Source organism: Pseudomonas sp. RT4P38 (assembly GCF_054897765.1).
Genome location: NZ_CM142703.1, coordinates 5,259,352 through 5,315,719, shown reverse-complemented (window position 1 = coordinate 5,315,719; position 56,368 = coordinate 5,259,352). Strand labels below are relative to the sequence as shown.

General features: G+C 59.8%; 54 protein-coding genes and 1 pseudogene (2 of these 55 running past the window's edge). 32 read left to right on the top strand and 23 right to left on the bottom strand.

What is annotated here, in order from left to right; genetic code table 11:
* Together ACYZT7_RS24650 and ACYZT7_RS24645 are read left to right on the top strand one after the other, a co-directional pair.
* Window positions 1–391: the end of a glutamine synthetase family protein gene (locus ACYZT7_RS24650; protein ID WP_462041855.1), read on the top strand. Its footprint begins 851 nt before the window's first position; only the last 391 of its 1,242 coding nucleotides appear in the window; its start codon lies beyond the left edge, outside the window; its stop codon occupies window positions 389–391.
* Between the two features lie 70 nt (window positions 392–461).
* Window positions 462–1,814, top strand: a complete 1,353-nt coding sequence (locus ACYZT7_RS24645; protein ID WP_462038574.1) for an MFS transporter — start codon at window positions 462–464, stop codon at window positions 1,812–1,814.
* Between the two features lie 61 nt (window positions 1,815–1,875).
* Here the strand turns inward: ACYZT7_RS24645 and ACYZT7_RS24640 are convergent, their stop codons facing one another.
* The 4 genes from ACYZT7_RS24640 to flgA form a co-directional block, all read right to left on the bottom strand.
* Window positions 1,876–2,622 (bottom strand): flagellar brake protein, encoded by a 747-nt coding sequence (locus tag ACYZT7_RS24640; RefSeq protein WP_462038573.1) that lies wholly within the window; start codon window positions 2,620–2,622, stop codon window positions 1,876–1,878.
* A 92-nt stretch (window positions 2,623–2,714) separates the two neighbouring features.
* Window positions 2,715–3,182: a flagella synthesis protein FlgN gene (locus ACYZT7_RS24635; RefSeq protein ID WP_462038572.1), complete on the bottom strand. Its 468-nt coding sequence runs from the start codon at window positions 3,180–3,182 to the stop codon at window positions 2,715–2,717.
* Window positions 3,183–3,230: 48 nt separating this feature from the next.
* Window positions 3,231–3,557 (bottom strand): flagellar biosynthesis anti-sigma factor FlgM, encoded by a 327-nt coding sequence (gene flgM / locus ACYZT7_RS24630; RefSeq protein ID WP_462038571.1) that lies wholly within the window; start codon window positions 3,555–3,557, stop codon window positions 3,231–3,233.
* A gap of 151 nt (window positions 3,558–3,708) precedes the next feature.
* Entirely contained in the window at window positions 3,709–4,470 is a 762-nt protein-coding gene (gene flgA / locus ACYZT7_RS24625) for a flagellar basal body P-ring formation chaperone FlgA (RefSeq protein ID WP_462038570.1), read from the bottom strand.
* Window positions 4,471–4,552: 82 nt separating this feature from the next.
* Here flgA and ACYZT7_RS24620 point away from each other — a divergent pair, with 82 nt between their 5' ends.
* The 6 genes from ACYZT7_RS24620 (at window position 4,553) to flgE (ending at window position 9,673) form a co-directional block, all read left to right on the top strand.
* Complete coding sequence (locus ACYZT7_RS24620; protein ID WP_074879173.1) at window positions 4,553–5,485, top strand: chemotaxis protein CheV; 933 nt, start codon at window positions 4,553–4,555, stop codon at window positions 5,483–5,485.
* A gap of 46 nt (window positions 5,486–5,531) precedes the next feature.
* A complete protein-coding gene (gene cheR, locus ACYZT7_RS24615) occupies window positions 5,532–6,359 on the top strand; it encodes a protein-glutamate O-methyltransferase CheR (RefSeq protein WP_008147958.1) in 828 nt (275 codons plus the stop codon).
* 364 nt (window positions 6,360–6,723) lie between these two features.
* Window positions 6,724–7,131, top strand: a complete 408-nt coding sequence (gene flgB / locus ACYZT7_RS24610) for a flagellar basal body rod protein FlgB (protein WP_282375620.1) — start codon at window positions 6,724–6,726, stop codon at window positions 7,129–7,131.
* Window positions 7,132–7,134: 3 nt separating this feature from the next.
* Complete coding sequence (gene flgC, locus ACYZT7_RS24605; protein ID WP_282375622.1) at window positions 7,135–7,578, top strand: flagellar basal body rod protein FlgC; 444 nt, start codon at window positions 7,135–7,137, stop codon at window positions 7,576–7,578.
* 15 nt (window positions 7,579–7,593) lie between these two features.
* Window positions 7,594–8,316, top strand: a complete 723-nt coding sequence (gene flgD / locus ACYZT7_RS24600; RefSeq protein WP_462038569.1) for a flagellar hook assembly protein FlgD — start codon at window positions 7,594–7,596, stop codon at window positions 8,314–8,316.
* Window positions 8,317–8,347: 31 nt separating this feature from the next.
* A complete protein-coding gene (gene flgE / locus ACYZT7_RS24595; RefSeq protein ID WP_462038568.1) occupies window positions 8,348–9,673 on the top strand; it encodes a flagellar hook protein FlgE in 1,326 nt (441 codons plus the stop codon).
* A 250-nt stretch (window positions 9,674–9,923) separates the two neighbouring features.
* Here the strand turns inward: flgE and ACYZT7_RS24590 are convergent, their stop codons facing one another.
* Window positions 9,924–12,818, bottom strand: coding sequence for a ribonucleoside-diphosphate reductase subunit alpha (locus ACYZT7_RS24590; RefSeq protein ID WP_462038567.1), 2,895 nt, complete (start codon window positions 12,816–12,818; stop codon window positions 9,924–9,926).
* A gap of 737 nt (window positions 12,819–13,555) precedes the next feature.
* On the opposite strand from ACYZT7_RS24590, the gene ACYZT7_RS24585 reads away from it, so the two are divergent.
* Window positions 13,556–14,269: a response regulator gene (locus ACYZT7_RS24585; RefSeq protein ID WP_074879161.1), complete on the top strand. Its 714-nt coding sequence runs from the start codon at window positions 13,556–13,558 to the stop codon at window positions 14,267–14,269.
* The gene (locus ACYZT7_RS24580) at window positions 14,266–15,876 is read left to right on the top strand and encodes an ATP-binding protein (protein ID WP_449646226.1); all 1,611 of its coding nucleotides are present in this window, start codon (window positions 14,266–14,268) and stop codon (window positions 15,874–15,876) included. The genes ACYZT7_RS24585 and ACYZT7_RS24580 overlap by 4 nt, the downstream gene beginning before the upstream one ends.
* A 140-nt stretch (window positions 15,877–16,016) precedes the next feature.
* Here ACYZT7_RS24580 and ACYZT7_RS24575 read toward each other — a convergent pair whose 3' ends face one another.
* On the bottom strand, window positions 16,017–16,742 hold the full coding sequence (locus ACYZT7_RS24575) for a 4'-phosphopantetheinyl transferase family protein (RefSeq protein WP_462038566.1): 726 nt from the start codon (window positions 16,740–16,742) through the stop codon (window positions 16,017–16,019).
* A 444-nt stretch (window positions 16,743–17,186) separates the two neighbouring features.
* Between ACYZT7_RS24575 and ACYZT7_RS24570 the strand changes: the two genes are divergently transcribed.
* The 3 genes from ACYZT7_RS24570 to ACYZT7_RS24560 all read left to right on the top strand — a co-directional run bounded on the left by ACYZT7_RS24570 (window position 17,187) and on the right by ACYZT7_RS24560 (window position 20,076).
* Window positions 17,187–17,864: a response regulator gene (locus tag ACYZT7_RS24570; protein WP_008029360.1), complete on the top strand. Its 678-nt coding sequence runs from the start codon at window positions 17,187–17,189 to the stop codon at window positions 17,862–17,864.
* Window positions 17,861–19,207, top strand: a complete 1,347-nt coding sequence (locus ACYZT7_RS24565) for an ATP-binding protein (protein ID WP_462038565.1) — start codon at window positions 17,861–17,863, stop codon at window positions 19,205–19,207. The genes ACYZT7_RS24570 and ACYZT7_RS24565 overlap by 4 nt, the downstream gene beginning before the upstream one ends.
* A 506-nt stretch (window positions 19,208–19,713) precedes the next feature.
* Window positions 19,714–20,076 carry a DUF6124 family protein gene (locus tag ACYZT7_RS24560; protein ID WP_462038564.1) on the top strand — a complete coding sequence of 121 codons (363 nt, stop codon included), beginning with the start codon at window positions 19,714–19,716 and terminating at the stop codon, window positions 20,074–20,076.
* 130 nt (window positions 20,077–20,206) lie between these two features.
* Here the strand turns inward: ACYZT7_RS24560 and ACYZT7_RS24555 are convergent, their stop codons facing one another.
* Window positions 20,207–21,205: an AraC family transcriptional regulator gene (locus tag ACYZT7_RS24555; protein ID WP_462038563.1), complete on the bottom strand. Its 999-nt coding sequence runs from the start codon at window positions 21,203–21,205 to the stop codon at window positions 20,207–20,209.
* Window positions 21,206–21,543: 338 nt separating this feature from the next.
* On the opposite strand from ACYZT7_RS24555, the gene ACYZT7_RS24550 reads away from it, so the two are divergent.
* Complete coding sequence (locus ACYZT7_RS24550) at window positions 21,544–22,878, top strand: dicarboxylate/amino acid:cation symporter (RefSeq protein WP_462038562.1); 1,335 nt, start codon at window positions 21,544–21,546, stop codon at window positions 22,876–22,878.
* Between the two features lie 145 nt (window positions 22,879–23,023).
* Window positions 23,024–24,205 (top strand): CaiB/BaiF CoA transferase family protein, encoded by a 1,182-nt coding sequence (locus ACYZT7_RS24545; protein WP_462038561.1) that lies wholly within the window; start codon window positions 23,024–23,026, stop codon window positions 24,203–24,205.
* Between the two features lie 108 nt (window positions 24,206–24,313).
* Here the strand turns inward: ACYZT7_RS24545 and ACYZT7_RS24540 are convergent, their stop codons facing one another.
* Together ACYZT7_RS24540 and ACYZT7_RS24535 are read right to left on the bottom strand one after the other, a co-directional pair.
* Window positions 24,314–24,808 (bottom strand): SprT family zinc-dependent metalloprotease, encoded by a 495-nt coding sequence (locus ACYZT7_RS24540; RefSeq protein WP_462038560.1) that lies wholly within the window; start codon window positions 24,806–24,808, stop codon window positions 24,314–24,316.
* 144 nt (window positions 24,809–24,952) lie between these two features.
* Window positions 24,953–25,555, bottom strand: coding sequence for a Yip1 family protein (locus ACYZT7_RS24535; protein ID WP_462038559.1), 603 nt, complete (start codon window positions 25,553–25,555; stop codon window positions 24,953–24,955).
* A gap of 267 nt (window positions 25,556–25,822) precedes the next feature.
* Between ACYZT7_RS24535 and ttcA the strand changes: the two genes are divergently transcribed.
* Both ttcA and ACYZT7_RS24525 read left to right on the top strand, forming a co-directional pair.
* A complete protein-coding gene (gene ttcA, locus ACYZT7_RS24530; RefSeq protein ID WP_462038558.1) occupies window positions 25,823–26,647 on the top strand; it encodes a tRNA 2-thiocytidine(32) synthetase TtcA in 825 nt (274 codons plus the stop codon).
* A 67-nt stretch (window positions 26,648–26,714) separates the two neighbouring features.
* Window positions 26,715–27,389: a DNA-3-methyladenine glycosylase I gene (locus ACYZT7_RS24525; RefSeq protein ID WP_462038557.1), complete on the top strand. Its 675-nt coding sequence runs from the start codon at window positions 26,715–26,717 to the stop codon at window positions 27,387–27,389.
* Between the two features lie 113 nt (window positions 27,390–27,502).
* Here the strand turns inward: ACYZT7_RS24525 and ACYZT7_RS24520 are convergent, their stop codons facing one another.
* Genes ACYZT7_RS24520 through arsC form a run of 3 tightly spaced genes read right to left on the bottom strand, consistent with a single transcriptional unit; the run spans window position 27,503 to window position 28,876 of the window.
* Window positions 27,503–27,928, bottom strand: a complete 426-nt coding sequence (locus tag ACYZT7_RS24520; RefSeq protein WP_449646215.1) for a DUF2069 domain-containing protein — start codon at window positions 27,926–27,928, stop codon at window positions 27,503–27,505.
* A 1-nt stretch (window position 27,929) separates the two neighbouring features.
* Window positions 27,930–28,526: an NAD(P)H:quinone oxidoreductase gene (gene wrbA / locus ACYZT7_RS24515; RefSeq protein ID WP_462038556.1), complete on the bottom strand. Its 597-nt coding sequence runs from the start codon at window positions 28,524–28,526 to the stop codon at window positions 27,930–27,932.
* Window positions 28,523–28,876: an arsenate reductase (glutaredoxin) gene (arsC, locus tag ACYZT7_RS24510; protein ID WP_462038555.1), complete on the bottom strand. Its 354-nt coding sequence runs from the start codon at window positions 28,874–28,876 to the stop codon at window positions 28,523–28,525. Before arsC ends, wrbA begins: the two co-directional genes overlap by 4 nt.
* 114 nt (window positions 28,877–28,990) lie before the next feature.
* Between arsC and ACYZT7_RS24505 the strand changes: the two genes are divergently transcribed.
* On the top strand, window positions 28,991–29,458 hold the full coding sequence (locus tag ACYZT7_RS24505) for a TlpA disulfide reductase family protein (RefSeq protein ID WP_462038554.1): 468 nt from the start codon (window positions 28,991–28,993) through the stop codon (window positions 29,456–29,458).
* A 135-nt stretch (window positions 29,459–29,593) separates the two neighbouring features.
* Here the strand turns inward: ACYZT7_RS24505 and ACYZT7_RS24500 are convergent, their stop codons facing one another.
* From ACYZT7_RS24500 to ACYZT7_RS24480, 5 genes are all read right to left on the bottom strand, one after another.
* On the bottom strand, window positions 29,594–29,998 hold the full coding sequence (locus ACYZT7_RS24500; protein WP_462038553.1) for an META domain-containing protein: 405 nt from the start codon (window positions 29,996–29,998) through the stop codon (window positions 29,594–29,596).
* Entirely contained in the window at window positions 29,998–30,432 is a 435-nt protein-coding gene (locus tag ACYZT7_RS24495) for a hypothetical protein (RefSeq protein WP_282375642.1), read from the bottom strand. Before ACYZT7_RS24495 ends, ACYZT7_RS24500 begins: the two co-directional genes overlap by 1 nt.
* Window positions 30,433–30,509: 77 nt before the next feature.
* Entirely contained in the window at window positions 30,510–31,502 is a 993-nt protein-coding gene (locus tag ACYZT7_RS24490) for a 2-hydroxyacid dehydrogenase (RefSeq protein ID WP_462038552.1), read from the bottom strand.
* A 21-nt stretch (window positions 31,503–31,523) separates the two neighbouring features.
* Window positions 31,524–34,277, bottom strand: coding sequence for a response regulator (locus tag ACYZT7_RS24485; protein WP_462038551.1), 2,754 nt, complete (start codon window positions 34,275–34,277; stop codon window positions 31,524–31,526).
* Window positions 34,278–34,300: 23 nt separating this feature from the next.
* Window positions 34,301–34,468: a hypothetical protein gene (locus ACYZT7_RS24480; RefSeq protein WP_462038550.1), complete on the bottom strand. Its 168-nt coding sequence runs from the start codon at window positions 34,466–34,468 to the stop codon at window positions 34,301–34,303.
* A gap of 23 nt (window positions 34,469–34,491) precedes the next feature.
* Here ACYZT7_RS24480 and ACYZT7_RS24475 point away from each other — a divergent pair, with 23 nt between their 5' ends.
* From ACYZT7_RS24475 to ACYZT7_RS24440, 8 genes and pseudogenes are all read left to right on the top strand, one after another.
* A complete protein-coding gene (locus tag ACYZT7_RS24475) occupies window positions 34,492–35,214 on the top strand; it encodes a response regulator transcription factor (RefSeq protein WP_462038549.1) in 723 nt (240 codons plus the stop codon).
* Window positions 35,201–36,631, top strand: coding sequence for a histidine kinase sensor domain-containing protein (locus tag ACYZT7_RS24470; protein ID WP_462038548.1), 1,431 nt, complete (start codon window positions 35,201–35,203; stop codon window positions 36,629–36,631). Before ACYZT7_RS24475 ends, ACYZT7_RS24470 begins: the two co-directional genes overlap by 14 nt.
* Before the next feature lie 147 nt (window positions 36,632–36,778).
* A pseudogene (locus ACYZT7_RS24465) lies at window positions 36,779–37,463 on the top strand (PDDEXK nuclease domain-containing protein); the annotation flags it as partial.
* Window positions 37,464–37,571: 108 nt separating this feature from the next.
* Window positions 37,572–38,474: a cysteine synthase CysM gene (cysM, locus tag ACYZT7_RS24460; RefSeq protein WP_462038547.1), complete on the top strand. Its 903-nt coding sequence runs from the start codon at window positions 37,572–37,574 to the stop codon at window positions 38,472–38,474.
* Window positions 38,474–39,826, top strand: a complete 1,353-nt coding sequence (gene rlmD, locus ACYZT7_RS24455; protein ID WP_462038546.1) for a 23S rRNA (uracil(1939)-C(5))-methyltransferase RlmD — start codon at window positions 38,474–38,476, stop codon at window positions 39,824–39,826. Before cysM ends, rlmD begins: the two co-directional genes overlap by 1 nt.
* Window positions 39,827–39,950: 124 nt before the next feature.
* Window positions 39,951–42,194, top strand: a complete 2,244-nt coding sequence (relA, locus tag ACYZT7_RS24450; protein ID WP_462038545.1) for a GTP diphosphokinase — start codon at window positions 39,951–39,953, stop codon at window positions 42,192–42,194.
* A gap of 5 nt (window positions 42,195–42,199) precedes the next feature.
* Window positions 42,200–43,033 (top strand): nucleoside triphosphate pyrophosphohydrolase, encoded by an 834-nt coding sequence (gene mazG / locus ACYZT7_RS24445; protein WP_462041854.1) that lies wholly within the window; start codon window positions 42,200–42,202, stop codon window positions 43,031–43,033.
* Between the two features lie 28 nt (window positions 43,034–43,061).
* The gene (locus tag ACYZT7_RS24440; protein WP_462038544.1) at window positions 43,062–43,604 is read left to right on the top strand and encodes a DUF2058 domain-containing protein; all 543 of its coding nucleotides are present in this window, start codon (window positions 43,062–43,064) and stop codon (window positions 43,602–43,604) included.
* Window positions 43,605–43,674: 70 nt separating this feature from the next.
* Here ACYZT7_RS24440 and ACYZT7_RS24435 read toward each other — a convergent pair whose 3' ends face one another.
* The 6 genes from ACYZT7_RS24435 to ACYZT7_RS24410 all read right to left on the bottom strand — a co-directional run bounded on the left by ACYZT7_RS24435 (window position 43,675) and on the right by ACYZT7_RS24410 (window position 51,212).
* Entirely contained in the window at window positions 43,675–43,863 is a 189-nt protein-coding gene (locus tag ACYZT7_RS24435; protein WP_095132420.1) for a hypothetical protein, read from the bottom strand.
* 398 nt (window positions 43,864–44,261) lie between these two features.
* A complete protein-coding gene (gene fabB, locus ACYZT7_RS24430; protein ID WP_462038543.1) occupies window positions 44,262–45,482 on the bottom strand; it encodes a beta-ketoacyl-ACP synthase I in 1,221 nt (406 codons plus the stop codon).
* A gap of 11 nt (window positions 45,483–45,493) precedes the next feature.
* Window positions 45,494–46,009: a 3-hydroxyacyl-[acyl-carrier-protein] dehydratase FabA gene (gene fabA, locus ACYZT7_RS24425; protein WP_042560484.1), complete on the bottom strand. Its 516-nt coding sequence runs from the start codon at window positions 46,007–46,009 to the stop codon at window positions 45,494–45,496.
* 247 nt (window positions 46,010–46,256) lie between these two features.
* On the bottom strand, window positions 46,257–48,158 hold the full coding sequence (locus tag ACYZT7_RS24420) for an ATP-binding protein (protein ID WP_462038542.1): 1,902 nt from the start codon (window positions 48,156–48,158) through the stop codon (window positions 46,257–46,259).
* On the bottom strand, window positions 48,155–49,087 hold the full coding sequence (locus ACYZT7_RS24415) for an ABC transporter substrate-binding protein (RefSeq protein ID WP_462038541.1): 933 nt from the start codon (window positions 49,085–49,087) through the stop codon (window positions 48,155–48,157). Before ACYZT7_RS24415 ends, ACYZT7_RS24420 begins: the two co-directional genes overlap by 4 nt.
* A 1-nt stretch (window position 49,088) precedes the next feature.
* Entirely contained in the window at window positions 49,089–51,212 is a 2,124-nt protein-coding gene (locus ACYZT7_RS24410; protein WP_462038540.1) for a TonB-dependent receptor plug domain-containing protein, read from the bottom strand.
* Between the two features lie 196 nt (window positions 51,213–51,408).
* On the opposite strand from ACYZT7_RS24410, the gene ACYZT7_RS24405 reads away from it, so the two are divergent.
* The 6 genes from ACYZT7_RS24405 to ACYZT7_RS24380 form a co-directional block, all read left to right on the top strand.
* The gene (locus tag ACYZT7_RS24405) at window positions 51,409–52,434 is read left to right on the top strand and encodes an NAD(P)H-dependent glycerol-3-phosphate dehydrogenase (RefSeq protein WP_462038539.1); all 1,026 of its coding nucleotides are present in this window, start codon (window positions 51,409–51,411) and stop codon (window positions 52,432–52,434) included.
* Window positions 52,435–52,465: 31 nt separating this feature from the next.
* Window positions 52,466–52,813 (top strand): DUF4389 domain-containing protein, encoded by a 348-nt coding sequence (locus ACYZT7_RS24400; protein WP_461969439.1) that lies wholly within the window; start codon window positions 52,466–52,468, stop codon window positions 52,811–52,813.
* Entirely contained in the window at window positions 52,810–53,262 is a 453-nt protein-coding gene (sixA, locus tag ACYZT7_RS24395; RefSeq protein ID WP_462038538.1) for a phosphohistidine phosphatase SixA, read from the top strand. The genes ACYZT7_RS24400 and sixA overlap by 4 nt, the downstream gene beginning before the upstream one ends.
* Before the next feature lie 68 nt (window positions 53,263–53,330).
* Window positions 53,331–54,998, top strand: coding sequence for an AMP-binding protein (locus ACYZT7_RS24390; RefSeq protein ID WP_462038537.1), 1,668 nt, complete (start codon window positions 53,331–53,333; stop codon window positions 54,996–54,998).
* A gap of 32 nt (window positions 54,999–55,030) precedes the next feature.
* Window positions 55,031–55,474, top strand: a complete 444-nt coding sequence (locus tag ACYZT7_RS24385; RefSeq protein WP_462038536.1) for a hotdog fold thioesterase — start codon at window positions 55,031–55,033, stop codon at window positions 55,472–55,474.
* Between the two features lie 323 nt (window positions 55,475–55,797).
* Window positions 55,798–56,368: the 5' portion of an alpha/beta fold hydrolase gene (locus tag ACYZT7_RS24380; RefSeq protein ID WP_462038535.1), read on the top strand. It continues 236 nt past the right edge of the window; 571 of the gene's 807 nt are visible here — the first part of the coding sequence; its start codon is at window positions 55,798–55,800; its stop codon lies off the right edge, out of view.

Genomic DNA, 56,368 nt, shown 5'->3' with positions numbered 1-56,368 from the left:
TAATGCCTGCTGGTCCCACGACAACCGTGCGGCCGGATTGCGTATTCCGGCCAGTTCACCCGCCGCTCGTCGGGTCGAGAACCGCTTGCCGGGGGCCGATGCAAATCCGTATCTGGCGATCGCCGCCAGTCTTGCCGCAGGGTTGTATGGCATTGAACACAAACTGGAGCCAAGCGAGGCGATCCAAGGCGAATTTGAAGTGCCGGATAATCTTTCGTTGCCGTGTACCTTGCATGCCGCTATTGAACGTCTGAAACGTAGTCAATTGGCGAAGGAACTGTTTGGCAAGGAGTTCATCGAAGGCTACGTCGCTTCGAAGACCATGGAGTTGACCAGCTTCTTTGATGAAATTACTCCCTGGGAGCGCCGTATCCTGGCCGCTCAGGCCTGACGTTCCATCGTCTTCGGGCTATCTTTTCGGGTAGCCCGATTCTCACTGCAAGGAGCCGCTCGGAACGCCGATGCGCCAAATCTGGAAACCCTTTCGAGCGCTTTATTTTGCCTCGCTGATGATGTTGATCGGCTCTGGCCTGTTGAGTACTTACCTGGCCTTGCGCCTGGCCGCCGACCGCGTCGACAGCCTGTGGGTCGGTGCGTTGATGGCGGCCAACTATTTCGGCCTGGTGCTGGGTGGTAAGATCGGCCATCGGCTGATTGCCCGGGTCGGGCATATTCGAGCCTATTCAGCCTGCGCCGGGATTGTCGGCGCGGCCGTGCTGGGCCATGGCCTGGTGGACTGGTTGCCTGCCTGGATCTTCCTGCGGGTAATTGTCGGCCTCGGGATGATGTGCCAGTACATGGTCATCGAAAGCTGGCTCAATGAGCAGGCCGAAGCCAAGCAACGTGGCATCGTTTTCAGCGGCTACATGATCGCCTCGTACCTGGGGCTGGTGTTGGGTCAACTGATCCTGGTCATGCACCCGGCGCTGGGCTTGGAACTGTTGATGTTGGTCGCTCTTTGCTTTGCCCTGTGTCTGGTGCCGGTGGCCCTGACCCAGCGGATTCACCCGGCGGCGTTGCACCCTGCGCCGATGGAGCCGCGGTTTTTTATCAAGCGCGTGCCGCAATCGTTGAGCACGGTGCTTGGGGCAGGGCTGATCGTCGGTTCGTTCTATGGCCTGGCGCCGCTGTACGCTTCGCAGCAAGGCTTGTCCACGGAGCAGGTCGGTCTGTTCATGGGTAGCTGCATTTTCGCCGGTCTGGTGGTGCAGTGGCCGCTGGGTTGGCTGTCCGATCGTTATGACCGGGCACTGTTGATCCGCTGTTTTGCATTTAGCCTGGCGCTGGCTGCATTGCCACTGGCGATCATCAAGCAAGTGCCGCTGGAGGTGCTGTTTATAGCCGGGTTTTTCTGTTCGTTGGTGCAGTTCTGCCTGTATCCACTGGCAGTGGCGTTTTCCAACGACCACGTCGAGGGTGATCGTCGGGTGTCCCTGACGGCGATGTTGCTGGTGACCTACGGTGTGGGCGCGAGCATCGGGCCGTTGGTGGCCGGGGTACTGATGAAAATGTTCGGCAGCCACATGCTCTATGCCTTTTTCAGCTTCTTCGCGTTGGTGCTGGTGTGGCGGATTCGCCCGAAAGCGGTAACCAACCTGCATCAGGTGGACGATGCACCGCTGCATCATGTCGCCATGCCGGACAGTATGTCGAGTTCGCCGTTGGTGGCTTGCCTTGACCCGCGTGTCGATGAGCAGGTGGTGCAGGAGCAGATGCACAACCCGATCAACCCGGAGCCGGAACCCGAAACGGAACCACCTCCAGAAGACCCTGACGCAGGGCGCGAGCAAAGTTTCACCGAGGCCAGGCCTTAAAATGCATAAAAAAACGGGCAGTCACCGCAAGCGACTGCCCGTTTTCTATTGATGCATCGTCTTACATATCGTCTTTGTCGAAGCGCCGCGCTTCGCGCTGAAGCTGATAGACGAACCGCTCGACTTGCCGCTGCACCAGCCCGCTCATGTTGTGAAAGCGTACGCCGGCGAAGGTGATGGAGATCCTTTCTTCGAAGTGCAGGTAACGCAATTCGACCGGAGCCGTCATGTTGCCAAAGGGCAGGGCGGCGATGAAGCGGTCGTAGACCTGACCCAGTTGCAGGCTGCCCGTGATGTCGCCTTCGAAGCGCAACTTGCAGCCGGTGGCCGAGATGTCCAGGAGCTTGCCACTGATCGGCGACTTGAGTTTTTCACCACCCAGATCGACGTTGACCAGTTGTGCCAGCTTCAATGCAGCACGGAATGCATTACGACGCTGGTGGTAAACCACCTCGGCGGGCAGGGCGCCACGGTAGCAGCGACCGCCACCGGATTCGTCGATGGTCAACGGGCCGTTGCTTTCCCAGGCAATACGCACGCCGTCGTGAAAGCCTTCGACCTTGAACGGTTCGCCGGCCAGCAGGAAACGTTCACCGTCGCGGGGAATCATTTCGTCCAGGGCCATCATGTTGCTGTCACGGTCAATGTCCACCAGATAACTCTGGAAGCGCTGGCTGCGCTCATGGAACGTGATGATCAGCGGATCATGGCTGTCTTGCAGCTGGCGCAGGTTACCGGAGATCTCCAACGGCGTGGTGAGCACCTTGGGTGGCTGCGGAGCATCTTCCGCGCTTAAGGCATTGAACACGGTTCATCAATCTCCAGACAAAATATGACTACGGCTGGCCATCATATTGCCAGCATATTACGCGTCTTGATAGTGCGCGCGTTTCAGCAGGCTCAAGCCTGACTGAGCGGGCGTGGCTTCGCAAGCATGGAGGTTGATCCGCGTGCATCATAGAGCGCTGGCGGCTCGCCGCCGTTGAGGATTTTCAGCTGATTGGACGTCGCGGCCTGTTGCACCAGAATCGACTGGCCATTTTTGATGTTGGCCGCCTGGCACTGCGCCAGAAGATCGGTCAGCACATCGCTCTGCTCCAGTAACTGATCGCCAATGCTCGAATGGCTGGCGAGTTGCTCCAGGCCGTTGCGGTTGGTCGGCAGGTTGAGGCTAGCGAGGATTTCACTGCGCTTGCGGCCATGCTGATCGAGCAAAATGATCAATGCCTGTTTCTGCGCCAGAATCTCTTCGAGCAGTGGCATGTCACGACCGTGCAAGGCGAGGGACTCGGTTTGCAGTAACTCCAGCAAATGCTGTGCTGGAGCAAAATCGTCAGTGATCAGTTGCAGTAAATTAGAGTCGTGCATGGCGGGCCTTGGGTTTTAAGCGTCCAAAAGCCTGGCGCGGGCCTTGGCCTAGCGCTGGGCTTCGAAGTTGAGCAGTTTGTTGGCTACACGGTTGCTGTCGACTTTGTAGCTGCCATCGGCAATCGCTGCTTTCAACTCGGCCACGCGGGCGTTGTTGACGGCAGGCTGATCGCGCAGCTTGTCAGTGACCTTCTGCAACTGTTGAGCCTCATTGCTGAGATGTACCGATTCCCCGCTTTTGACGGTACTGGCCTGTTCGGCCGGGGTATTCAGCGGCGCGGATTTGCCGGCTTCGGCGGTTTCCTTCGCGGTGCTGGTACGTGTACTGCCGGTAAGTGACGAGGAACTGTTCAAACGGCTGAAATCGATGACCATGATAAAAAAACCTCTGGGTATTTGGACGCTTGCCATGTTTTCGGCCATACCCGGAAAAACTTTAGGCCCAGTTATCAATGAGCTTGCGCGCGTCAGCGCTTGCCCTGCATAGGGCACAGTCTAGGGAACAGTCGAGCGGCGCGCCAGTGTTCTACATGGCCACTTCCACTTGGCCGGGCGCGGTGACTTGCGCCTTGATGACCCGCTGGGAGTTGAGGTTTTTCACCCGAATCTGTTCGCGCAAGCCGCCGTTGGACAGCGCTTCACCCGGCATGCGCACGCTGAGCGTACCGCTGCGGGCGGTAATCACCACCTGGTCGCCCTTGCTGATGACTTCTGCCTGTTCCATGTGCACCAGGGTCATGACCTGGTCGGCGACCATTGGTCGGGTAAGTTTCTGCCCGATCGCCTGGTCGACAGAAGTCAGGTAACCCTGGTTGATCAGGCTGATGTCGCGCTCGCGCAAGGTCACATCGTCGGGCTCGACGATTCCGGCGCGTCGCAGCGGGCGGGTGGTGGTCACAATGTCGCGAAAAAGGCGCACCTGAGCGGGTACGAACACCGTCCAGGGCGACGCGCCCTCGCAGCGAACCTTGACGGTAACGCGGCCCAGCGGCTTGGCCGGACTCTCCAGAGTGGCTGTCAATTCCTTGTCGCACATAGGCATGCGCAGGCGTGGATCGAGCTGGTTGACCTGGATTTCGTACCGGCCTTGCGTTTGACTGGTCGCCAGATAGTCTTCTACGGTGAATTCAAGAAAGCCCTGGGTGACGCCGATAAGCATGTCAGGCAAGGTAACCGCGTCAGCAAGGGCAGGGCTGCCAGCGTTGAACAGGCAAACGGCTGACATCGCGCACATTAATGTGCGGGCGTTTGATGTCAGGCGTCGGAAAAATGTCGGTTCTGTGTTCATAAGCGTTAAAAAGCAAGCGCCGTGCCGTTTAGTGATGAATGCGCGTCGCAACACACTTAAGTGTTGGTGTAGGAGTCTGTGCATGGCTGGTGTAATGGATGCGGTAAACCAGCGCACGCAACTGGTAGGGCAGAATCGCCTTGAGCTGTTGTTGTTCCGTCTTGACGGTCAGCAGCTGTATGGGATCAACGTGTTCAAGGTTCGGGAGGTGCTGCAATGCCCCAAACTGACGCTGATGCCAAAATCCAGTCCTGTCGTGTGCGGTGTGGCAAGTATTCGGGGGGCGACCATTCCGATTCTTGATCTGGCGATGGCGACCGGTTCCGGTGCGCTGAAAGATCAAAGCAATCCCTTCGTGATCATCACGGAGTACAACACCAAGACCCAGGGTTTCCTGGTGCGATCGGTGGAACGCATCGTCAATATGAATTGGGAGGAGATTCATCCGCCACCCAAGGGCACGGGACGCGACCATTACCTGACGGCTGTGACTAGGGTCGACAATCAGTTAGTCGAAATCATCGACGTCGAGAAAGTGCTGGCAGAAGTGGCGCCGACACCTGAAGCGATTTCCGTCGGCGTGGTGGATGTCGAAACCCAGCACAAAGCGCTCTCTTTGCGAGTATTGACGGTCGATGACTCGTCGGTGGCGCGCAAGCAGGTGACCCGTTGCCTGCAGACGGTCGGTGTCGAAGTGGTGGCGTTGAACGACGGTCGGCAAGCGCTGGATTACCTGCGCAAGCTGGTCGACGAGGGCAAGAAGCCGGAAGAAGAGTTCCTGATGATGATTTCCGACATCGAGATGCCGGAGATGGACGGGTACACCCTCACGGCCGAGATCCGCAACGACCCTCGCATGCAAAAGCTTCACATCATCCTGCATACTTCGTTGTCGGGTGTATTCAATCAGGCGATGGTCAAGAAGGTCGGTGCCGATGACTTCCTTGCCAAATTCCGTCCTGATGACCTGGCATCCCGGGTAGTCAACCGGATCAAAGCAGCAGACATCAGCTAGGGGCCTTCTGCCCCTAACGGTTAATACGATTTAAGAGGCGGCATCTTTGTCTACGGGTAATTTGGATTTCGAACAGTTCCGGGTCTTCCTGGAAAAAGCCTGTGGCATTTTGCTCGGTGAAAACAAGCAATACCTGGTCTCGAGCCGTCTCAACAAACTGATGGAACAGCAGGGCATCAAGTCCTTGGGTGAGCTGGTCCAGCGCATCCAGACCCAGCCGCGCAGCGGTTTGCGCGAGATGGTGGTGGATGCCATGACTACCAACGAAACCCTGTGGTTTCGTGACACCTATCCGTTTGAAGTCTTGAAGAACAAGGTGCTGCCCGCCGCGATCAAGGCCGCCCCTGGCCAGCGTCTGCGGATCTGGTCGGCGGCGTGTTCGTCGGGTCAGGAACCGTATTCGCTGTCGATGTCGATCGATGAGTTCGAGCGCGTGAACATGGGCCAGTTGAAGATGGGCGTGCAAATCGTTGCCACCGACCTGTCCGGCACCATGCTGACCAACTGCAAGACCGGCGAATACGACAGCCTGGCCATCGGCCGTGGTCTGTCGCCCGAGCGCCTTCAGCGTTACTTCGACCCGAAAGGGCCGGGGCGCTGGGCCATCAAGGCGCCGATCAAGAGCCGGGTGGAGTTTCGCTCGTTCAACCTGCTGGACAGCTACGCGAGCCTCGGCAAGTTCGACATCGTGTTCTGCCGCAACGTGCTGATCTACTTCTCCGCCGAGGTGAAGAAGGACATCCTGTTGCGCATTCACAGCACGTTGAAGCCAGGCGGTTATCTGTTCCTCGGTGCTTCCGAGGCGCTGAACGGTTTGCCGGACCATTACCAGATGGTCCAATGCAGCCCGGGGATCATTTACCAGGCGAAGTGATTCGTTGGCGGTATAAAAAAACGGGAGTCCTCAGGGGCTCCCGTTTTTTTTGCCTGCCGTTATTTCTGAAACACCACTAGACCCTGTGGGAGCGAGCTTGCTCGCGATTGCGGTGGGTCAGGCTATACAGCTGTCGACTGTCCCGACGCCATCGCGAGCAAGCTCGCTCCCACAGGGTCGGGGTTGTTCTCCTGACCGTAAGAAGCGGCAGAAAAGCGGCAGGCGGCGGAAATCGGTTGCCGCTTTTCTGGCATTGCCACGTTGCCACTGCCCGCAAAGCCCCGGATTACGGCCTTTTTTGAATTGGCACGCCGCTTGCTATGTCTCTGTTACGAAAAATCAGGTCACCCGAAGGTTTCCCGACATGAGCATCAGCTTCGATAAAGCGCTCGGTATTCACGAACAAGCCCTGGGCTACCGCGCTCAGCGTGCCGAAGTCCTGGCCAACAACATCGCCAACGCCGACACCCCGAACTACAAGGCTCGGGATCTGGACTTCTCGAAAGTGCTCGCCGAGCAGAACGAGAAGACCAAGAGCGGCACTTTTGCCTTGAACATGACCAACAACCGTCATATCGAAGCCGAAGGCCTGGGCAATGGCGACGAGTCGCTGCTGTATCGCACGCCGATGCAACCGTCGATCGACCAGAACACCGTGGACGCCCAGCTTGAGCAGTCGAACTACGCGGAAAACGCCGTCGGCTTCCAGGCCAGCTTCACCCTGCTCAACAGCAAATTCAAAGGGCTGGTATCAGCCCTGCGCGGAGAGTAAGCCATGTCTCTATCCAGTGTTTTCAACATTGCCGGTAGCGGCATGAGTGCCCAGACCACTCGCTTGAACACCGTCGCCAGTAACATCGCCAACGCCGAGACCGTCTCCTCGAGTATCGACCAGACCTACCGTGCACGGCACCCGGTATTTGCCACCATGTTCCAGGGCGGCCAGAGCGGCGGCAGCGATTCGCTGTTCCAGAGCCAGGACGCGGCCGGTCAAGGTGTGCAAGTGCTGGGCGTGGTCGAAGACCAGAGCAACCTTGAGGCGCGCTACGAGCCGAACCATCCGGCGGCCGACGGCAAGGGCTACGTCTACTACCCAAATGTCAACGTGGTGGAAGAAATGGCCGACATGATTTCCGCGAGCCGCTCGTTCCAGACCAACGCCGAAATGATGAACACCGCCAAAACCATGATGCAGAAGGTTCTGACCCTCGGTCAGTGATAAGGGGCGACTCAGATGAGTGTTACCGATACCACCAGTGGCCTTAGCCTCAAAGACATCCTGGCCAACTCCTCGGTCAAGACCAACACCAGCGCCGATGGCCTGGCGTCCGCGACGAACAGCGCCACCGGCAAACAGTCCCTGGGCAAGGACGCGTTCCTGCAGTTGCTGGTGACGCAACTGAAAAACCAGAACCCGCTGGAACCACAGGATAACGGCGAGTTTGTCGCCCAGTTGGCGCAGTTCAGCAGCCTGGAAGGTATTACCACACTCAATACCACCGTGAGCGGCCTCGCGAGCAATTACAACTCGTCCCAGGCGTTGCAGGCGTCGTCGCTGGTCGGGCGTTCGGTTATTGCACCGGCCGACAAGACGGTGGTCGATACCTCCAAGAGTTTCACCGGCACCATCGCCGTACCGGCGTCGGTGGACCCGGTCAAGGTCAAGATCACCGATGCCGATGGCAAGGTTGTCCGCACCATCGATCTGGGCAGCCAGAAAGCCGGTACTTCCACTTTCATCTGGGACGGCAAAAACGACGCAGGCGAAGTGGCCAAGACGGGTACCTATACCTTCGGAGCTACGGCGACCTACGACGGCAAGGCGACCTCGCTGGTGACGTACCTGCCGGCCACCGTCAACAGCGTGACCATCAGCCAGACCGGCGGTGAGTTGATGTTGAACCTGGCCGGGCTGGGCAGCATCGCCCTGTCCAAAGTACAAACCATTGGTATGTAGAGCCGACTAACACGGCACAAAGGAGTGGAATATGTCTTTCAATATCGGCCTTAGCGGTCTCTATGCAGCCAACAAACAACTGGACGTGACCGGCAACAACATCGCCAACGTCGCGACCACCGGTTTCAAATCGTCCCGTGCGGAATTCGAAGACGTTTACTCGGCCACCAAGCTGGGTTCCGGCAGCAAAACCATCGGTAACGGCGTGCGCTTGGCCAACGTTTCCCAGCAGTTCACCCAGGGCGACGTCAACAACACCGGCAACGTGCTGGACATGGGTATCAACGGTTCCGGCTTCTTCGTGCTGAGCGAGAACGGTTCGATGTCCTACACCCGTGCCGGTACGTTCAAGGTCGACAAGGACGGTTACGTCACCAATAGCGACGGCTCTGCGCGTCTGCAGGGTTATGGCGTGGATGCCAATGGCAAGATCCTCAATGGCGTTTTGACTGACCTGCGCATCGATACGTCGAACCTGGCGCCAAAAAACACCTCCACGGTTTCGTCGACGATCAACCTGAACTCCACAGCTCCCATCATCAACCAGACTACCAATCCGTTTGACCCGTCCAAGGAAGCGTCCTTCACCAAGCAGTTCAGTACGCCCATTTACGATACCCAGGGTAACAAGCACGTCATGGACCAATACATGGTCAAGACGGGTGACAACACCTGGAAGACCTACACCCTGATCGAGGGTCGCAACCCGAATGGCAGCGATCCTACTCTTGCCGCTTCCCTTCCAGTCGCTTCGACCATGAACTTCGACAGCTCCGGCAAGCTGACTTCGGTCACCACACCGGTTGTTCCAGCGACCGTTCCGCCATCCGTGATAACCAGCCCTGATCTGACGGTCACCGGCTGGATTCCGGGTACCGTGACCAATGGCACGTGGACAGCCAACGGCGCTGCCTCTGGCGTCGTTACGGTCTCCATGGACAAAACCACGCAGTACAACGCTGACACCGCGCGTTCGATTCCTTCGCAGAACGGCTACGCCACCGGCCAGATCACCAACTTGACCATCGACACCAGCGGTATCATGCTGGCCAACTTCAGCAACAGCCAGACCAAGGCCATCGGCCAGATCTCGCTCGCCAGTTTCACCAACGAGCAAGGTCTGCAGCCAATTGGCGGCACCGGCTGGAAAGAAACCTACGCGTCGGGTATCCCGGGCTACGATGCGCCGAACACCGGTACCTTGGGCGAGATCAATTCCAACTCTCTGGAAGAGTCCAACGTCAACCTGACCAATGAACTGGTCGACCTGATCAAGGCGCAGAGCAACTACCAGGCGAACGCCAAGACCATCTCCACCCAGAGCACCATCATGCAAACCATCATTCAGATGACTTGATGCGGGTTGGCTGAAAGCGCTGCACAAAGAGCCCCTCGATCGAGGGGTTTTTTTTGGCCGGAATTTTTGTCAGGAGGCAGATTTGTGTCGATCACCTGCAACCGGCACGACGCAAAACCTGTGGGAGCGAGCTTGCTCGCGATGGGGTCAGTCGGGGCGCCACTTTCCTTGAGGTAAAAGAAAACCCCCGACAAACCAGAGGCCTGTCGGGGGTTTCGAGTCAGCGCCTCGCGGCGCCTACCGGCTCAGCTTATTGGCAAGCTTCGCAATCCGGCTCGTCGATGGCGCAAGCCTTCGGCACTGGAGCAGGACCGGCAGGAGCCGCCAGGACCGAATCTTCACCGTGGTTGCCACCGCTGGAAACAGCGTTCAGCTTACCGGTGTTGATGGTCGACTTCTCGGTGCTGGTCGCGGCCAGGGCACGGAGGTAGTAAGTGGTTTTCAGACCACGGTACCAGGCCATGCGGTAGGTCACGTCCAGCTTCTTGCCCGAAGCGCCGGCGATGTACAGGTTCAGCGACTGAGCCTGGTCGATCCACTTCTGACGACGACTGGCCGCGTCAACGATCCACTTGGTGTCCACTTCAAACGCGGTCGCGTAGAGCTCTTTGAGTTCTTGCGGGATGCGCTCGATCTGTTGCACCGAACCGTCGTAGTACTTCAGGTCGTTGATCATGACCGAGTCCCACAGGCCGCGAGCCTTCAGGTCGCGAACCAGGTACGGGTTGATCACGGTGAATTCGCCCGACAGGTTCGATTTCACGTAGAGGTTCTGGTAGGTCGGTTCGATCGACTGCGAGACGCCAGTGATGTTGGCGATGGTCGCGGTCGGTGCGATGGCCATGATGTTGGAGTTACGAATGCCTTTCTGAACGCGGGCACGAACCGGTGCCCAGTCCAGGGATTCGTTCAGGTCAACGTCGATGTACTTCTGGCCACGTTGCTCGATCAGGATCTGTTGCGAATCCAGCGGCAGGATGCCTTTGGACCACAGCGAACCCTGGAACGTCTCGTAGGCGCCGCGCTCGTCGGCCAAGTCGCAGGAGGCCTGGATCGCGTAGTAGCTGACCGCTTCCATCGACTTGTCGGCGAACTCGACGGCAGCATCGGAACCGTAAGGAATGTGCTGCAGGTACAGCGCGTCCTGGAAGCCCATGATGCCCAGACCGACCGGACGGTGCTTGAAGTTGGAGTTCTTCGCTTGTGGCACCGAGTAGTAGTTGATGTCGATCACGTTATCGAGCATGCGAACGGCGGTGTTCACGGTGCGTTCCAGCTTGGCGGTGTCGAGCTTGCCGTTGGTGATGTGGTTCGGCAGGTTGATCGAGCCCAGGTTGCAAACGGCGATCTCGTCCTTGTTGGTGTTCAAGGTGATCTCGGTGCACAGGTTCGAGCTGTGAACCACGCCAACGTGCTGCTGCGGGCTGCGCAGGTTGCACGGGTCTTTGAAGGTCAGCCATGGGTGGCCGGTTTCAAACAGCATGGACAGCATTTTGCGCCACAGGTCTTTGGCCTGGATGGTCTTGAACAGCTTGATCTTGCCCGGGTACTCGGACAGGGCTTCGTAGTACTCGTAACGCTCTTCGAAGGCCTTGCCGGTCAGGTCGTGCAGGTCCGGCACTTCGGATGGCGAGAACAGGGTCCACTTGCCGTCATCGAAGACGCGCTTCATGAACAGGTCAGGGATCCAGTTGGCGGTGTTCATGTCGTGGGTACGACGACGATCATCACCGGTGTTCTTGCGCAGCTCGATGAACTCTTCAATGTCCATGTGCCAGGTTTCCAGGTAGGCACAGACAGCGCCTTTGCGCTTGCCACCCTGGTTAACGGCTACCGCGGTGTCGTTCACCACTTTCAGGAACGGAACAACGCCCTGGGATTTGCCGTTGGTGCCCTTGATGTACGAACCGAGCGCACGAACCGGCGTCCAGTCGTTACCCAGGCCGCCCGCAAACTTCGACAACATGGCGTTGTCGTGGATCGCGTGGTAGATGCCCGACAGGTCATCCGGCACGGTGGTCAGGTAGCAGCTCGACAGCTGTGGACGCAGGGTGCCGGCGTTGAACAGGGTTGGGGTCGACGACATGTAGTCAAAGGACGACAACAGGTTGTAGAACTCGATGGCGCGGTCTTCTTTGTTCTTCTCTTCGATCGCCAGGCCCATGGCCACGCGCATGAAGAAGATTTGCGGCAGTTCGAAGCGGATACCGTCCTTGTGGATGAAGTAACGGTCGTACAGGGTTTGCAGGCCCAGGTACGTGAACTGCTGATCGCGCTCGTGGTTGATCGCCTTGCCGAGTTTTTCCAGGTCGAAGGTAGCGAGGACCGGGTTCAGCAATTCGAATTGGATACCCTTGGCGATGTACGAAGGCAGGGCCTTGGCGTACAGGTCGACCATTTCGTGGTGGGTCGCGCTTTCGGCGACTTCCAGGAAGCTCAGGCCTTCGGCACGCAGGGTGTCCATCAGCAGGCGAGCGGTCACGAACGAGTAGTTCGGCTCACGCTCAACCAGGGTGCGGGCGGTCATCACCAAAGCGGTGTTGACGTCGGTCAGGGCCACGCCGTCGTACAGGTTTTTCAGGGTTTCGCGCTGGATCAGGTCGCCGTCGACTTCTGCAAGACCTTCGCACGCTTCGGTGACGATGGTGTTCAGGCGGCCCATGTCCAGAGGAGCAAAGGTGCCGTCGGCGCGGGTGATGCGGATCGACGGGTGAGCGTTGACCGCTTCCTCGGCCGGCGCGTGGGCGGCGCGCTCTTTCGAACGACCGTCGCGGTAGATCACGTAGTCGCGCGCCACTTTTTGCTCGCCGGCACGCATCAGGGCCAGTTCGACCTGGTCCTGGATTTCTTCAATGTGGATCGTGCCGCCCGATGGCATGCGACGCTTGAAGGTCGCGGTGACTTGTTCGGTCAGACGGGCAACGGTGTCGTGGATTCGCGACGAAGCGGCAGCGGTGCCGCCCTCAACTGCAAGAAACGCTTTGGTGATGGCGACGGTAATCTTGTCATCGGTGTAAGGAACGACAGTGCCGTTACGCTTGATCACGCGCAGCTGGCCAGGCGCGGTGGCGGACAGATCCGAAGTCGAATCAGCGGCCTGCGGCAAGGTGCCCTGCGGGTTCTCGCGAGTTGTGTCGGTTTGCATGGGGGGTTGTCTCCACATTCTCTATGTTTGTTTGGGCACCATCACGGTGCCCACCGTTCCGTCCTGAAGCACTACAACCGGCGAGTGCCGGGCATACCAACTTCGGGACAGTCAGGAAGGGGGGCTATTGGGCGCCGCTTCCATGCCGAAGTCTTTGGTATCAAGCCATGTGCCTGAGACCGAGTTCCTTTCTGGGTGACAGTTGGGGACTGCAACACCCGTACCGTTTCTCCCCTTGGGGCTGAAAAACAGCAGCCATCCGCACGCGCGGTTTGGTCTTTCAAAAATTCGTTTGATTCAACCGGACAGAGGCAATAAAAGCGCTTGAAATTGGTGTCTGGTTTGTGTTTGGTTTTCTACGCAAAACCCTACATGTAGGGTTTTTTTCGCGCCGGGCTACAAGATAATGCGTTTTGGAGGGTGTTGCAACGTACTGCCTGTGGATAAACCTGTGCGTAAATTGTGTGTGAAAGAGGGAACAGGCGTGTAGGCCGCGACCTAGCGGGAGCGGACCGTTTTTCACTGATTTTCAGCGATTGAAAACAGTCATTCGGATTTTTAAGGGCGCGAACCCTATCACAAAAAAACGTGTTGTCCGAACGCATTTACCGGCTTGTGTTCTCGGCGAGCGACGTTTATACAATCGGCCAATGCAAATGCATTCTTATCCTCCCCAATCATTACAAAAAGACGGGCGGATCCTTCCTTATTAGTGTTGTTGGCAAGCAGAGGTCACCGTGGAACAAGAAGCCTGGCAGGTATTGATTGTCGAGGACGACCAGCGTCTGGCTGAACTGACCCGCGATTACCTGGAAGCCAATGGCCTGCGCGTGTCGATCGAGGGCAATGGCGCCTTGGCCGCGGCACGGATCATCAAGGAAAAACCGGACCTGGTGATCCTCGACCTGATGTTGCCGGGCGAGGATGGCCTGAGCATCTGCCGCAAGGTCCGCGACAAGTATGACGGTCCGATCCTGATGCTCACCGCCCGCACCGACGACACCGACCAGATCCTTGGCCTCGACTTGGGCGCCGACGACTACGTGTGCAAACCGGTTCGCCCACGTCTGCTGCTGGCGCGCATCCAGGCCCTGTTGCGACGCAGTGAAGCCCCTGAAGTGGCGCCGGAAAAACAACGGCGTCTGCAATTTGGTCCGTTGGTGGTGGACAACGCACTGCGCGAGGCCTGGCTGAATGACAACGGCATCGAACTGACCAGCGCCGAGTTCGATCTGCTCTGGCTGCTGGTGGCCAACGCCGGGCGCATCCTGTCGCGGGAAGAGATTTTCACCGCGCTGCGCGGCATTGGCTATGACGGCCAGGACCGTTCCATCGACGTGCGCATCTCGCGCATCCGCCCCAAGATCGGCGATGACCCGGAGCATCCGCGGCTGATCAAGACCATCCGCAGCAAAGGTTATCTGTTCGTTCCGGAAGCCTGCACGCTGTGAACTCGATCTTCCTGCGTATTTACGGTGGCATGTGCGCGGCGCTGATTCTGGTCGCCGTACTTGGCGTGCTGGCTTTGCACCTGCTCAACCAGGTGCGCGGCGAGCAATACCGCGAACGCCTGGCCCACGGCACGTTCTCGTTGATGGCCGACAACCTGAACCCGATGAACGAGACCGAGCGCCACCGTGCCTTGCTGGTGTGGGAGCGTTTGCTCGGGATTCCGTTGGCACTGAAGACCTTTGCCCAGACCGACCTCGACCTCACCCAGCGCACCCGCGTGCTGCGCGGTCAGGCGCTGGTGGAACAGACCGGCCCGCATGCGGCGAAGGTTTACCGGTTGGTCAGTGACAAGCAACAGCTGGTGCTGACGGGGGAGGTCCAGCAGATCAGCGAGCAACTGGCCCGGGCGACTATTTACCTGCTGGCCGATGAACTGGTGCGTTACCCGGTGGCCGAGCAACCCGAGCGCCTGGCGCAGTTGAAGCGTGACAAAGGGTTTGGTTTCGACTTGCGGCTGGTGAAGGTCGAGCAGGCGGACATGGACGAGGACCAGCGTCGCCGGGTGTCCGAAGGCGACACGGTGATGGCGCTGGGCAAGGGCGGCGACTCGATCCGGGTGTTTGCCGGCATGGTCGGTACACCGTGGGTGCTGGAAATCGGTCCGTTGTATCAGATGAATCCGTATCCGCCGGAGTGGCTGGTGTTAATCGCCGCCCTTGGGTTGAGCCTGATCGGTTTGATTGTCTATCTGCTGGTGCGGCAACTTGAGCGCCGTTTGCGTGGCCTGGAAGCGGCCGCCACGCGCATCGCCAAGGGCAGCCTGGAAACCCGCGTGCCGGCACGCGGCGCGGACTCGGTGGGACGGCTGGCCTCGGCGTTCAACGGGATGGCCGAGCACTTGCAGCAGTTGCTGGCGATCCAGCGTGAGTTGGTGCGCGCCGTGTCTCACGAGCTGCGCACACCCGTGGCGCGACTGCGTTTTGGTCTGGAAATGATCGGCACGGCCACCACGCCGCAGGCGTTGGAAAAATACTGTGAAGGCATGGACCACGACATCGAGGACCTCGATAAGCTGGTGGACGAGATGCTCACTTACGCGCGGCTGGAGCAGGGCTCACCGGCGCTGAACTTTCAGCGGATCGATCTGGATGCATTGGTCAATCAGGTGATCGAAGAACTGGCGCCGTTACGCGCCGAGGTCACGGTGCAGCGCGGCTTGTGCCTGTCCGCCGCTGACAACGACGACGCGTGGGTCGAGGCCGAGCCGCGTTACCTGCACCGGGCGTTGCAGAACCTGGTGAGCAATGCCATGCGCCACGCTCAATCACGGGTGACCGTCAGCTATCAGGTGGGGCAGCAGCGCTGTCGGGTCGATGTCGAGGATGACGGGCCGGGCGTGCCGGAAATGGCCTGGGAGAAGATCTTCACGCCGTTCCTGCGCCTCGATGACAGTCGCACCCGCGCCTCGGGCGGGCATGGGCTGGGATTGTCCATCGTGCGGCGAATCATCCATTGGCATGATGGCCGGGCGTTGATCAGCAAGAGCAAGAGTTTGGGCGGGGCGTGTTTCAGCCTGAGCTGGCCGAGGAATCAGGAGAAGCGTTGAGATCTGTCTTGAATGATCTGCCGCCATCGCGAGCAAGCTCGCTCGCACATTGGATCTATGCAACACCACAAGTCCCTGTGGGAGCGAGCTTGCTCCGGGCGGCGATCCGACGATAGGGCCCTCACAGTCGCTAAAAGCCTTCAGGCCTTGATGCTGACCAAACTCAACAACTGTCCATCCATGACCCCGAACTGCGCATCCAGTTCAGTGCCATTACGCCACTCGCTGGACAGATCCGTCAGCAACCGCAGTCGCACTTCACCGCTCTCGGTCCACTCCAGCACTTCGGCGTGCTCGAAGTAAAAGCGCTGCTGAACGATCGGATACAGCGCCTTGAACAGGCTTTCCTTCACCGAAAACGTCAGGGTCACCAGCATCGCCAGCTGATCGCGACGGCCGGCGGTCATGCGTTGCAACTCAGACGCGGTGAGGATTTCCCCGGACAGGCGTTCGGCCCGTTCAGGGTTGAGCAGGTTTTCCAGGTCCATCCCCAAGCCGCGCCAATGGGCTTTCTTCGCGACAATCGCCGCGGCCCGGCCGGTGCTGTGGGTGATCGAGCCCGTGATGTGCATCGGCCACACCGGCGCTCGGTCTTCACCAATGGCCGGGACAAAACTTAACCCTTCCAATTGTTGCAACGCAGCCCGAGCGCACACCCGCCCGGCGAGGAACTCAGCCTGACGCTTGGCAACCGAACGCTGGATGGTGGCCGGCGGCTCGATGGCGCTGCGCTGGAAATCATCGCTGGCCAGTTGCGAGGTATCGAAGTGAGTACTCAACAGCACCGTATCGGCCAGCGTAAACGGCAGCGGCCAATGGGCATCGAGTGGAGTGCAGCAGACGGGTAGGGCGGGGGCGCGATTCATGTGGGGCATTTTGCCGGGTTGCCTTGAGGCTGGGTAGTGCAAAGGTTCAGATCGGCGGCGCGGTCTACCGGATCAACCAAAAATCTTCTTGAAAAACGCCTGCATGTCCGCCCCGGCCTTGTCCATTTCAGCCTTGAACGCTGCAAGAAAGTGATCACAACAGCCTGGTCGATTTGATTCAGCTCAGGTTCAGAGTGCGTTCAGGGTGAGTTCAGGGCCGGTTGAGTAACCTTGCCCGTACTCAAAATGCACGTAGCGCATGATTACGACAACGTGTCGGTCTCGCACAATGGCATTAAACTCCGTCAGGAAGACCTCATGGGCCGCTACGATCTGTCCTGCCACAGCCAGTCGCCATGTTAGCTATCGTGAAGCGCGTGCCTTTGGGTGATGCCTTTGAGTAAGTTGTGCCACTGGAGATGTTTGTTTGCCCGGGAGAGCGTTATGAAACTGCTGGTCGTCGAAGATGAAGCGCTGTTGCGCCATCACCTGCAAACCCGCCTGACGGATAGCGGCCACGTGGTCGAGTCCGTGGCCAATGCCGAGGAGGCGCTGTACCAGACCGAGCAGTTCAACCATGACCTGGCGGTGATCGACCTCGGCTTGCCGGGCATGGGCGGGCTCGACCTGATCCGTCAACTGCGTTCGCGCGGCAAGACCTTCCCGATCCTGATCCTCACCGCGCGCGGCAATTGGCAGGACAAGGTCGAAGGCCTTGCCGCCGGCGCCGACGATTACGTGGTCAAGCCGTTCCAGTTCGAAGAACTCGACGCACGCCTGAATGCCTTGCTGCGCCGCTCCAGCGGTTTCACCCAATCGACCATCGTCGCCGGGCCATTGCTGTTGGACCTCAATCGCAAACAGGCGTCCCTCGATGAACAACCGCTGGCGCTGACCGCGTATGAGTACCGAATCCTCGAGTACCTGATGCGTCATCACCAGCAAGTGGTGGCCAAGGACCGCTTGATGGAACAGCTTTACCCGGACGATGACGAGCGCGATCCGAACGTGATCGAAGTGCTGGTCGGCCGTCTGCGCCGCAAACTTGAAGGCCCGGCCGGCTTCAAACCGATCGATACCGTGCGTGGCCTCGGCTACCTGTTCAATGAGCGCTGCACTTGATTCGTTCCCTTCGCGTCCGTTTGATGCTCGCCGCCACGATCCTGGCGGTGTTGTTCATGCTGGCATTGCTGCCGGCGATGCAGGGCGCGTTCAGCTTGGCGTTGCAGGATTCGATCGAGCAGCGCCTGGCGTCGGACGTCACCACGCTGATCTCCGCCGCCCGGGTGGAAAACAACCGCTTGCAGATGCCGGCGCAGTTGCCCGATGAGCGTTTCAACCTCACTGACAGCCGTTTGCTCGGCTACATTTATGACCGTGAAGGGCACCAGGTCTGGCGTTCGAAGGGCACCCAGCAAGAAAACATCAATTACAAACCGCGTTACGACGGACGCGGTAACGAGTTTGCGAGGATCAGCGAAGCCAACGGCCAGGAGTTCTTCGTCTATGACGTCGAGGTCAAACTGCTGGGCGGCAAGAGCGCGGCGTTCAGCATCGTCGCGCTGCAACCGGTGCGCGAATACGAAGACACCCTCGAAGGCCTGCGGGAAAACCTGTATCTGGGCTTCGGCGCGGCCTTGCTGGTGTTGCTCGCGTTGCTGTGGATTGGTCTGACCTGGGGCTTGCAGGCATTGCGCCGGCTCAGTCAGGAACTGGACGAGATCGAAAGCGGCACCCGCGAAAGTCTCAGCGAACAACACCCGCGCGAACTGCTGCGCCTGACCGGCTCCCTCAACCGCTTGCTGCACAGCGAGCGCGAACAACGCAGCCGATATCGCGATTCCCTCGACGACCTGGCCCACAGCTTGAAAACCCCGCTGGCCGTGTTGCAAGGCGTCAGCGAAGACATGGCCCAGCGCCCGGCAAATCGCGATCAAGCCTGGGTGCTGCAAACCCAGATCGAACGCATGAGCCAGCAGATCAGCTATCAGTTGCAACGCGCCAGCCTGCGCAAAAGCGGTCTGGTGCGCCATCAGGTCCGCCTGCGCCCGGTGCTGCAAAGCCTCTGCGACACCCTCGACAAGGTCTACCGCGACAAGCGCGTGCGGGTCGCTTTCGACCTGCCGGAGCAATGTTATGTGCCGATCGAGCAGGGCGCCTTGCTGGAAATGATGGGCAACCTGCTGGAAAACGCGTATCGGCTGTGCCTGGGCGAAGTGCGCATCAGTGTGCGTGAAAGCCTTGGCGGGGTTGAGTTGTGTGTTGAGGATGATGGGCCGGGCGTGCCGCCGGATCAGCGGGCGCGGATTCTGCAAAGGGGAGAGCGGCTGGATCGGCAGCATCCGGGGCAGGGGATTGGGTTGGCGGTGGTCAAGGACATCATAGAGAGCTACAGCGCGAAGCTGACGCTGGGGGATTCGCCGATGGGCGGGGCGGCGTTTCGGATTCATTTTCCGGTGGTTTGACCGCAGGGTTGATGGTGTTCTTTCGGACACTTTCGCGAGCAAGCTCGCTCCCACATTTGATCTCCTGAGTTCACACAATTATGTGTTCACTGAAGATCCCTGTGGGAGCGAGCTTGCTCGCGATGAGGCCCATCCATACAACGCAAATCCCACAGAAACTCAGTAATAAACAGTGATGTTTAAAACACATCTCCAGACACTCACTTAGGCTACACATCCTTGCGCCGCTGCCTACGACTACGCCAGAATCCGCCGGCTTGTGCGCCTTGGGTCTGGGCTCTATCGTTTGCGGGTCGCTGCCAATTCAGCGTCCGGATTTGACCGTCCGATTCGATCAAGGCGTACCAGTGTCCAAGAAAAGCTTCAGGCTTTTTTGCGGTGGCTGTGCGCGGGACACCTTCGGGTGTGCCGGATACCTTGATTTCCGGTCGGTCAACCCGCGTACAGCTGCCACCTTCTCGTTTGACCGCGAACGGTGGCAGCTCCGCTAATCAAGGAGCATCACCATGTTCAAGGCCACGCCCAATCCTCCGAACACCGACGACGTTTCCCCCTACGAAACCCCCGATTCCAAAATACTCAACGAAGCCGCCGACCGCGCCCTCGATTACTACCTCAACCCGGCTGCCCACATCAAAGCCACCCCGCGCACACCCGGCACCATGTTCATCGTTAACCCGGAGCTCGATACCGAGACCCTGCTGGCCCACGCTTGCGAGTCGCTGGCCTCGGCCAATGTCATGACCATGGATCTGGCGGATCATATGGAGGGGCCGAGTCGCAATTCGCTGTTGGGTATTGCGCAAATCATCATGCTGGGGGAGCTGGCGGTAAATCGGGCGTTGGATAACATCGATCCGCAAGACTAGCGCGGATGATCGTTCCCACGCTCTGCGTGGGAATGCAGCCCGGGACGCTCCGCGTCCCTTTCGAGAGCTGGAACGCGGAGCGTCCCTTGAGGCATTCCCACGCAGAGCGTGGGAACGATCGTGGCGAAACTTAATTTTCCTGGGCGCGGTAAGCGCCCGGCGTCAACCCGGTCCACTTCTTGAACGCCCGATGAAACGCCGACGGCTCGGAAAACCCCAGCTGCTCGGCAATCTGTTGCAACGACAGGTCTGCCCGCCCCAGGTGATAAATCGCAATGTCCCTGCGTAGCTGATCTTTCAATTCCTGAAAACTCGACCCTTCTTCCCGCAAATGCCGACGCAAGGTCTGCGGGCTGATGTGCAGGTGCGCGGCCACCGCTTCCAGGTCTGGCCAGCGCGCACTGTCGCGGCTGAGCAAACGACGCAGCTGGCTGCTCAGGCTGTCGCCTTCGTCGGGGCGCGACAACAGGTCGGCGGGGGAGTGTTCGAGGAAGTGCTTGAGGGTTCGTTCGTCCTGCAACAACGGCATGCTCAAGTAGCGACTGTGGAACAGCAGGCTGCTCTGTACCGTCGAGAATTCAAGCGGGCAGGAGAACAGCAAATCGTATTCGGCGCCATGTTCAGGCCTTGGGTAACTGAACGTCGCCTGTTCCAGGCGAATGCGCTGGCCGATCAGCCAGCTGCCGAGCCGATGCCAAACCATCAGTTGGCTCTCGGTGAGGAAATGGTCCGGGTCACGGAATTTCGAATCGTCGAGGCTCAGGCGGATCATGTCGCCTTCGCGGCTCAGCGTCAGACGAGGGGCCTCGGGGAACAGACTGTAAAACAACAAGCCGCGATTTAGCGCTTTTTCCAGAGTGCGGCAATGGATCACCGCATGGCACATCATCGCGAAGCTGCCGGGTTTGCTCGGCGCCTGTCCGAAGCCCAGGTATTCGTCGTCCAGCGCCAGCCACAAACCCTGGATCAACCGGGTGAACTGCTCAGGTGCTATTCGCGCACGCGGTTCGTCAAGCAACTCGGGGCTGATGCCCAGTTGTTGCAACAGACTTGAATAGTCGTAGCCACGCCGACGCGCGCCACCGAGGGCGGCGCGGGCGAAATGGCTGGCGATGGTGCGTTCGCGCATAGAGGGCAAGTCCGTCCATTGAACGACGGATGGTAGCTGTGGTGCCTGATGATGAACAAGGCGGATATCCGCCAAATTGCAGGACGAGGTTTGGCAGGTGGGCGGAAATCCGCCACATCGTTGTAGCGGGTTAGTGACCCAAAAAACCTGTAACCCTTGATGTCAAAAGGCTTGCCGGCTTTTTTTCGAAGGTGGCACGGGGCTTGCGATACAAGCCGCAGAGGTCTGCCGTCGCGCAGCTCGACAAAACAAATCCCTCCAGTGCAGGAGGGTTCGCAAATGAGGTGTCGTTGACAACAGGTGGATGTTGTCGCGGGACGCTCTTGAGGAACTTTGCAATGACGACTCGTCAGCCAATATACAAATCCCTGTATTTCCAGGTAATCGTTGCCATCGTTATCGGCATTCTGCTCGGTCACTTCTACCCGCAGACCGGTGTGGCCCTCAAGCCGCTGGGTGACGGGTTCATCAAACTGATTAAAATGGTCATCGCGCCAATCATCTTCTGTACGGTCGTCAGCGGTATCGCCGGCATGCAGAACATGAAATCGGTCGGCAAAACCGGCGGCTATGCGCTGCTGTACTTCGAAATTGTTTCCACCCTTGCCTTGCTGATCGGTCTGGTCGTGGTCAACGTCGTGCAACCGGGCGCCGGCATGCACATCGACGTGACGACCCTGGACACCAGCAAAATCGCGGGCTTCATCTCGGCCGGTAAAGACCAGAGCATCATCGCCTTTGTCCTCAACGTGATCCCGAACACCATCGTCGGCGCTTTCGCCAACGGCGACATCCTGCAAGTGTTGATGTTCTCGGTGATCTTCGGTTTCGCCCTGCATCGCCTGGGTGCGTACGGCAAGCCGGTGCTGGATTTCATCGATCGCTTTGCTCACGTGATGTTCAACATCATCAACATGATCATGAAGCTCGCTCCAGTCGGCGCGTTCGGTGCGATGGCCTTCACCATCGGTGCCTACGGTGTCGGCTCGCTGGTGCAGCTGGGTCAGTTGATGATCTGCTTCTACATCACCTGCATCCTGTTTGTGGTCCTGGTACTGGGCGCCATCTGCCGCGCGCACGGTTTCAGCGTCATCAAACTGATTCGCTACATCCGTGAAGAACTGCTGATCGTGCTGGGCACTTCCTCTTCGGAATCGGCTCTGCCACGCATGCTGATCAAGATGGAACGCCTGGGTGCGGATAAATCGGTAGTGGGTCTGGTGATCCCGACTGGCTACTCGTTCAACCTCGACGGTACTTCGATCTACCTGACCATGGCGGCTGTGTTTATCGCTCAGGCGACTGATACGCCGATGGACCTCACTCACCAGATCACCTTGCTGCTGGTGCTGCTGTTGTCCTCCAAAGGTGCGGCAGGTGTGACCGGTAGTGGTTTCATCGTGCTGGCAGCCACTCTGTCGGCCGTGGGTACTCTGCCGGTGGCCGGCCTGGCGCTGATCCTCGGTATCGACCGCTTCATGTCCGAAGCCCGTGCGCTGACCAACCTTGTTGGTAACGCTGTGGCCACCCTCGTGGTCGCCAAGTGGGTGAAAGAGCTGGACGAAGACAAGCTGCAAGTCGAGCTGGCTTCCGGCGGTCGCGGTATCTCCGACGAGCGTGAAGAAGACGACCTGGGTGTGGCTGAAGGGCCAACCCCGAGCAGCGTCAAGTAAGACTCGCTGTTATGAAAAAACCCGCTTCGGCGGGTTTTTTCATGGCTGTGAATTGAGCACAACGGTCACTGCGCCTGACGCATAAGGTGATTGCTGCAATGCCAATGGCTGCCTAGTCTGAGGGCATCGTTTACGGAGATCACCCATGCTCGGTCCACTGGCATCACTCAAGGTTCTGGATTTCTCGACACTGCTGCCGGGGCCGTTCGCCTCACTGTTGCTGGCGGACATGGGCGCCGAGGTGCTGCGCATCGAATCACCGACTCGCATGGACCTGCTACGGGTACTGCCGCCCCATGACAAGGGTGTTTCCGCCAGTCACGCCTACCTCAATCGCAACAAGCGCAGCCTGGCGCTGGACCTCAAGCAACCTAAGGCGCTGGAGGTGATCAAGCAGTTGCTGCAAAACTACGACATCCTGCTGGAGCAGTTTCGCCCTGGTGTGATGGAGCGTTTGGGCCTGGGTTACGACGCCTTGAAAGCGATCAATCCGAAACTGATCTACGTGTCGATCACCGGTTACGGCCAGACGGGCCCCTACAAGGATCGCGCCGGCCACGACATCAACTACCTGGCGCTGGCGGGGCTGGCGAGCTACACCGGCCGCGCCGACAGCGGACCGCTGCCGTTGGGTATGCAAGTGGCGGATATCGCCGGTGGCTCGTTGCACGGGGTGATCGGGCTGCTGGCGGCGGTCATCGCCCGGCAGCAAACCGGGTTGGGGCAACATCTGGATGTGAGCATGACCGACTGCGCGTTCAGCTTGAACGCCATGGCCGGCGCCGGGTATCTGGCCTGTGGTGAGGAGCCGGGGAGGGAGGATCAGATGCTCAATGGCGGCAGTTTCTACGACTATTACCGTTCGCGCGATGGGCGTTGGTTGTCGGTGGGTAGTCTGGAGCCGGCGTTCATGCAGCAACTCTGCACGGCGTTGGGTCGGCCGGAGCTGGCAGCCCAGGGCCTGTCACCCAAACCCGCCGAGCAACAGGCGCTGAAGAATGCGTTGAAGGTTGAATTCGAGAAACATGACTTTGCCGAGTTGTGCGAGCTGTTTGCCGGGGTCGATGCGTGTGTGGAGCCGGTGTTGAGCCTGGGCGAGGCGGTGCGGCATCCGCAGCTGAAGGCGCGGGAGCTGGTGACTGAAGTGCCGCGGGCGGATGGTTCTACGCAGGCGCAGATGGCGTGTCCGTTGAAGTTTTCAGACGGGTTGCCTGAGCCGCGGCACATCGGCGCGGCGCTGGGACAGCATACGGATCAGGTGTTGGGGGAGTTGGGGTTTAGCGCTGAGCGGATCGAAGCGTTGCGCCGCACCAAGGTGATTCTCTAGCGGCTGTACTGGCCTCTTCGCGGGCAAGCCTCGCTCCTACGGGGCAATGCAAGACCGTAGGAGCGAGGCTTGCCCGCGAAGGCGTCCTCAAAAACAGTGAAAATCTAACTACTCGACCCGCATCTCCCCGCTGAACACCAACGTACTCCGACAGCGCCGACACAAATACCGCCGCCCCTGGCGCACCAAACCATGACGCTGGGCCGAAAACGGGAAATCGCTGTCCGCACACGGGCATTTGTAGATGTAGCGGGTCACCCTGCGACGTTTGACGTCGTAGGTGTGGCAGCGATTGGGCGGCAGTTCGTACACGCCGCGCATGATCAGTTGCCATTCTTCACCGTGGGGCGCAATGCGGTCGCCGAACAGTTGATGGGCGATCAGGTGCGCGACCTCGTGGGCCACGGTTTGCTTGAGGAAGTCCTCGGTGTTTTCCCGGTACAGCTGCGGATTGAAGCGCAGCAGGTTCTCGTGCAAATGCGCGACACCGGCTTTTTGACCGCGCAGCTTGAGGCTCACCACGGGGCGTTTGAAAGGTCGTTTGAAAAAGGATTCAGCGAGTTGGTAACAGTCTTCGATGCGGGTACTGAGTTGCTCGGGCATGCTTGATGGATCTCCAGAGACGTCGAGTATGCCGCAACCCTAGGGACTTGCGAATCGCTCAGGCGCCGAATGGTCGGCGTTCACATTAGAAGGCCGCCTTGCGGCGGCCTGTGTTGGCAGATCTTGTTTTTGGGTGATGTGTTGCTAATTGGTGTAGACCGGCCCCACGCCGAGTCCCCAGACAATTACAGTGAACGCCATGATGGCCACCAGCACCACCAGGCCTACCGCAAGCACCGAACTCGAAAACAGAAATCCCTCGTCTGATGGAATGTTCATGAAAGTGGGTAGCCCCACATACAGCAGGTACACCGTGTAGCAGATGGCCGCGGTGCCGACGATCATCCCAAGCCACATGTGTGGGTACAGCGCCGCCAGACCGCCGATAAACAGCGGTGTCGCGGTGTAGGTCGCAAATGCAACGCAGCGTGCCAGACTCGGGTTGGCGTCATAGGTACGAGCCATCCAGTGGATGAACGCGCCCATTACCGCAACACCGCCGAGCATCGCCAGGTATGACATGACCGTCATCCATAGCGCACTCTCCACCGTCAGCATCACCGGCGCTCGACTGCCAATGACCCAGCCGACCTGAGTGGTGCCGATAAACGCCGACACTGCGGGGATCGCCGCCAGTATCAGGGTGTGGGTGAGATACATGTGGCTGATGCTTTCCTCCTGGTCGCCACGGATCTCTTTCCATTCTTGGTCAGGGTGGGTGAAGAGCCCCACTACGTGATGGATCATGCCAGTCACTCCTCTTGTTTTACCGTCGCCCCCCAGTGGAGCGCCTACGGGCCAAAGTGGCCGAGTAAGGAAAGGTCTGGATATGTGTGTGACCTTATGTCGCAGTATAGAAAGGTCTTACCGGTGCATGTGCGAGGGTGTTAGAGCAAATTGCGCTGTAAACACGCCTGTTAATCGCCGCAGGGTCTGTCGCTTGGAGGCTCTTCGCCCCCGAAGCGTTTTTGCGTAAAATGCCGACCTTTCGTCACACCTCACGGATTTCGCGTCATGGGCACTCTTACGGTCAACCAGAACAAACTGCAAAAGCGCCTTCGCCGCCAGGCCGGTGAGGCTGTTGCCGATTTCAACATGATTGAAGACGGCGACAAGGTCATGGTCTGCCTGTCCGGTGGCAAGGACAGCTACACCCTGCTCGACGTGCTGATGCACTTTCAGAAGGTCGCTCCGATCAAGTTCGAGATCGTGGCCGTGAACATGGACCAGAAGCAGCCGGGTTTCCCTGAGCACGTGCTGCCGGCCTACCTCAAAGCGCTGGGCATCGAGTACCACATCGTCGAGAAAGACACCTATTCGGTGGTCAAGGAGCTGATCCCGGAAGGCAAGACCACTTGTTCGCTGTGCTCGCGCCTGCGTCGCGGCACGCTCTACACCTTTGCCGACGAAATCGGCGCAACCAAAATGGCCCTCGGTCATCACCGCGACGACATCGTCGAGACTTTTTTCCTGAACATGTTCTTCAACGGTTCGCTCAAAGCCATGCCGCCGAAGCTGCGCGCCGACGATGGCCGCAACGTGGTGATCCGCCCGCTGGCCTACTGCAACGAAAAAGACATCCAGGCCTACTCGGACTTCAAGCAATTCCCGATCATCCCGTGCAACCTCTGTGGTTCTCAGGAAAACCTGCAACGGCAGGTGGTCAAGGACATGCTTCAGGAGTGGGAGCGCAAAACCCCGGGCCGGACCGAAAGCATTTTTCGCAGCTTGCAGAACGTGATCCCGTCGCAGCTGGCGGACCGCAATCTGTTCGACTTTACCAGCCTGCGTATCGATGAAACCGCCATGTCGCGGTTCGTTAACGTAGTGAACCTCTGACGCTTTCTACCGTTCAGACCTACGGCGCTCGCGGGCGCCGTTTTCCTTTCATTCCGCAGGAGAGGGCATGCGCGATTACAAGTGGCTGCACGAATACTGTCTGAACCGCTTCGGTTCAGCGGCTGAACTGGAAGCCCATCTGCCCGTTCCGAAAACCCCGGCGCAATTGCGCAAGATCAGCGACGACCGCTACCTCTCGACCATGGCGCTGCGCGTATTCCGCGCCGGACTCAAGCACAGTTTGGTGGACGCCAAATGGCCGGCGTTCGAAGAAGTGTTCTTCAAGTTCGACCCGGAAAAAGTTGTGCTGATGAGCGCCGAACACCTGGAGCGACTGATGCAGGACGCGCGGATCATTCGCCATCTGGGCAAGCTCAAGAGCGTGCCGCGCAATGCGCAGTTCATTCTGGATGTGGCGCATGAGAAGGGCAGCTTCGGCGCGTTGATCGCCGATTGGCCGGTCACGGATATCGTTGGGTTGTGGACCTACCTGAAAAAGCGCGGTCATCAATTGGGCGGGTTGTCGGCACCGCGATTCTTGCGGATGGTCGGTAAGGATACGTTTGTGCCGAGCTACGACGTGGTCGCGGCGTTGAATGCGCAGAAGATCGTCGACAAGGTGCCGACCAGTCTGCGGGATCTGGCCACGGTGCAGGGCGTGTTCAACCAGTGGCATGAAGAGAGCGTTGGGCGGCCGATGAGCCAGATATCGATGATGCTCGCCTACACCGTCAATCATTAAAACCGAGTCGCGCCCATCGTCGGAACGCCGCCCGGACCAAGCTCGCTCCCACAGGGGATTTGTGAACGACGCAGATCCAATGTGGGAGCGAGCTTGCTCGCGATGGCGGTGTGTCAGGCTGCGGAGGTCTCGCCTTCCCCCGCCAACTTGCGGTTCAACTGAAACCGCCACCGCACATACAGTAGCGCCGAGCAGAACACCGCCAGGCTCGCACCCATTTCCAGCAAACCAAACAACTGCCGGTTCGGGTCATACGCCGCCAGCGCGCCCTTGATGAAATACAGGTTCACCACAAAACACATCCATGAATGCCCGCGCGCGCTGCCGACAATCATCCCCGGCGCCAGCAACAGCAGCGGCACCAGTTCGATCAGCAGAATCACCCACGGCCTTGCGCCGTGCAGGTCGGCGACCACCAGGTAGTAGGCGCAGAGCAGCCCCACCAGACCGAAAAAGCACAGCAGGCTGATGACGCGCATCGCTCGAACCCTGGGTTCGAGCCATTCGATGGAGGGCAAAATCTTCGGCTTCTTGGCCACGTTAGCTCTCCAGTTTCTGTGCGGTCTTGGCCAAGCGCAGGCCCAGGGCCCGGCATAGCGCGACTTCATGCTCATTCAAACCGAGTTTGCCATCGGCCCCGGCGTGATGGCTGGCGCCGTAAGGCGTGCCGCCGCCACGGGTTTCCAGCAAGGCCGATTCGCTGTACGGCAGGCCGGTGATCAGCATGCCGTGGTGCAGCAATGGCAGCATCATCGACAGTAGCGTGGTTTCCTGGCCACCGTGCAGGCTCGCGGTGGAGGTAAAGACCCCGGCCGGTTTGCCCACCAGAGCGCCGGTCAGCCACAGGTTGCTGGAGCCGTCGAGGAAGTACTTGAGCGGCGCGGCCATGTTGCCGAACCGGGTCGGGCTGCCCATGGCCAGGCCTGCGCAGTTCTTCAGGTCGTCGAGGCTGGCGTACAGCGCGCCTTCGTCCGGAATGTCCGGCGACACCGCTTCGCACTCGGTGGAAATCGGCGGCACCGTGCGCAGGCGCGCTTCCATCCCGGATTGCTCGACGCCCCGGGCAATCTGCCGGGCCATTTCATTGGTCGAGCCGCTGCGGCTGTAATACAGAACCAGAATGTACGGCGCACTCACGGCAGCAACTCCAGCACATTCTCCGGCGGCCGGCCGATGATGGCTTTGTCGCCGACTTCGAGAATCGGGCGCTCCATGAGTTTCGGGTTGGCGGCGATGGCGGCAATCAATTGCGCCTCGCTGAGGCTGCTGTCGGCCAGGTTGAGGGTTTTGTATTCGTCCTCACCGGTACGCAGCAGTTGCCGGGCGCTGATGCCCAGCTTGGTCAGCAGGCTCTGGATTTGCGTGGCGTCCAGCGGGGTGTCCAGGTAGCGGACCACCGTCGGGGTCAGGCCGCGGGCTTCGAGCAGTTCGAGCGCACCGCGGGATTTCGAGCAGCGCGGGTTGTGATAAAGCGTCAGATCGGTCATGTGCGGTTCGCATCTTGCGTAAGGTGACGGCTATTCTAACTGTGCAGCGCGTAATCCAGAACCTTGGGAGGCGATGGGTCGCAGGCGCATTCAATTTTGAACAAGGATCACGACATGACTAGGCGACTGGCAGCGGCATTGGCGATCATCGGCACGTTGATGCTGGGGGGCTGCGGTAACGACTATGGCATCGACCAGAACGGCCAGAAAGTCGCCGCCGAACGTTTGGACAAACAATGGCTGGTGCTCAATTACTGGGCTGAATGGTGCGGGCCGTGCCGAACCGAGATCCCCGAATTGAACACCTTGGCCGATCAACTCAAGGAGAAGAAGATTGGGGTGTTCGGGGTCAACTTCGACAACGTGCAGGGCGAAGAGCTGAAAAGCGCCAGCGAGAAGCTGGGGATCAAGTTCACCGTGCTGGCTGCGGATCCGGCCGATCTTTTTGAGTTGCCGCGCAGCGAGGCGTTGCCGGTGACTTACATCATCGATAACAAGGGCAAGGTGCGGGAGCAACTGATGGGCGAGCAGACGGCGGCGGGGGTGATGGCTAAGCTGGAGGCATTGCAGGCTACTAACTGATTACGCAGTGGGCTTTTGTGGCGAGGGGATTTATCCCCGTTGGGTTGCGCAGCGACCCCAAATAAGGGACTGCTGCGCAGTCCAACGGGGATAAATCCCCTCGCCACAGATACGCTTGTCTGCAGTGAGGAGGGATCAACCCTCTTCAAGCCACCAACGCAGCGGCTTGCCTTCGGCCGGCCAGAAACGCATCTGCGCAATCGGCGAGACGTCCCAACGCTGAACGTTTTCCAACGCCTGGAGGAAACGCTTTTCCTGCTCCATCAACGCCGGTGCACACAGTTTGCGGGTGCTGCCGACTTTACCGAAGCTCAGCTTGTCGCCTTCCAGAGTGTACGGCGCAAACCAGTGGTTGCAGCCGCCGTTACCATAGGCGCGACCGTCTTCATCGAGGGTGACAGTCAGGTGGCTGTAGTCCATCAACGGACGTTCGCCGATCCATTCCAGAATGTAGCTGCGGTTCTGTTGCAATTGAACCGGCTCGGCGGCGCAGCCCAGCAGGCTGGCGCCAACCATCGCGGTCAGAGCAAGGCGTTTCATCACGCGGGCTCCTGGCATTTCGGGCACAGGTGCTTCTCGGCGGCGGTGGTCCAGCCCAACTCGGCGATCCGTGCAGTGGCAGCAGGCTTTTCAGCCTTGTTGCCCAGCTTGGCGTCGACTGCGAACTCGAAGCTCAGCTCTTTGGCACAGCTGTCGCAGTTGACTTTCCAGGTGTGAATCGCCAGTTCTCCGAACACCGGACCACTGGCCACCGCGACCCATTGGCCGGGCGGGTTGATCAGGTGGCGAACCGTTTCGACGGTCAGGCGCATGGACAAGTCCTTGGCACCCTTGAGAGTCACTACCAACACGTCGTTGTTACGAATCGAGCCGCCGTTGCCGGTGACTTGATAACGCCCCGGCACAAGGGCGCGGCATTCGGTGAGGGTGTGTTGCGGGTTCATCAGGCTATAGCGGAAATCGTGTTCGACCATGGGTCCTCCAAATATGCGCGGCATGCTAGCACGGACATCAGCGCAGCATGGCGCGGGCATGTGACCTTCGATCTGGTTCAGTCACCCTTCACCAGATTCGCTGGCGTGCCCGCCGCCCAGGCGGCGATGTTCTGCAGGGTGGTCGCAGCAATAGCGCCCAGCGCTTCGCGGGTCAGGAAGGCCTGGTGAGCGGTGACGATCACGTTCGGAAAGGTCAGCAGCCGCGCCAGCACATCATCCTGCAGCGGCAGGTCGGAACGGTCCTCGAAGAACAGCTGCGCCTCCTCTTCATACACATCCAGCCCCAGATAACCCAGTTGACCGTCCTTCAACGCGTCGATCAGCGCCGGCGTGTCCACCAGACCACCGCGTCCGGTGTTGATCAGCATCGCACCGGGCTGCATGTGCGCCAGTGACTCGCGATTGATCAAGTGTTTGCTCTGCTCGTTGAGCGGGCAGTGCAGGCTGATGATCTGCGACTCTGCCAGCAGTTCCGGCAGGCTCAGGTAACGGGCGCCAAGGGCTTCGACTTGCGGGTTGGGGAAGGGGTCGTAGGCCAGCAATTGGCAGCCAAAGCCGTTCATGATCTTCGCGAAGGTCGCGCCGATTTGTCCGGTGCCGACCACGCCGACGGTCTTGCCCACGAGGTCGAAGCCGGTCAACCCGTGCAGGCTGAAATCCCCTTCGCGCGTGCGGTTGTAGGCGCGGTGCAGGTGTCGGTTGAGCGCCAGGATCAGCGCCACTGCATGTTCCGCCACCGCGTGGGGCGAGTAGGCCGGGACGCGCGCAATCGACAATCCCAGAAGCTTCGCCACCGCCAGGTCGACATGGTTGTAACCGGCCGAGCGCAGCGCGATCAGGCGTGTGCCGCCCGCGGCCAGGCGTTCGAGCACCGGCGCGCTGAGGTCATCATTAATGAAGGCACAGACCACCTCGTGATGCTCGGCCAGCGCCACCGTATCAAGGCTCAGTCGCGCTGATTGAAAGTGCAGTTCAATGCTGGCCGGTAACTCGGCACTGAGAAAACTGTCGCGGTCGTAGGTCTGGCTGCTGAAAAGAATCGTGCGCATGCGGTCCTCCTGGAATGTGCATCAGGCATTTATACGGGCATGGGCGGCCAGGCGATTGATGGCCCGGTCGAGGTCTTCCAGCGCGCTGGGGGCTTTCGGGTCCTGTTGCTTGAGCAGGGTTTCGCTGCGCTGGCAGGCGGCGCGCAGTTGCGGGACGCCGCAATAACGCGTCGCGCCGTGCAGGCGATGGACTCGCTCGATCAGGGCGTTCTGGTCGTTGTTTTCCCGGGCGAAGCGAATCGCCTCGCGGTCGGCTTCCAGCGACGCCAGCAGCATTGCCAGCATGTCCGCCGCCAGATCAGCCTTGCCGGCAGCCAGGCGCAAACCTTCTTCGTGATCGAGCACCTGCAATTCATGACCACCACCGTGGCTGTCGCTGGCGCGCTCCGGCCCATGATTGCGCAGCGCCAGGCCGGTCCACTTCAGCACCACTTGGGCCAGTTGCCGTTCGCTGATCGGTTTGGTCAGGTAATCGTCCATGCCGCTTTGCAGCAGCGCACGCTTTTCGTTGGCCATGGCGTGAGCGGTGAGGGCAACGATCGGCAGCGGCGTGCAATGCCGTTCACTTTCCCACTGGCGAATCGCTTCGGTGCTTTGCCGCCCGTCCATGCCGGGCATCTGAACGTCCATCAGCACCAGGTCGAAGGTTTCGGTCTGCACGGCCTTGACCGCCGCGTAGCCGCTTTCCACCGCGAGTACTTTGGCGCCCATGTCTTCGAGCAGGGTTTGCACCAGCAACAGGTTGGCCGGGTTGTCGTCGACGCAAAGCACCTTCGGCGCACGGCTGGACAATGGCTCGCCGGGTTCGCTGCGCTGCTGACGCGGGTTGACCAGGTCGGACAAGGCCCGCCGCAGCTTGCGCGTGCAAGCCGGTTTGGCCTGGAGCTGGCTGTGCGGGTTGGGCACCGAGAGGTGGAACAGCGTCTGTTCGGTGGTCGGGCACAACACCAGCACCTTGCAGCCCAGGTGTTCGAGGTCCCAGATGTGCTGATTGAGGCGCTCTGGCGGCATGTCGTTGCTGGTGATGCCGAGCACCGCCAGGTCGATCGCCTGATCGGTCTGATGCGCGCCGGTCACGCCATTAGTCAGGTTTTCCAACGTATTGAACGGGGTGACTTCGAGCCCGCAGTCTTCCAGTTGATGCTGCAATGCCTGGCGGGCCAGTTCGTGGTTTTCCAGCACTGCCACCCGACGCCCGAGCAACGGCGGACCGGGTAGGTCTTCGGCATCGTCGCGGGTTTTGGGCAGGCTCAGGCTGATCCAGAACTCCGAGCCTTCGCCGGGCGTACTGTCGACACCGATCTCGCCACCCATCTGTTCGATCAGACGTTTGGAAATTACCAACCCCAGCCCCGTGCCGCCCGGTTGCCGGGACAGCGAATTGTCAGCCTGGCTGAAAGCCTGGAACAAGGCGCGCACGTCCTGGTTCGACAGCCCGATGCCGGTGTCCTGAATGCTGATGCGCAGTTGCACGCTGTCTTCGTGCTCTTCCTCGAGCATGGCCCGGGCGACGATGGTGCCTTCACGGGTGAACTTGATCGCATTGCTGACCAGGTTGGTGAGGATTTGCTTGAGCCGCAGCGGATCACCCACCAGCGACAGCGGCGTATCGCGATAAACCAGGCTCACCAGCTCCAGCTGCTTGGCGTGCGCGGCCGGGGCGAGGATGGTCAGCGTGTCCTGAAGCAGGTCGCGCAAGTTGAACGGAATATGGTCGAGCACCAGTTTGCCGGCCTCGATTTTCGAGAAGTCGAGAATCTCGTTGATGATCCCCAACAGGCTGTCGGCGGATTTTTCGATGGTGCCCAGATAGTCGAGCTGGCGCGGGGTCAGCTCGCTTTTTTGCAGCAGGTGCGTGAAGCCGAGAATGCCGTTGAGCGGCGTACGGATTTCATGGCTCATGTTGGCCAGGAACTCGGATTTGATCCGGCTCGCTTCAAGGGCTTCCTTGCGCGCCAGGTCCAGTTCGATGTTCTGGATCTCGATGGTTTCCAGGTTCTGGCGCACGTCTTCGGTGGCCTGGTCGATGCTGTGCTGCAATTCTTCCTGCGCATTCTGCAGGGTGCCGGCCATGCGGTTGATGCCGGACGCCAGTTCATCCAGCTCCTGGCTGCCGAGGGGCGGCAGACGGGTTTCCAGATGACCGTCCTTGAGTTGCGCCACCGCTTGTTTGATCTGGCTCAGCGGCCGATTGATGGTCCGGCCCATACGCAACGCCAGCAGTGCCGTACCGGCCAGGCCCGCGCCGATCAACAGCAGGCTGGCGAACAGGCTGCGGTAACCGCGCAGCAGCATGCCGGTGTGGGACAGTTCGAGTTCGACCCAGCCCAGCAGGCGGTCGGCTTCATCGGGAATCACGTCACCGGCCAGATTGCGGTGCTTGCCAAACACCGGCAGCAAGTAACGCGTCGCGTCATTACCGCTGCGGCGCAGCATCTGCGAACTGTTGCCGACCGGCGCCTGATTGAGCATGGTCGGGCCGGCATGGGCCGACAGGGAGCGGTCGGGCGCGAGGAACGAAACGGCGCGCACATCCGTTTGTTCGAGGGATTGGGCGGCAATGCGTTCCAGCAGGTCGGTGTTCTTGTCGCCCATGGCCGGGGCCACCAGGGGCGCCAGTTGTTCGGCGATCATCTCGCCACGCTGCATGAGTTGGGTTTGCAGGTCGGATTGCTGCATCCAGGTGAAATAGCCGCCCAGAACCAACGCCATCAGGCTGGTCGGCAACAGGGTCAGCAATAGCACGCGGCCTTTAATTCCCAGTTTCTTGAGCACGCATCTCTCCTGCATCCAGCTATTTAATGACCTGCACGCACGTCCGGCACGCGCCACTTGCGCAGTGTAGCGATTTGCAGGCGGGCAATCCTCGTAAAATTGATGTCGGCATTCGTCGGCTCGATCGCCACTTTTACGTCATGGGCAAAGCTTGGGTTGCCCGCAGCGAGGCAATCTTGAATAATCGCCAACTGAGAATTATTTGCAGATAGTCATGACTCCCATCTCTGTTGCCCACCCCCGAATTCTTTCCATCGAAGACGACCTCGTGCTCGGTGCTTATGTTCATGAACACCTGGGACGTTGCGGTTTTCAGGTCACCTGGTGCCAGAACGGTCAGGAAGGTCTGACCATCGCCCGCCAGCAAGCCTTCGATCTGGTGTTGATGGATATTCTGCTGCCGGGCCTGGACGGGCTGAATGTACTGACGCAGTTGCGCCAGAGCCATTCCACCCCGGTGGTGCTGATGTCGGCGCTCGGTGCCGAGGCGGATCGCATCAGTGGTTTTCGGCTGGGCGCCGATGATTACCTGCCCAAACCTTTCAGCATGGTCGAGTTGCGGGTGCGCATTGAAGCGATCCTGCGGCGGGTCGCGCTCGACCGCCGGCCAGCGCCGGAACCGATTGCCGCTTCGGCGGGCAGCCTGCGTTTCGACGATGAACGCTGTGATGTCTTTTATGGTGACTACGTTGCCGGCCTGACCCGCAGCGAGTACCGGTTGCTGGAAACGCTGAACCGCAGCGGCGATGAAGTCCTGAGCAAAGCCTTCCTTTATCAGCATGTCTTGCAGCGAGGTTATGCGCCCCATGACCGAAGCCTCGACATGCACATCAGCCAGATCCGTCGCAAGCTCAAGGCTATCGGTTACACCGAGCGTGAAGTGCGCACGGTCTGGGGCAAGGGTTACGTATTGAGTGCTGTCGATGAAGTGGACTGACCTGCCGGGCAGGCATTCGCTGTTCTGGAAACTGGCCTGTTTGTTGGTGGCGTTCTGTCTGCTGATGATCTGGCTCAGTTGGTCCTGGGGCCGCTACATGGAACAGAAAAACCTGTTCCTGTCCGACGAGGCCCGGGGCACGCTGACCCGCTACGCCGCCGAGGCCGAGCAGGCGTGGAGTAGGCACCAGAGTGCAGACGTCGATGCCTGGTTGCAGAGTATCGGCCATCGCGAGTCGACGTGGGTCGGTGTGATTGGCGGCGATTTGCAGTCATTGAGCAGTTACCCGCTGACGGAAAAAGAAATCCAGCGCCTGACTTTTTTACGCGGTCTGGATTGGCCGATGAGTCGCCATACCAAAGGCCTGCCGTGGCTGCGCGTGTCTTTTCCCAACGATCCGTCCGCCGGCAGTCTGGTGATCGAACTGCCCCAGCGTTTCATGCCCGGTCGCTACCGGGTGTTCTGGCGGGTGATCACCAACGGCGTGATTCCCGGACTGTTCACCTTACTGGTGTGCGTCGGTCTGTATCGGTTGCTGGTCGTACCGTTGAACAGTCTGCGCGAACAGGCCAATGCCTGGCGTGCCGACCAGCTGAGCGTGCGCCTGTCGAGCCAAACCACCAACCGTTCAGATGAGTTGGGTGAACTGGGGCGGGCCTTCGATCACATGTCCGAGCGCCTGCAAAGCACGGTGGCCCTGCAACAACAACTGCTGCGCGACCTGTCCCACGAATTACGCACGCCCTTGAGCCGTCTGCGGGTGGCCAGCGAAAGCGAGCAGGGGCTGGCGCAATTGCGTGAACGCGTTGGCCGAGAAGTCGATGGCATGCAGCGTCTGGTGGAAGACACCCTGCAACTGGCCTGGCTCGACACCGAGCGCGCCCCATTGCCCGACGAAGCAATCCAGATCCAGGCGTTGTGGGAGATGCTCACGGAAAATGCCTGCTATGAAAGTGGCTGGCCGGCGAGCCAGTTGCAGTGTGCGGTGGATTCGTCCTGCTGGGGGCGCGGAAATCTCAATACATTGGCTCAGGCGCTGGAAAACATTTTGCGCAATGCCATTCGTCATTCACCACCGGGCGGCGTTGTGCGTCTTGGTGGGCAGCGCGATGGCGATTTCTGGCATTTGTGGCTGGAGGATGAGGGCGGTGGAGTGGCTGAGGCGGATCTTGAGCGGATCTTCTGTCCGTTCATTCGGCTCGACGGTTCGCGGCCGGGGGATGGTGGATTTGGCTTGGGGTTGAGCATTGCGAGGAATGCGGTGCAGCGGCAGGGCGGGAGTTTGTGGGCTGAGAACACTGAGACCGGGTTGCGGCTGAATATGCGGTTGGTGGCTGATATTGATGGTGTGAGTGATGACGCTATCGCGAGCAAGCTCGCTCCCACAGTGGAGGTGTGTCGGCCACAAATGGTGTGATCACCCCGATCCCCATGTGGGAGCAACTGTCTTGATGTCTTTTTTTTTGAAGATTGACCAGAGGACAGCCGAATTCCCACAGTCTCAGACCATGTGGTCTTCTAAAATGAGCACGCAGTCTGTTTAGGCTGCCTACCCTATCCACTCGGGTTTACCCGGTCGAACTTGTTTCGCATGCGCCAGTTCTATGAGACTTATCACGCTGAAGAGAAAGTCGCACCACTGGTGCGACAATTGTCCTGGTCGCACAACCTGATCATTTTCAGCCAGAGTAAACGGCCGGAAGAGCGGGAGTTCTACGTGCGTTCGGCAGTTCAGGAAAAATGGTCGAAGCGCGAACTAGAGCGTCAGTTCAAAACCGGACTGTTCGAACGAAGCGTGACCCAACCAGCAAAAATCTCAGCAATGCTGAGACAAGCCCACCCGGCAGCGCTTGAAATATTCCGCAGATTTCTGCTTTGTCGGTTCCGAGTATCCGCTTCAAGTGGGTGGGTGTGATTTTGCCCTGGATCTGCTGTTCTTCCACCGTGGCCTTAATTGTCTTGTAGCCATTGAGCTTAAGGTCGGCCGTTTTGAGCCAGAGTATCTGGGCAAACTGAACTTCTATTTGGAAGCGTTGGATCGCAAGGAGCGCAAACCCCACGAAAACCCTGCCATTGGTGTGTTGCTCTGCGCCAGCAACGATGACGAGGTGGTCGAGTACGCCCTTAACCGCAGCCTGTCGCCAGCGCTGATCGCTGAATACCAGGTCCAACTACCGGACAAACAGTTGTTGCAGGCCAAGTTGCATGAGTTTTATGCATTGAATGTCGTGCAAGGCGAAGAGTACTGATCCAGCCCCTTATTCCCATAAACCATAAGCACCGCACTTTGCGTGATATGGCCTGTCGACGTTTGCCGGTATGATAGGCGCCCCCGCAGTCTGGATTGCGAATACGCCATGACCTTGCAGTACCCAACCATCGCCGATTGCGTCGGCAACACCCCGCTGGTCCGTTTGCAGCGCCTGCCTGGCGCCACCAGCAATACCCTTTTGCTCAAGCTCGAAGGGAATAACCCGGCGGGTTCGGTCAAGGACCGACCGGCGTTGTCGATGATCACCCGCGCCGAGTTGCGCGGGCAGATCCACGTCGGCGATACGCTGATCGAAGCGACCTCGGGTAACACCGGGATCGCCCTGGCGATGGCCGCCGCGATCAAGGGTTACAAGATGATCCTGATCATGCCGGACAACTCCAGCGCCGAACGTAAAGCCGCCATGACGGCTTATGGCGCCGAGCTGATTCTGGTCACTCAGGAAGAGGGCATGGAAGGCGCCCGCGACCTCGCCCAGCGAATGGAAGCGGAAGGCCGCGGCAAGGTGCTGGATCAGTTCGCCAACGGCGACAACCCCGAAGCGCACTACACCACCACCGGCCCGGAAATCTGGCGTCAGACCGAAGGTACTATCACCCATTTCGTCAGTTCGATGGGCACTACCGGCACCATCATGGGCGTCTCGCGCTACTTGAAAGAGCAGAACGAAAGCGTGCAGATCATCGGTCTGCAACCGATGGAAGGCTCGGCGATTCCGGGCATCCGTCGCTGGCCGCAGGAATACCTGCCGAAGATCTACCAGGCCGAGCGCGTGGACCGGATCGTCGACATGGCGCAAAGCGAAGCCGAAGACGTGACCCGTCGCCTGGCCCGCGAAGAAGGCATCTTCTGCGGCGTGTCCTCGGGCGGTGCCGTGGCAGCCATGCTGCGCCTGTCCGAAGAAGTTGAAAACGCGGTGATCGTCGCGATCATCTGCGACCGTGGCGACCGTTACTTGTCGACCGGCATTTTCGACGCGCCCAACTGATGGCCAAGCAAGAGAGAGGCCTGCGCTTCCAGCCCACTGGCGGTAGCAAGGCCCCGCAAATCCCGACGGGTAAAAAGCAGCGTTTGAGCATCGAGCGTCTGGCCAATGACGGTCGCGGTATCGCTTTTTTTGAAGGTCGCACCTGGTTCGTCATCGGCGCTCTGGCCGGTGAAGAAGTGGAGGCGCGCGTATTGGGCGCCCACGGCAAAGTGGTCGAGGCGCGTACCGAGCGCGTCATCCAGGCCAGCGAACTGCGCCGCCCGGCGCCGTGTCCGCATGCCGGTCGCTGTGGTGGCTGCAGCGTGCAGCATCTGCCACACAACGAACAACTCGCCCTGAAACAGCGCATGCTCGCCGAGCAATTGTCGAAGGTCGCCGGTGTCGAACCTCAAGAGTGGGCAGCGCCTTTGAGCGGTCCGGAATTCGGTTACCGTCGTCGCGCCCGAGTGGCGGTGCGCTGGGACATGAAAGCGAAAAAACTCGAAGTCGGTTTCCGCGCGGCTGGCAGTCAGGACATCGTTGCGATCAACGAATGCACGGTGCTGGTACAGCCCTTGCAGCCGATCATGACCCGCTTGCCGGAAATGTTGCGGCGCTTGAGCAAACCTCAGGCGCTGGGGCATGTGGAGTTGTTCAGCGGTTCGTCGTTGGCGGTGTTGCTGCGGCACATGGCGCCGCTGTCCGACGCCGACATGACGATCCTCAAGGATTTCTGCGCGTTCCATGAAGCTCAACTGTGGCTGCATGGCGATGGCGAACCGCAACCGGTCGTGGCTGACCAGGCGTTGGGTTATCGACTTGAACAGTGGGACTTGAACCTGGCCTGGCGGCCGGGGGATTTCATTCAGGTCAACGCCGGGGTCAACGAAGCGATGGTCGCCCAGGCGCTTGACTGGCTCAAGCCTGTGTCGGATGAGCGGGTTCTGGATCTGTTTTGTGGTTTGGGTAACTTTGCACTGCCGCTGGCCAAGGCCGTTCGTGAAGTGGTGGCGGTGGAAGGTGTGCAGGCGATGGTCGAGCGAGCAGCCGCAAACGCCGCTAGCAATAATCTGAATAACGTAAAGTTTTTTCAGGCCGATTTATCCCAGCCTTTGACCGATGCCGAATGGGCGCGCGAAGGCTTTTGTGCGGTACTCTTGGACCCACCACGTGACGGTGCTTTCGAGGTTGTGCGCAAGCTGTCCTCCTTGGGCGCCAAACGGTTGGTGTACGTGTCGTGCAACCCGGCAACGCTGGCGCGCGATACGGTCGAATTGATCAAGCAGGGCTACCGGTTAAAACGTGCCGGGATTCTCGATATGTTTCCTCAGACGGCACATGTCGAGGCCATGGCGTTATTTGAAGCGAGCTAGGACGGCTCGTCTGGTCCGACTGGCCCGCCCGTGCAGCGCTCGCATTTGCCCCGCGAGCGTTCACGGGTAACAAAAGGTCAGCGATTTGACGCATTGAATCTGCGTCGTAGGGAAGGTAAGCAAGATGGTACAGGTGAGAGCACACCAGCCGATCAACACCGACGGCAGTATCAATCTCGAGGCTTGGCTCGATCACGCGGTCAATGTCGATCCGGCACTGGATCGCGAAGCCTTGAAGGAAGCGTGCGAGTTCGCTCGTGCGTCTGAACAACAGGCCAATGCGGCGAAAAATCTATGGTCCGAAGGGACCTCGAGTTTCCGCACGGGCCTTGAGATCGCCGAGATTCTCGCCGACCTCAAACTCGATCAGGATTCGTTGGTTGCCGCGATCCTGTATCGCGGCGTGCGCGAAGGCCAGATTGAATTGCCGGCGATCAGCCAGCGCTTCGGTCCGGTGGTCGCCAAACTCATCGACGGCGTATTGCGCATGGCGGCGATCAGCGCCAGCCTCAGCCCCCGTCAATCCCTGGTGCTGGGCACTCAAGGCCAGGTCGAAAACCTGCGCAAAATGCTGGTCGCCATGGTCGACGACGTTCGTGTTGCGCTGATCAAACTGGCCGAACGCACCTGCGCGATCCGTGCGGTGAAAACCGCCGATGACGAGAAACGTAACCGCGTCGCCCGCGAAGTCTTCGATATCTACGCGCCTTTGGCTCACCGTCTCGGTATCGGTCATATCAAGTGGGAACTGGAGGATTTGTCCTTCCGTTACCTTGAGCCTGACCAGTACAAACAGATCGCCAAGTTGCTCCACGAGCGGCGTCTGGATCGTGAGCGCTTCATCGCCGACGTGATGAGCCAGTTGAAGAATGAGCTGACCGCCACCGGCGTCGATGCCGACATCAGCGGCCGCGCCAAACACATCTATTCGATCTGGCGAAAAATGCAGCGCAAGGGGCTGGAATTCAGCCAGATCTACGACGTGCGTGCCGTTCGCGTGCTGGTGCCGGAAATGCGCGACTGCTACACCGCGCTCGGTATCGTCCACACCCTGTGGCGGCACATCCCGAAAGAATTCGACGACTACATCGCCAACCCGAAAGAGAACGGCTACCGCTCGCTGCACACCGCGGTGATCGGCCCCGAGGGCAAGGTGCTGGAAGTGCAAATCCGCACCCACGCCATGCACGAAGAAGCCGAGCTGGGCGTTTGCGCGCACTGGCGCTACAAAGGCACTGACGTCAAATCCGGTTCCAACCACTACGAAGAGAAAATCTCCTGGCTGCGTCAGGTCCTCGAGTGGCATGAAGAGCTGGGTGACATCGGCGGCCTGGCAGAACAGCTGCGGGTCGATATCGAGCCGGACCGGGTCTACATCTTTACGCCGGACGGTCACGCCATCGACTTGCCGAAGGGCTCGACGCCGCTGGACTTCGCCTACCGCGTGCACACCGAAATCGGTCACAACTGCCGTGGCGCCAAGATCAACGGGCGCATCGTGCCGCTCAACTACAGCCTGCAAACGGGTGAGCAGGTCGAGATCATCACCAGCAAGCACGGCACCCCGAGCCGCGACTGGCTGAACTCGAACCTGGGTTACATCACCACCTCGCGGGCACGGGCGAAGATCGTTCACTGGTTCAAATTGCAGGCGCGCGATCAGAACGTCGCGGCCGGTAAAACCTTGCTCGAGCGCGAACTCAATCGCCTCGGTCTGCCAGCGGTGGATTTCGACAAGCTGGCCGAAAAGGCCAACATGAAAACCGCCGAGGACATGTTCGCTGCCCTCGGTGCCGGCGATTTGCGCCTGGCGCAACTGGTCAATCTGGCGCAGCAACTGGTCGAGCCGGAGCGCGGCAACGAGCAACTGGAACTGATCCCGCGCAAGGCCACCGGCTACAAACCGGGCAAGCGCGGCGATATCCAGATCCAGGGCGTCGGCAACCTGATGACCCAGATGGCCGGCTGCTGCCAGCCGCTGCCGGGGGATGCGATCGTCGGTTACATCACCCAGGGCCGTGGCGTGAGCATTCACCGTCAGGACTGCGCCTCGGTGCTGCAACTGGGCGGGCGCGAGCCTGAGCGGATCATTCAGGTCAGCTGGGGCCCGGTGCCGGTGCTCACCTATCCGGTGGACATCATCATCCGTGCCTACGACCGGTCCGGTTTGCTGCGTGACGTCTCACAAGTGCTGCTCAACGAGCGGATCAACGTGCTGGCCGTTAACACCCGCTCGAACAAAGAGGACAACACCGCGTTGATGTCCCTGACCATCGAGATTCCGGGCCTGGATGCACTGGGGCGGTTGCTGGGGCGGATTTCCCAGTTGCCAAACATCATCGAAACCCGCCGTAACCGGACTCCATGAAACCGATGTACAGCCTTGAAGATTTACTGCACCTGATGAGCCGTCTGCGCGACCCGCAGTTCGGCTGCCCGTGGGACATCAAGCAAACCTACGAAACCATCGTCCCGCACACCCTCGAAGAAGCTTACGAAGTCGCCGACGCCATCGAGCGCGGTGACTTTGATCATTTGCAGGGTGAGTTGGGCGATTTGCTGTTCCAGGTGGTTTATTACAGCCAGTTGGCCCGGGAAGAAGGGCGCTTCGAATTCGCCGGCGTCATCGACTGCATCACCCGCAAGTTGATCCGTCGTCATCCTCACGTCTTCCCCACCGGTGATTTGTACGCGCCGCTGGATGTCCCGCGGTTGAGTGAAGAGCAGGTCAAGCAACGCTGGGAAGAGATCAAGGCTGAAGAACGCGCCGAGAAATCATCCGCGCCCGAACAACTGTCCTTGCTCGACGACGTGCCTGCGGCGCTGCCGGCGTTGTCTCGTTCGGCCAAGTTACAGAAGCGTGCAGGGCAGGTCGGTTTCGACTGGCCGGACGCCTTGCCGGTGCTGGATAAAGTCCGCGAAGAGCTTGATGAAGTACTCGAAGCCATGGCCGACAATGACTCGGCAGCGATTGCCGATGAAGTCGGTGATCTGTTGTTTTCCGTGGTCAATCTGGCGCGTCATCTCAAGGTCGATCCGGAAACTGCACTGCGTGGCGCCAACAGCAAGTTCGAAAGACGCTTCCGTTTTATCGAACAGGCATTGCGCGATACCCACCGTCCCATAGAAGATTGCACCCTCGAAGAGTTGGACGCCTTGTGGGGCGAAGCCAAACGTCAGGAAAAGAATTTGCCCAGCTGCGGTTGAGCAGTTGCCTAAGTGAGTAATAAGCACCATGAGCATTTCCCTTCGCGACCAGTTGCTCAAAGCAGGGCTGGTCAACCAGAAGCAGGCCAAACAGGTCGGCAAAGAGAAGCAGAAACAGCAGCGTCTGGCCCATAAAGGTCAGATCGAACTCGATGACTCCCAGCAGCGTGCCGCCCAGGAAGCCATGGCCGAGAAGGTCAAGCGCGACCAGGAGCTGAACCGTCAGCAGCAGGAGAAGGCAGAAGCCAAGGCCCGCGCCGCCCAGGTCAAGCAATTGATCGAAGTCTCGCGTCTACCGAAGCTGACGACCGAGGATTACTACAACTTCGTCGACGACAAGAAGGTCAAGCGCATCTGCGTCAACACCTTGATGCGCAACAAGCTCAGCAGCGGTTCGCTGGCCATCGTGCACCATGCCGGCGGCTACGAAGTGATCCCGCGTGAGGCGGCCCTGAAGATCCAGGAGCGCGATCCACAGCGCATCGTGCAGCTGAATGTGCAGACCGAAGAAGTCATTGCCGAAGACGATCCGTACGCGGCCTATCAGATCCCGGACGATCTGATGTGGTAAGCCGTTAAAGGCTGCAACTATGACAAACCCCGCTCATGGCGGGGTTTGTCGTTTTCAATGCTGTCATTGCTTATGCGGATTGGAGCTCTCGTTGCTGCTCCAGTTTTTCCAGTTCGGCCTTGTAGCTGTGGGCGTCGGTCTCGGAATGAAACATCCCCACCAGCATGTCTTGTTGGTGCACGTCCCAGATCCGAATACCGGCGGCTACGCCTTCGTGGGACTTATGTGAATCGTCGCGTTCAGTTACTTTTACAGTCATCTGCTAGCTCCAATCTCTGTTATCTGCAGCAAGGCGTGTGCAGGCCTCTGTTATATGTTTGGTTAGCTGGCTAAGTAAACCACTGAGTTTGGTAACGGATTTTTGCAGAAATGGAGAAAGTCCTGCAGCCCGCCAAATGCGCGACATTCGGTCGCAGGCGTCTGAGTTTCATGACAAAAGCTTCATGTTCGCGAAGAACAAAATCCGGTTTGAAGGTGACCAAAATCCCCTGTGGGAGCGAGCTTGCTCGCGATGAGGGAGTGTCAGTCGACATCATTGTTGTCTGATACACCGCAATCGCGAGCAAGCTCGCTCCCACAGGTTTTTGCGTTTTCCAGGCGAAAAAAAACGCCCCGAACCAGTCGGGGCGTTTTTATGTGCAGTGAAGCGGCGGGGTATTACTTACCCTGCCAGCGCTTCAGTACCAGCGTGGCGTTGGTGCCGCCGAAGCCGAAGCTGTTGCTCATCACGGTGTTGATGGTGGCGTCTTCGCGAGTCTTGGTCAGGATCGGCATGTCAGCCACTTCCGGGTCCAGTTCGTCGATGTTGGCGGAACCCGCCATGAAGTTGCCTTCCATCATCAGCATGCAGTAGATCGCTTCGTGAACGCCGGCGGCGCCCAGGGAGTGACCCGACAAGCTCTTGGTGGAGCTGATGGCCGGAGCCTTGTCGCCGAACACTTCACGCACACCTTTCATCTCCGCGACGTCGCCGACCGGAGTCGAAGTGCCGTGGGTGTTCAGGTAGTCGATCGGAGCATCAACGGTGGACATGGCCATCTGCATGCAGCGGATGGCGCCTTCGCCGCTTGGGGCGACCATGTCGTAGCCGTCGGAGGTCGCGCCGTAGCCAACGATTTCCGCGTAGATCTTCGCGCCGCGGGCCAGAGCGTGTTCCAGCTCTTCGACCACGACCATGCCGCCACCGCCGGCGATGACGAAACCGTCACGCTTGGCGTCGTAGGCACGGGAAGCTTTTTCCGGGGTTTCGTTGTACTGGCTGGACAGTGCGCCCATGGCGTCGAACAGGAACGATTGGCTCCAATGTTCTTCTTCACCGCCGCCGGCAAACACGATGTCCTGCTTGCCCATCTGGATCTGTTCCATGGCGGTACCGATGCAGTGAGCACTGGTGGCGCAGGCAGAAGCGATGGAGTAGTTCAGGCCCTTGATCTTGAAAGGCGTGGCCAGGCAAGCGGAAACGGTGCTGCTCATGGTCCGCGTCACGCGGTACGGGCCGACGCGCTTGACGCCTTTCTCGCGCAGGATGTCCAGCGCTTCCATCTGGTTCAGCGTGGAGGCGCCACCGGAACCGGCGATCAGGCCGGTACGCGGGTTGGAAACTTGCTCATCGGTCAGACCGGAGTCGGCGATGGCGTCTTTCATGGCCAGGTAGGCGTAAGCCGCCGCGTGGCCGACGAAGCGAAAGATCTTGCGATCGATCAGCTCTTCGAGGGGAAGGTCAATGGAGCCGGAAACCTGGCTGCGCAGTCCCATTTCCTTGTATTCCGGGTTGAACCGGATGCCAGGGCGGCTTGCACGCAGGTTAGCGGAGACGGTCTCTTTGTCATTGCCCAGGCACGAAACGATGCCCAGACCAGTGATAACGACGCGGCGCATGCGGATAACCCTTAGAAGTTTTCAGTGGAGGTGAAAACGCCGACCCGAAGGCCTTCGGCGGTGTAGATCTCGCGGCCGTCGACGCTGACCGAACCATCGGCGATGGCCAGGTTCAGCTTGCCCTTCAGTACGCGCTTGATCTGAATGTTATAGGTCACTTTCTTGGCGGTCGGCAGGACTTGGCCGAAGAATTTTACTTCACCCGAACCCAGCGCACGGCCACGGCCCGGCAAACCTTGCCAGCCGAGGAAGAAACCGACCAGTTGCCACATGGCGTCGAGGCCCAGGCAGCCTGGCATCACCGGATCACCTTCGAAGTGGCAGGCGAAGAACCACAGGTCCGGAGTGATATCCAGCTCGGCGACCAATTCACCTTTGCCGTACTTGCCACCCTCTTCGCTGATATGGGTGATGCGATCCACCATCAGCATGTTTGGGGCGGGCAGTTGCGCGTTACCTGGGCCGAACAGCTCACCGCGACTGCAGCGCAGCAGGTCTTCCCGAGTAAAGGCGTTTTGTTTGGTCATGCGAGCTCCTCAATAATCCCATGCGGCAGGTGGGGCAAATCTTCCCGGCCGATCGAAGCGTTCATGCCTCGAGTCAGCAGCCTACTCATAGACTATTGCGTTGTGGTGAAAGTCACAGCACCAAGGACATGAATGTACACTTGTGCACTGAAATTTTTATTCAAGCCCCTTTTCGGGCCTGTTCGGGTGCCTAAGACTGCCGCACTTTCGCCTTTCACGCCAGTCGCAGATAGCCGAAAGGCCTGCACTACTGCACCCAGCGCTGCAGAATTTGCTGCAGATCAGTGCGTTTGAAGGGCTTGGCCAGGTAATCGTTCATTCCCGCCGATAAACAGGCTTCACGGTCGCCCTGCAAGGCGTTGGCGGTCAGGGCAATGATCGGCACGTCAGCGCAGCCGGGCAACTGGCGAATCTGTCGGGTGGCTTCATAGCCATCAATGATGGGGAGTCGGCAGTCCATCAGAATGGCTTCGAAAATCAGACTCTCGGCACTGCGCACCGCCTGCGCGCCATCGGTGGCGACGCTGACAGTAAAGCCCAGACTGCGCAACATTGCTTCGATGACCGTCTGGTTGACCGGATTGTCTTCCACCAGCAACACGTTACGCCCGTCGCCATCACCGGTGCCGGTCTGAGTACGCGGCGCCAATACCGGCAGCGTCTGTTTATAGAGTGCCAGCGGGATTTCCAGGGTGAACACCGAGCCGCGACCTTCCTCGCTCTGGGCGCGTAACGTGCCGCCCATGCGTTCCGCCAGCGTGCGAGCAATCGGCAGGCCCAGCCCGGTGCCACCATAACGCCTCGAGATAGAACTGTCGGCCTGCTGGAAGGCGTTGAACATCAATTCCAGGCTCTCGGCCGAGATACCAATCCCGCTGTCGCGCACGGTGCAGGTGAACCACAACAGTTCGTGATCCAGCGACTGCCATTGCGGTTCGATGCTGACACGCCCCCGTTCGGTGAATTTCAGCGCATTGCCGATCAGGTTGACCAGGATCTGCCGGATGCGCGTCGGATCGCCCTGAACCTGCAACGCGCGCATATCGTCCGCAATCAACAGCGTTAAGTCCAACCCGCGTTGCACGGCGCTGTGCGTGAACGACTGGGCGCAACTGCTGATCAGGTCCGCGAGGTTGAACGCAATGTGCTCCAGCTCCAGTTCCGAACGCTCGATGCGCGAGAAATCGAGAATGTCGTTGATGACTTTGAGCAGGTGTTCGGTGGACTCCGAGGCGAGCGCCGCGTATTCGACCTGCTCCTCGGTCATCTCGGTGGTTTCCAGCAGTTGCAGCATGCCCAGCACGCCATTCATCGGCGTGCGCAGTTCGTGGCTCATCATCGCGAGGAAATCGGATTTGGCGTTGTTGGCCTTTTCCGCTTCTTCGCGCGTCTGGATCAACTGCGCCATAGCCTGATGCTGGTCACGGCTGGCCTGTTCGAGACCGCTGGCGAGGTTGTTGATGTGTTGCGACAGCGCGCCCAGTTCAGTGTCGTCGACGATCGGCAGCGGCGTTTTGTAATCGCCGTCCTGAATTGCCTTGACCGCGTTGCCGATGTCGCGGATCGGTTGCGACAGGCTGCCGGCCAGTCGACGGGCGACTAGAAAAGTAAACAGCAGGGCGAACAGCGCCAGGATCCCGGCCTTGAACAGGATTTCCTGTTGACGCTGGCTGAAGGCGTCATTGGACAGCCCGACGATCACCCGACCCAGATAATCCTCGGCGGGGGCCGTGTTGGCGACTTTGCTGCCCTGGAGGAAATCATTGTGCAGCGGGATACGTTGCAGCCGCACCGGCGCCTGGAACACTTCAACCTGGCGCGAGCGGTTGTGGGTTTCCGATGGTTGCTCGACGTACACCAGAATCCGGTTGGCGCTGTCCTGGACTTCCAGAAAACGCACATTGGGCGTGGCCAGGGTGGCCTTGAGCAAACTGTCGAGCACCTCGTTGTTGCCCGAGATCACCCCGTATTCGGTGGCCGGCGCCAGTTGGTTGGCGATCAACTGCCCGGTGTGGTTGAGCTCCTGACGCAGGTCCTGGATCCGCACGAACGTAAAGAAGCTGATCAACAGCAACGTCAGCAACAGGGCAGGGCCGAGGCTGATGATTTGTGTGCGGGTGTTGATGTCCCAACGGCGACGGAAGGTCATGGGCGTTTTTCTCCTTCGGCCAACTGTGTTGCGACAGAGGCTTCATTCATCTGTTCAATACCTAATGAACGAGCCACTTGTGGGTTGCTTAAGACTTTGAAGTGTTGCGGGTAGTAAGTTCGTGGCCACGTGGCGGGTGACCGGTCGAGCAGTTCGTCGAGTATCGCCAGCCAATCGCTCTGATCGCTGTAGGTGCTGGCCAGGCTTCCCGCCCTGACAAACCCGGCGTTGGGGCCGATCAGCGCCAGTTGCCGTGCATAGCTGCTAAGCAACAGGTTCTTCGCGGTTTTCGGGTTGTACAAATCGGGATCATCAAGGCCCAGCAACACGTCGCTGTTTTTCAGCAAGGTCTGCAGCGGCCGGCTGTCGTTAGTGTTATCCCAGCGCTCGGTGACTACTTCAAGACCCAGGGCGTGGGCGGCCTGATGCAGTTCTTTCAAGAGAAATTCGCTGTGGCTGTCGAAGAGCACGCCGACCCGTTTGGCCTGAGGCAGCAGCAACCGGGTCAGGCGCAATTGTCGTTCCAGGGGTGGGTCGCTCCAGAGCAGGCTGAGGCGCGGGGGCAGGGAGGCCCCCAGATGCTGACGGGCTTGCAGGCGGCTGATGCGCAGCACTAGCGTCGCCGGGCCCTGGGTGTCTTGCAGGCGCCAGTCGAGGCTCGGCAGGTCGAGCAGAATCAAACGGGTGCCGGCGGGCAGTTTGCCTGGCGCCGGCAGACTGGCCAGCGGCTGGAAGTGCACGTTATCGGCAGGCCGCAAAGCGCTCAGGGCCTGAGTGAAGGATTGCATGCCCGGGCTGTCCTCGGCGCCGGTCAGCAAAATGTCCGCGGCGGTGGCCTCCAATGGGCTCAGCAGGCCGGCAAACACCAGGCACAACCCGGCCAGCAGGCGGCCAAGGATTGGCGTCTTGCGTGACGGGCTAAATAGCATCTTAGAACGCCAGCTCTGCGCTGAAGTAAAGCACCCGGCGCTCGTCGTAGTTGTTGTCGACGAAGGTCGTGGGCTGGCTGTCGAGGCGTTGCTGGAGCACACCGGCCAGTTCCAGGCTGGCCTTGCCCAGGCCGATGCGTTTGGCGATGCGCGTGTCGACCCGTTCGAAGCGGTAGCCGTTCAGGGCATCGTCACCATAATAGAAGAGTGCGCTGTTCCAGCCATGGCCCCAGTTGCGCAGCCAACCGGCGGAACCGCTGTTTCGGGCAGCCTGTTGCGCATCCAGCGGGTTGCTCGCCTCGGCATCGACATAGGCATATGTCAGACGCAGGCGATCGGCGCTGCTGATTCTCCAGTCGAGCTGGGTTTCTACCCCGGAGAAGCGTGAGCTGTTCGAGTTGCTGGCGATGTACTGATTGTTGCGCAGCGGTTCGCTGATCATCCCGGTGATTTCGTCGTAGAACAGCTTCACATCGACTGCCAGTCCCCACTCGGCAAAGTAGCCGTTGTAGCCCAGCTCCCGGGAGCGCATGTGTTCCTGTTCGAGGTCGCCGGGGCCACGGGTCTTGACGAAATACCGGGCACTGGACTGGCCATAGGCGCTGGGTCGCAGGTTCTTTACCTGATAACTCCAGTTGACGTTGTTCTCGAACATGTCCGGCGAGCGGATGGCTTCCGAGTACACCGCCCGCAGGCCATGGCGCGGGTTGATCAGGTAGTTGACCGCCACCCGCGGGGTGAGCGAACTGCCGATCAATTGCGTGTCTTCGAACATCGCACCACCCTGCAGCAACCAATGCTCGGTGGCGCGCCACTCGAGTTGGCCGAACGCCCGCCAGGTGGTGTCGTCGAGGGTGCCATTGAAGTAGGTCTCGGAATCTGCCCGGTCGTAACGATAGTTCATGCCGCTGACCAGCCGCAGACTGTCGGACAGGCTGAGCGTGTCTTGCAATTCAAGGTCGTAGCGCGATTCCCGGGTGCTCTGGTCAATATCGCCACAGAGGGTTTGTCGTGCGCCGTTTCGCCATTGGTCCAGCACTTGATTGGCCAGTGCGCGCTGGGCCGGGTCACCTGCGGGCGCGCCGGGGCCGGTGTAGCGCTCCATGTTGCGCGCCAGGCGTTCGGTGTAATTCGGGTTGAGTTGCCAGAGCTCAGTCAACTGCGGGCTGAACGAAACCTCGGCATCGCAGGCACGCCAGGTCTGCTGACGATCCCAGTGCTGCGCCGAGCCCTGAATGTAAAGGCTGTGATCTGGATTGATGTCGAGGTTCCAGCGCAGCGAACCGGCGTAGTCCTTGGCGATGACGTCGGAATTGTTCCCGGCAGCGGTAATCCCCGAGAAGACCGGGCGGTAGGTATACGGACGCTGGTTGGTCCCGTCCTTGGCATTCAATTGCCAGTCGATGCTCTGGTTTTCATTGAGCGTCTGGCTGACCGCGAGGTTGAAGCGATTCAAGCGGCGGCTGTCGCGGTAATCGGCGCCGTTACGGTCCGAGTCGAAGCCGTCGTCTTGTTGGCCGGACAGTGACAGGCGCAGGTCGCCGCCGTCCCAGCCCACACCCTGACTGGTGTAAAAGTCGTCGATGCCGCGCTGCCCACGGGTGACTTTCATTCGCGTGCCGTGGCTGTCGGCCGGGTTGCGCGTGATGATGTTGACCACCGCCATCAGCGCATTGGCGCCATAGCTGACAGTGTTCGGGCCGCGGAAAACTTCGATGCGTTCGATGTCTTCCATGGCCACCGGAATGTCACTCCAGTCCACCGTGGCCAGGCCTGCGCGGTACACCGAGCGGCCATCGATCAACACTTGCAAGCGTCGCGCTTCGGTCGCGTTGGTGCCGTGATAGTTCACCGCCGCCTGGTTGCCGTTGATGTTGCCGACCATCATTCCTGGCACCAGTCGCAGCAACTCGCTGATGTCCCGGGCGCCACTGGCGTTGATCAGTTCGCTGTCGATCACCGTCATGCTTCCCGGCACTGCGGCCGGCGACTGCTTGAGCCGCGTAGCGGTCAGCACTTGCGGCAGTGGCTCGCTGTCCAGAAACAAGTCGTCGGCGAGCAATGGCGAGCTGAACATCAGCGCCAGTACCAGCGGCGAGCGAGGTGATGGGGAACCAAACGACACAACACATCCTTGATAGCGAACAATTGGCGCGCATGTTAACCGAGCGCAATGACTTTTCCAGTCACGTTGTGGGCATTTTCCTCGGTTTTCTTGGTCTTCTTCCTACAAGTGTCGGTAATTGATGCGGGGGCTGGCCGCCACTGGGCCGCTCCGTATAATGCCGTCATCGCCACTGGTATGGATTAACGGATTGCATATGACTGAACAGCGCCCAATTGCGGTCCTGGGAGGCGGAAGTTTTGGTACCGCCGTGGCTAACCTGCTGGCCGAGAACGGGCATCAGGTCCGGCTGTGGATGCGTGACCCCGAGCAGGCCGAGGCCATTCGGGTCAATCGCGAGAACCCGCGTTACCTCAAAGGCATCAAGATTCTGCCGGCCGTGGAAGCGGTCACCGACCTGCTGGCCACTCTACAAGCCTGCGACCTGTGCTTCGTCGCACTGCCGTCCAGCGCGCTGCGCTCGGTGCTGGCTCCTCACGCCGCACGTTTGAGCGGCAAGCTGCTGGTGAGCCTGACCAAAGGCATCGAAGCCCACACTTTCAAACTGATGAGCGAAATCCTCGAAGAGATCGCCCCGCAAGCGCGCATCGGCGTGCTGTCCGGGCCGAACCTGGCGCGTGAAATCGCCGAACACGCGCTGACCGCCACGGTGGTCGCCAGCGAAGACGACGAGCTTTGCCAGCGAGTTCAGGAAGCGCTGCATGGCCGGACCTTTCGTGTGTACGCCAGCGCCGACCGCTTCGGCGTGGAGTTGGGCGGCGCGTTGAAAAACGTCTACGCGATCATTGCCGGCATGGCAGTGGCGCTGGGCATGGGCGAAAACACCAAGAGCATGCTGATCACCCGGGCGTTGGCGGAAATGACCCGCTTTGCGGTGAATCAGGGCGCCAACCCGATGACCTTCCTCGGTTTGGCGGGCGTCGGCGATCTGATCGTCACCTGCTCGTCGCCGAAAAGCCGTAACTACCAGGTCGGGTTCGCCCTCGGCCAGGGCTTGAGCCTGGAAGATGCAGTGACGCGCCTGGGCGAAGTCGCCGAAGGGGTGAACACCCTCAAGGTGCTCAAGACCAAGGCCCAGGAGGTGGGCGTGTACATGCCGCTGGTCGCCGGGCTGCATGCCATTCTGTTCGAAGGGCGCACGCTGGAGCAGGTAATCGGTCTATTGATGCGTGCCGAGCCGAAAACCGACGTCGATTTCATTTCCACCAGTGGTTTTAACTGAGCACTCAATTGACAGGGGCAGGGAGCGAGACATGAACGATCCGAAAGAAGAAGCCAAGTACGAATCCATCCTGCTGCGTGTGTTGTGGATGATTGTCTACGTGCTGGTCTGGCAAGTGGCGCAATTCATCCTTGGCGCCGTGGTGCTTGTGCAGTTGATCTATCGTTTGATCTATGGCGCCCCAAGCGCCAGCCTGATGAATTTCGGCGACAGCCTGAGCCAGTTTCTGGCGCAGATCGGTCGTTTCGGCAGTTTCCACAGCGACCAGAAACCCTGGCCGTTCGCCGACTGGCCGACGCCGCGTACACCGGAAGGTGAAGCGCCGCACGCTGTGGCGCCAGCCCCGCATCCGGCACGAGATGAGGAACCGAAACTATGAAACTCTGGGTATTGCGTCATGGTGAAGCCGAGCCACACGGTACTCGCCCGGACTCCGAGCGGGCTCTGACCGTCAAGGGTCGTGAAGAGGTGTTGCGCAGCGCGGCAGAGTTGATCGGTAAGCCAATTACCGCGATCTATGCCAGTCCTTTCCTGCGAGCGCAGGAGACGGCAGAAATTGTGCGTACGGCGCTGAATTTCGCGCCGGAGATTCGCACCGTCGACTGGCTGACACCCGACAACCGCCCGCAAGCGGTGGCGGAGCAGTTGGTGTCTGTGGATCACGCGCTACTGATCAGTCATAACCCGCTGGTGGGCAACTTGCTGGGTTACCTTCAGCATGGACATGTGCAGGACCCGGAAGCGGTCCGCACCGCCGGCCTTGCAGAACTTGAAGGTGATTTGCCGCTGGCCGGCGCGATGAAGCTCAAAGGCATCAAGCACCCGTAAAATAGTCAACCGAGCATCTGCTTGGTTGACTACGCTTGCTCCAGACCAAAAATAAAGGAGCGAGTCGCATGCCTGCTGCTTTTCGTTTGCCGCTGGACGTTTTCTACGAGCGTGAAGCGCGCCATCCCCGGCAGCGCTTTTTGGTCCAGCCCACGGGCGGCGGCCAGGTCGAAACGCTGACCTGGGAAGACGTCGGTCATCAGGCGCGTTGCGCCGCGCATTGGTTGCGCGCACGCGAACTGCCCCAAGGCAGTCACATCGCCCTGATCTCGAAAAACTGCGCGCACTGGATCATCGCCGACCTGGCGATCTGGATGGCGGGTCACGTGTCGGTGCCGCTCTACCCGAACCTCACCGCCGAGACCGTGGCCCAGGTACTTGAACACTCCGAAGCGGCGCTGGTGTTCATCGGCAAACTCGACGACTGGCCCGGTATGTCTCGCGGGGTCAGCCCCGATCTGCCGACGATCAGCCTGCCGTTGCATCCGCCCGGCACGTTCGATTTCAGCTGGGCCGACCTGCAAAAGAGCTCACCGATCCAGGACGATCCCACGCCGTCCGCCGACCAGTTGGCGACCATCATTTACACCTCCGGCACCACCGGCATGCCCAAAGGCGTGATGCACAGCTTCGCCAATCTGGGGTTTGCCACCACTCGCGGCACGCAGTTGTTCGGTCTGAATGAGTCGGATCGGCTGCTGTCCTACCTGCCGCTGTGCCATGTCGCTGAGCGGATGTTCGTCGAGCTGGCGTCGATCTACACCGGGCAAACGGTGTTTTTTGCCGAGAGCCTCGACACCTTCCTGGCCGATTTGCGCCGTGCACGTCCGACCGCGCTGTTCGGTGTGCCGAGGATCTGGACCAAATTCCAGATGGGCGTGTACAGCAAGATCCCGGCAAAACGCCTCGACTTCCTGCTCGGTCTGCCGATCATCGGCAAGCGGGTCGGGCACAAAGTCCTCGTCGGGCTCGGGCTGGATGCCTTGCGCATCGCCTTGTCCGGCGCCGCGCCAGTGCCGCAGACCTTGCTGCTGTGGTACCGCAAACTGGGGCTGGATGTACTGGAGGTCTACGGCATGACCGAAAGCTGCGGCTATTCGCACGTTTGCCTGCCGGGCCAGAACAAACCCGGCTGGATCGGCATGCCATGCCCGGAGGTCGAGGTGCGGATCGCCGAGTCGGGGGAGGTCATGGTGCGCAGCGGCGCAACCATGCTCGGGTATTTCAAGGAACCTGAGAAAACCGCCGAAACCATCACCGAGGACGGCTTCCTGCGCACCGGTGACAAGGGTGAGGAGGACGCCGAAGGCAACCTGCGCCTCACCGGGCGCCTGAAAGAGATTTTCAAGACCAGCAAAGGCAAATACGTCGCCCCGGCGCCGATCGAAAATCGGCTGGCGGTGCATTCGCGCATCGAGCAGGTGTGCGTGGTCGGCGATGGCTTGAGTGCGCCGCTGGGATTGTGCGTGCTCTCGGCGGTCGGTCAGCAGGACGCCAGCGGAACGGCGAGGGCGGGCCTGCATTCTAGCCTGGAAAAACTCCTGGAGGAGGTGAACGGCGTCCTCGATAAACACGAACGCTTGCGTCGATTGGTGGTGGTCAAGGACAGTTGGGCGGTGGAAAACGGCTTCCTGACGCCGACCCTGAAGATTAAGCGCAACGTGATCGAAGCCGCGTACGGTGCCCGTTTCGAAGAATGGAGCGAGCGCAGTGAAGCGGTGCTGTGGCAGGATTGAGTGACGAATAAAACTAACAAAGGATGTCAGCAATGAGCTTGTGGCGTACCGATCCCAACATTGAACAGTTGAACGCAATCCAGAAAAACACCATCGGCGAAGTGTTGGATATTCGCTTCGAAGCCTTCGACGACGAGTCCCTGACCGCGAGCATGGTCATCGACCATCGCACTCACCAGCCTTACGGCTTGCTGCACGGCGGCGCCTCGGTGGTGCTGGCCGAAACCGTGGGCTCGATGGCCAGTTACCTGTGCATCGACGCCAGCAAGTTCTACTGCGTGGGCCTGGAAATCAACGCCAACCATTTGCGCGGCTTGCGCAGCGGGCGGGTCACGGCGGTGGCCAAGCCGATCCACATTGGCCGCACGACGCATGTCTGGGATATCCGGTTGACCAGCGATGAGGGGAAGGCGAGTTGTGTATCGCGGTTGACCATGGCGGTGGTGCCGTTGGGTGAGAATCCACCCGCCCGTTGAGAGTGTGTTTCTTCAGTTAGATCCACCCCTCACCCTAACCCTCTCCCCACGGGGGCGAGGGGACTGACCGAGGTGTTCTTTCGAGTTACATTGACCTGAAAGTCCGAGTCGAACTCCGGTCTTGAAAAAAACCCGGTCTGCTCCCTTTCCCCCTCTCCCCTGTGGGGCGGTCCGACGTTTCGGGAGGGCTGGGGTGAGGGGTGGATTCATCTGACACGCCATTCCCTTGACCGGACTGTCATCATTCCTGGCACTTACGGTCATTGCTGTAGGACGTCGTCTTACGGACAATCAACCCTTGTTTTCGTTGATGGATCACCGGTATGTCGCAGCAGATATTTTTCGCCCACGCCAACGGTTTCCCCTCGGGCACCTACGGCAAGTTGTTCGCGGCGCTGGCGCCCGAGTATCAGGTGACGCATCTGGAGCAGCACGCCCACGACCCGCGTTTTCCGGCGGACGACAACTGGTACAACCTGGTGGACGAGCTGATTCATCACCTCAAGCAGCAACGGGAACCGGTATGGGGCGTTGGCCATTCCTTCGGTGGCGTGCTGCATCTGCACGCGGCGTTGCGCTGCCCCGAGCTCTATCGCGGCGTGGTGATGCTCGATTCGCCGGTGCTGACCCGTGCCGATCAATGGGTGATCCGTGCGGCCAAACGCTTTGGTTTCATCGACCGCCTGACTCCGGCCGGCCGTACGTTGGGACGGCGGGAGGAGTTCGCCGATCTGGAAGCGGCTCGGCTGTATTTCGCTGGCAAAACCCTGTTCCGTGGCTTCGATCCGGAATGCTTCGACGCCTACCTGCAACACGGTTTGCACAAAGTGGGCGACACGCTGCGTTTGCGCTTCGACCCGGCCACGGAAATCAGCATCTACCGCGGCGTGCCGC

Excerpts from the sequence above, each read along its gene's own strand:
- ACYZT7_RS24645 (WP_462038574.1), top strand. The coding sequence starts at position 462 with ATGCGCCAAATCTGGAAACCCTTTCGAGCGCTTTATTTTGCCTCGCTG.
- ACYZT7_RS24635 (WP_462038572.1), bottom strand. The coding sequence starts at position 3,182 with ATGCACGACTCTAATTTACTGCAACTGATCACTGACGATTTTGCTCCA.
- flgM (WP_462038571.1), bottom strand. The coding sequence starts at position 3,557 with ATGGTCATCGATTTCAGCCGTTTGAACAGTTCCTCGTCACTTACCGGC.
- flgA (WP_462038570.1), bottom strand. The coding sequence starts at position 4,470 with ATGAACACAGAACCGACATTTTTCCGACGCCTGACATCAAACGCCCGC.
- ACYZT7_RS24620 (WP_074879173.1), top strand. The coding sequence starts at position 4,553 with ATGGCTGGTGTAATGGATGCGGTAAACCAGCGCACGCAACTGGTAGGG.
- flgB (WP_282375620.1), top strand. The coding sequence starts at position 6,724 with ATGAGCATCAGCTTCGATAAAGCGCTCGGTATTCACGAACAAGCCCTG.
- flgC (WP_282375622.1), top strand. The coding sequence starts at position 7,135 with ATGTCTCTATCCAGTGTTTTCAACATTGCCGGTAGCGGCATGAGTGCC.
- flgD (WP_462038569.1), top strand. The coding sequence starts at position 7,594 with ATGAGTGTTACCGATACCACCAGTGGCCTTAGCCTCAAAGACATCCTG.
- flgE (WP_462038568.1), top strand. The coding sequence starts at position 8,348 with ATGTCTTTCAATATCGGCCTTAGCGGTCTCTATGCAGCCAACAAACAA.
- ACYZT7_RS24590 (WP_462038567.1), bottom strand. The coding sequence starts at position 12,818 with ATGCAAACCGACACAACTCGCGAGAACCCGCAGGGCACCTTGCCGCAG.
- ACYZT7_RS24575 (WP_462038566.1), bottom strand. The coding sequence starts at position 16,742 with ATGAATCGCGCCCCCGCCCTACCCGTCTGCTGCACTCCACTCGATGCC.
- ACYZT7_RS24570 (WP_008029360.1), top strand. The coding sequence starts at position 17,187 with ATGAAACTGCTGGTCGTCGAAGATGAAGCGCTGTTGCGCCATCACCTG.
- ACYZT7_RS24560 (WP_462038564.1), top strand. The coding sequence starts at position 19,714 with ATGTTCAAGGCCACGCCCAATCCTCCGAACACCGACGACGTTTCCCCC.
- ACYZT7_RS24555 (WP_462038563.1), bottom strand. The coding sequence starts at position 21,205 with ATGCGCGAACGCACCATCGCCAGCCATTTCGCCCGCGCCGCCCTCGGT.
- ACYZT7_RS24550 (WP_462038562.1), top strand. The coding sequence starts at position 21,544 with ATGACGACTCGTCAGCCAATATACAAATCCCTGTATTTCCAGGTAATC.
- ACYZT7_RS24545 (WP_462038561.1), top strand. The coding sequence starts at position 23,024 with ATGCTCGGTCCACTGGCATCACTCAAGGTTCTGGATTTCTCGACACTG.
- ACYZT7_RS24540 (WP_462038560.1), bottom strand. The coding sequence starts at position 24,808 with ATGCCCGAGCAACTCAGTACCCGCATCGAAGACTGTTACCAACTCGCT.
- ACYZT7_RS24535 (WP_462038559.1), bottom strand. The coding sequence starts at position 25,555 with ATGATCCATCACGTAGTGGGGCTCTTCACCCACCCTGACCAAGAATGG.
- ttcA (WP_462038558.1), top strand. The coding sequence starts at position 25,823 with ATGGGCACTCTTACGGTCAACCAGAACAAACTGCAAAAGCGCCTTCGC.
- ACYZT7_RS24525 (WP_462038557.1), top strand. The coding sequence starts at position 26,715 with ATGCGCGATTACAAGTGGCTGCACGAATACTGTCTGAACCGCTTCGGT.
- arsC (WP_462038555.1), bottom strand. The coding sequence starts at position 28,876 with ATGACCGATCTGACGCTTTATCACAACCCGCGCTGCTCGAAATCCCGC.
- ACYZT7_RS24505 (WP_462038554.1), top strand. The coding sequence starts at position 28,991 with ATGACTAGGCGACTGGCAGCGGCATTGGCGATCATCGGCACGTTGATG.
- ACYZT7_RS24500 (WP_462038553.1), bottom strand. The coding sequence starts at position 29,998 with ATGAAACGCCTTGCTCTGACCGCGATGGTTGGCGCCAGCCTGCTGGGC.
- ACYZT7_RS24495 (WP_282375642.1), bottom strand. The coding sequence starts at position 30,432 with ATGGTCGAACACGATTTCCGCTATAGCCTGATGAACCCGCAACACACC.
- ACYZT7_RS24490 (WP_462038552.1), bottom strand. The coding sequence starts at position 31,502 with ATGCGCACGATTCTTTTCAGCAGCCAGACCTACGACCGCGACAGTTTT.
- ACYZT7_RS24475 (WP_462038549.1), top strand. The coding sequence starts at position 34,492 with ATGACTCCCATCTCTGTTGCCCACCCCCGAATTCTTTCCATCGAAGAC.
- ACYZT7_RS24470 (WP_462038548.1), top strand. The coding sequence starts at position 35,201 with ATGAAGTGGACTGACCTGCCGGGCAGGCATTCGCTGTTCTGGAAACTG.
- cysM (WP_462038547.1), top strand. The coding sequence starts at position 37,572 with ATGACCTTGCAGTACCCAACCATCGCCGATTGCGTCGGCAACACCCCG.
- rlmD (WP_462038546.1), top strand. The coding sequence starts at position 38,474 with ATGGCCAAGCAAGAGAGAGGCCTGCGCTTCCAGCCCACTGGCGGTAGC.
- relA (WP_462038545.1), top strand. The coding sequence starts at position 39,951 with ATGGTACAGGTGAGAGCACACCAGCCGATCAACACCGACGGCAGTATC.
- mazG (WP_462041854.1), top strand. The coding sequence starts at position 42,200 with ATGTACAGCCTTGAAGATTTACTGCACCTGATGAGCCGTCTGCGCGAC.
- ACYZT7_RS24440 (WP_462038544.1), top strand. The coding sequence starts at position 43,062 with ATGAGCATTTCCCTTCGCGACCAGTTGCTCAAAGCAGGGCTGGTCAAC.
- ACYZT7_RS24435 (WP_095132420.1), bottom strand. The coding sequence starts at position 43,863 with ATGACTGTAAAAGTAACTGAACGCGACGATTCACATAAGTCCCACGAA.
- fabB (WP_462038543.1), bottom strand. The coding sequence starts at position 45,482 with ATGCGCCGCGTCGTTATCACTGGTCTGGGCATCGTTTCGTGCCTGGGC.
- fabA (WP_042560484.1), bottom strand. The coding sequence starts at position 46,009 with ATGACCAAACAAAACGCCTTTACTCGGGAAGACCTGCTGCGCTGCAGT.
- ACYZT7_RS24420 (WP_462038542.1), bottom strand. The coding sequence starts at position 48,158 with ATGACCTTCCGTCGCCGTTGGGACATCAACACCCGCACACAAATCATC.
- ACYZT7_RS24415 (WP_462038541.1), bottom strand. The coding sequence starts at position 49,087 with ATGCTATTTAGCCCGTCACGCAAGACGCCAATCCTTGGCCGCCTGCTG.
- ACYZT7_RS24405 (WP_462038539.1), top strand. The coding sequence starts at position 51,409 with ATGACTGAACAGCGCCCAATTGCGGTCCTGGGAGGCGGAAGTTTTGGT.
- ACYZT7_RS24400 (WP_461969439.1), top strand. The coding sequence starts at position 52,466 with ATGAACGATCCGAAAGAAGAAGCCAAGTACGAATCCATCCTGCTGCGT.
- sixA (WP_462038538.1), top strand. The coding sequence starts at position 52,810 with ATGAAACTCTGGGTATTGCGTCATGGTGAAGCCGAGCCACACGGTACT.
- ACYZT7_RS24390 (WP_462038537.1), top strand. The coding sequence starts at position 53,331 with ATGCCTGCTGCTTTTCGTTTGCCGCTGGACGTTTTCTACGAGCGTGAA.
- ACYZT7_RS24385 (WP_462038536.1), top strand. The coding sequence starts at position 55,031 with ATGAGCTTGTGGCGTACCGATCCCAACATTGAACAGTTGAACGCAATC.